We start from the raw sequence: 56,997 nt of genomic DNA, 5'->3' as shown, positions 1-56,997 counted from the left end.
AATCGGTCCCCGTAGCCCGCATCTTCGATGACTTCGCGGGCCGCGGCGTCGATGTCGCCAGCCGTCACACCGGGTTCGACGGCCTCGACTGCCGCGGTTCGCGCTTCTCGGACGACTTCGTGGACGCGCTCGAACTCGGCTGGCGGGTCGCCGGCGAAGACGACGGTCCTGGTCTGGTCGCTCGGGTAGTGGTCCACGCGCGTCCCGAAGTCGAGGACGACCGGATCACCCGACTCGATGAGACGGTCGCTGTCGGTGTGGTGCGGCATCGCGCCGTTCGGTCCCGACCCGACGATTGGGCCGAACGGAATCCCCTCACCGCCTTCGTCGGCGAGCAGTCGCTCGATTTCGGCCGCGAGTTCGGTCTCGGTCATCCCAATTACGTCCGAACCCATCGCATGCACACGCTCGACGGCAGCGTCCGCGACTCGTCCGGCCCGGCGCAAGGCGTCGAGTTCCGCCTCGTCTTTGGTCGCTCGAAGCGGGGCGACGACGTCGCTGGCGAGGCCGAAGTCCGCGTCCGGAAGCACTGCCCGGAGGTCCTGCGTGAAGCGCGCCCACATCGTATCGTCCACGAGGATTCGCCCCCCGGCAAGTTCGAGGTCAGAGGCGACACTCCTGACGGCCGCGACCGGGTCGTCGTCGTCGCTCCACGTTCGCACGTCGGCGACCCACGATTCAGCCCGAATCTGTGTCTCGTAGAGGTCGGGAACGAGAAAGACCGGGTCGCCGTCTCGGGGCACGAACAAGAACAGGTGTCGCTCGGCGGGTTCTTCGTCGAAGCCGGCGAGATACAGCAGATTCCTACTGGGAAACAGGACGGCGGCGTCTGCGTCTTCTGTGGCCAGTCGGTCCTGACAGGCGCGCGTCCGTCGTTCGAAGGGCGTCATATCGGTGGCTACGCGGCCGGGGAGAAAAACGTGGCCGGTCCATCACGAACACGAAAGACGCGGACACCAGTCACCTCTCGTAACTAATTCTGTCCTTTGTTATTGGATTAATTGTCATTGTGTGCCATAACAACTATGTTCAACCCCTCCACAGGACGTGGTATGCCGCAACAACACAGACGGAGCTTCCTGAAAGCAAGTGGTGCACTGCTCGGTGGTCTCTTCGCGGGGTCGACCGTCGTCGCCGCCGAACGAACCGACCGATACGTCGTCAAGACGAAACACGCGGCAAAATTAGAACGACGCGGGCTCGACGTCGTCTACGACCTCACAGCCGCCGGTCTTGCGGTCGTCGAGGGGACCGAATCTGACGTTTCTGCCACCAGTTCGTCGTATGCACCGGACATCGAGGTCACGCTACAGGAACCGTCGGTAAACGAGGCAGCACCGACGGAAGCGACCGACGAACCGGGGTATCAAGCCCAGTGGGACAAACAGGACCTCTCGATTCCCGACGCGCACAGCATCACTCGCGGCGAGGGAACACGCGTGGCCGTCATCGACTCCGGCGTCGCCGCCGACCACCCCGACCTCGAACACGCCGTCAACGAGGACCTCTCGCGGAATTTCACCGGCGACGGGTTCGGCGCGGGCGTCCCTGCCGGCGGCAGCCACGGAACGCACTGTGCGGGTATCATCGCCGCGAACGACGCCAACGACGAGGGCGTCGTCGGGTCCGCACCGGGGACGGAACTCGTCGATTGCCGCGTCTTCTCTCCCGTCGGGGGAGCGTCCTTCGCCGACATCCTCGCGGCCATCGTCTACAGCGTCGAAATCGGCTGCGACGTCGCGAACTTGAGCCTCGGTGCCTATCCGGTCCCGAGACAGGGTGAAGGCGACTTCTACGGGAAAGTACTGAACAGCACGCTGACGTACGCGAACAAGGAAGGGACCGTCCTCGCAATCGCAGCAGGCAACGACTCGGCCGACCTCCAGCACGACAAGAACTTCATCAGCCTCCCGAACGAGGGCGCACAGGCGTTCAGCGTCGCGGCGACTGGCCCGAAAGGGTTCATGTTCGACGCCGGCGACGACGCCCAAGGTCCCGCGAGTCCGGCGTTCTACACCAACTACGGGACGAACGCCATCGACATCGCCGCGCCGGGCGGCGACGCACTGCTCGACGCACAGGAGACCCACCCCGACACGTGGGTCTTCGACCTCGTCTACAACACGATTTCGACGCCGGAGTTCGACGACAACGGCGACTACGTGGGGGCGGCACACGAGTACGGCTGGAAGGCTGGCACGTCGATGGCGGCTCCGCAGGTCGCCGGCGCTGTCGCGCTCGTGAAGTCCGTCAAGCCCGGCCTCAACGCCAATCAGGTCAAATCACTGTTGAAGCGGACTGCGAGCGTTCCGGATGGATACGGCAAAGAGTACTACGGGGCTGGCTACCTCGACGTGCTCGCCGCACTGGAGTCCTGACAGGACTTCTTCCAGACGTCCTCTGACTCGGTACTCGTTGGCCCGACCCCCATGCTAACATCTCGCCTCTCGAACACCTTTATCAGGTGAGACGGGGAACTGTAGGCTATGAGTTGGAAAGCAATCGACGCCCTCGACGACGCCCGTGACGCCACGGCGTCGCTCCTCCTCCCGTTCGACGCGGGTCGATGGGCGCGCCTCGCGATTATCGCCCTCTTCGTCGGAAGCATCGGAGGCGGTGGCACGTCCTTCAGTAACACCGGAAACACAGGCGTGACTGCACCCGGAGACACCGGCACACCGCCGAGTGACCTCCCGGTAGATGGACTCCCCGGATTCGCGACGCCCGAGAATCTCGCGCTCCTCGCCGGTGGAATCGTCGTTGCCGGTATCGTCCTCCTCCTCGTGTGGTCGTTCGCCAGTGCGGTGATGCAGTTCGTCTTCGTCGACGGCGTCGTCTCGAAAGACGTTCGCATCCGCACGCCGTTCCGCGAGCGTCTCAGACTCGGTGCCAGACTGTTCGCCTTCCAAGTCGGCATCCTCCTCGCCGTCGTACTGGTAATCGGTCTCCCGATTCTGGCCGTGGTTCTCGGCGGTATCGCCGTCTCTGGCCTCATGTTCCTGCTCGCTATTCCACTTGTCTTCCTCGCCATACTGCTGTTCCTCGTCGCTGGACTCATCCAGCAGTTGACGACCGACTTCGTCGTCCCGACGATGATTGCCGAAGACAAGCACGTGCTCTCCTCGTGGCGGCGAGTCGCGCCGCTGTTCCGCGCCGAACTCTCCGAGTTCGGCCTGTACGTTCTCATCCGGTTCGTCCTCGGTATCCTCGCGAGCATCGGTGTCGGTATCGCCACCGCACTCGTGTTGCTCGTCGTCGCGATTCCCTTCGCCATCGTCGGTGGGGCACTGTTCCTCGCGCTCAACGCCGCCGGATTCGGCTTCTTCGCGCCCGTCTCGCTCGGCGTGTTCGGCGTGCTCGGCGTCCTGTTCGTCCTCACGGCAATTGCCGTCAGCGCGCTCGTTCAGATGCCCGTGGTGACGTTCTTCCGGTACTACTCGTTGTTCTTACTCGGAAGTGCCGACGAGGAACTCGACCTCGTCTCGCAGTTCCGCACCGACGACGATTCGTCCGCGCCCGAAGGCGCGACGCCCGCCTGAGAAAATCCGCTTCGTCCCCGTTTTTTACGCAGTCGTCGCCGCAATCACTCGCTTGTCCACCCGCGCGAGCAGTGCGAGAATCGGAAGCATCAGCAGTCCGCCGACGACGAACGGTGCCCAGAACGCGATTCCGGTGTAGAGGCCGCCCGCGAGGGCGGGGCCGAAGGTCCGAGCCAGACTGCCGGCGCTCTGTGTGAGACCGAAGGCCCCACCCTGCTCGTCGTCGTCCGCCGAGCGCGAGACCAGTGTGTTCAACGAGACGTTCGTGAGCGCGTTGCCGAACGAAAGCGGCGTCATGACGACGAGCAGTGCGACGACGCCTGCAGGGAGCGTGGGACCCACAGAGACGAGTGGGCCAACTGCCGGGAGAAACTGCCCCAACACCGGCGAAAACGGAACGGCCGCGAGCGTCAGGACCTGAATCGCAGTGCCGCCGACGGCCAGTCTGTACTCGCCGAATCGGTCGGTGAGTGGTCCGACGAGTCCGCCTTGGACGGCGGCGAGTACGAGTCCGACGTAGGTGAGGATAACCGCGTTCTCGGTCGCTCCGTAGGCGTACTGGTCGTTGGTGAGGAAGATAAACTGACTTTCGAGAGCCGAGAACGCGAACGACGCGAGGAAGAACGCTACGACGAGCGCTCCCAGCCCGGGCGTTCGAAGCGCAGACAGGAGTTGGTCGATTCGCGACTCGCGGGAGTCGGGCGCGTCGGTTCGCTCCGCTGGTGGCCGTGACTCCGGCAGGACGACGTACGCGAGGAGGAGGTTGGTTCCGGTGATGAGCGCCGCCGCAAAGCTCGGAAGCGAGAACTCTGAGACCGGCACGGCGGCCGGAAGCACGTCGCGGGCGAGTGCGACGACCGGTTCGCTGGCGAAGAAGCCGCCTAACGCCGGACCGAAGACGAATCCGAGACCGAACGCCGCGCCGAGAAGCCCGAGTCCCTTCGCGCGCTCCTCAGCACTGGTTATGTCCGCGATGTACGCCTGTGCGGTGGCGATATTCCCGCCCATCGCCCCGGCGAGCATGCGCGCCGCGAACAGGACGGCGAGCGACCCGGCGATGCCGAAGAGCGTCCACGCGATGACGCTCCCAGTGAGAGACAGCAACAGCACGGGTCGGCGACCGCGTGCATCCGAGAGTCGGCCGAGAAACGGTGCGGCGAGGAACTGCATCGCCGAGTAGGAGGCGATGAGGAGACTCCCGACGAACTCCGTCGCGCCGAACGAAAGCGCGTACAGCGGGATGACCGGAATCAGGATACCGAACCCGAGGAGGTCGACGAACACGATGAGAAAGACCACTCCGAGCGCTCGACGCGGGTTCTCGACTGTCATCGAAGGCACTGTTCGGCGGGGGAGCGATAATCACATCGGTCCTCGAATCTGGGGTGATAAGCAGTCATTAATTAAGATATAGAAAGTCGTCAGTTCGAGTATGTCCTTCGAGTGGGTGTCGTACTTCACGTGCCACGACTGCGGGCTCCAGAAACCGTCCCCAGAGGTCCCATACGACCATCTCGGATACGCAATCTGCCCCGCATGTGGTGCGGAGACGCGACCGACGACCGCCACCGCGACAACACCCTCGACGATGGTGGATGGGTAGGCACTTGCCTGCGGCGTCCGACGTGCCGGTATGAGCTGGACGGAGATTCGTCGAGACGACCGTATCGTCGAGTGGGAACGAAGCGACGGACACGCGACGATTCGACTCCGACACGGACCGAACGCGTGGCACGTCAGATTCGATAGACTCCATCAGGCACCGGACGGACGCGGCTACGAGAGCGAGCGCTTCGACGACGAAGCCGCCGCACGCGACGCTGTCGAGGCGTGGAAAAACGAGTACGACGTCGAGTAGCGCCCTCGCGTCTGCGACTTCTGCGTTCTTACTGAAGACGGCGCGTGCTCTCGACGAGTGGATGGCGAGCGTAATCGACGATATCGATGTCGTCGATAGACGAGAGACCCTCTTTCTCCGCGGTGCGCTGCATACCGAGTTCGATGGGGTCGTCGATGACGATGATGTACGCGTCCATCGTCTCGATGCCGGTGCGGTCCGCAGCGAGGACGCGGTGGTGCCCGTCTGCGAGAAGCAGCGTTCCCTTGTTGTCGATGACGACGAGCGGTTCCGCCAAGCCGCGTTCGAGTTCGTACTGTCGGCCCTCTAACTCGTCGGCGTACACGCGCGCCTGCGTCGGAATGAGGTCCGAGAGTGAGACGGTCCGGCGCTCTTGGTGGACGGTGATGCCGTGTATCTGTTCGAGGGTGCGCATCAGTTTCCCCACTTTCTCCGGCGTCGCGCGCTCGATTTGGCTCCGTATCACGTCGGTGTTCGAGATGATACCGACGAGGTTGCCGGTGTCGTCGACGACGGGAAGTTTCTGGATACCGGAGCGGAGAATCACACGCGCGGCGTCGGTGACGTCCATCTCTGGATGGGCGACGACCAAATCGGTCGCCATCACCGTGTCGATAGCCTCGCCCTCGTTCGAGAGGAGAATGTCACGGGCGGTCACGAAGCCTTCGACCTTTCGGCCGTCACAGACCGGAAATCCGTTGTGACCGTCGCTTTCAGCGATGCGACGGGCGACGTCCGCGACCGTATCGCTCGGGGAGACGGTTTGGACCTCGCGAGTCATGTACTCCTTGACGGTCGCTTTGGCACTCATCTCCCCGACGTAGGGCGACCGACCGGAAAAACGTGTGGGCACTACTCGTCGAGCGGGAATTCGAAGGCGACGTCCGAGTCGAGCGTCGGTGCGGCCGGTGCGTGTTCGAGCGTCTCGAAGATGCGCCCGGCGACGATGTCCGTGACGATGGTCGCCAACGACTCGCGAGAGTCGCCGCCGACGGCGTCGAGGATTCCGAGCGGAATCTGCGCCCCGGCCATGTCCGCGTGGCCGCCAGCGCTCCCGATAGACCCGAGTGCGTCGCGAAGTACCTCGCCGAGGTCGACTGCGGTGCCACGTGTTCGCCCAGAGACGTAGACAGTGCCGTCCATCAACCCGTAGACGATGGCGATATCGACGCCTTCCATTCCGAGCAGGTAGTCACACGCCTGTGCGATGGCGTCTCGGTCGCGAACGTCGCCGACGTTCGAGGTCAGTGCAGGACCGCGCTGGTCACGGTTCGAGATGGCACGCGCTAACGTCTCCATCGTCTCGGACGTCATACTCGGCGTCTCGACGCGCTGTAGCAGGTCGGTATTGACGTGCGGAACGAGCGAGGCGGCGGCCTCGAAGTCGGCCGTCGAGACTTCGCGGGTGAAATCGTTGGTGTCGACGCGGATGCCAAACAAGAGTGCGGTCGCGACGTGCTCGTCTGGGACGATTCCCAACCGGTCGAGATACTCCGCGAGGACGGTGCTCGTCGCGCCGACGCGTCGCCGGAGGTCCACGTACGCCGCTTCGACGGGCTCTCGTGGCGGGTGGTGGTCGATGACGATGTCGACGACGGTGTCCGGCGGCAGGCGGTCGTTGACGCCGGGACGTGAGTGGTCGACGAGCGCGATTCCGTCGTACTCGTCGAGGTTCGGCGTCTCGTCGAACTCGTGTAAGTCTAACTCGAGGAGATTGACCAGCGCTCGGTTCTCTTGGTGGCTGATGTCTCCGAAGTAACACGCCGTCGCCTCGACGTTCGCGCGTTTCGCAATCGCCTGCAGTGCCACCGCCGATGCGATGGCGTCGGGGTCGGGGTTGTCGTGCATCACCACCGCCAGCGGGCCGTCGAGGTTCCGGAGCACCCGCATGAGCCGGTAGATGCGTTCGCTCTGTGTCGTCCCGATGGCGTCGCCGATGCGGTCGAGAACCGCCTGACGGGGGTCGATAACTTCGTCTGCGAGGTCGACGAGTTCGTCCCGAATCGCGTTCGACGGCCCCCCGCCGAGATGGACGACGAGAACTGCGTCGGGAAAGTTGCCGCGGGCGGCAGCAGCAGCGTCGCGGTTGGTTACTGGGTCGTCACCAGCGACCACGACCACGTCGGCCGAATCGGGGAACGTCTCCCGGTCTGTTGGGTCACCAGAGAGTGCGTCGATACCCTCGGCACGGAGGTCCTCGGCGCGGCCCTTCTGGTCGGTGACGACTGTCACCGACCCAGGACGGTCGGTGAGCGTGCGCAGCAAGTCACCACCGAAGAGGCTGCACCCGAGAACCAGGCGACGGACCATACCTCCAGGGTCGGTCTCTGGCCGCAAAACCCTACCGTCATTCAGTTCGCCGATGATGTTATGGTGTGTGATGACATGACAAAATATAGGATGGAACTCGAATCGCATCTCGTCTCTGACTCCCGTTCGGAGTCACTCGTCAGGGCGTGTCGAACCACTGTCGGCGACGACCTCCGCAGTGTGACGTACTTTACTCCCGACCAGTACGAGCAGCTTTACCTCCGGTCGGACCTCGAAGCCGACGCCGACCTTGCAGGCTTCGTCGAGCACGAGACCGACGGCTTCCACGCGCGGACCGCCTACAAAGGCTCGGAACTCGGAAACTACCAATACACCGTTCGAGCGTTCGACGAGGGGTACATGACCCGCGTGACGGTCGCCGATTCCGGCGTCTTCGTTACGACGGACGGCCTGACACTCAGACGGTCCGAGGAGCTAGCGTCGGCACTCGCCGAGTTGTTGCAGTCCAAATAAAGAAAATCGCAGTCGAGTCTTTTCAGCCCGACAGCGCGCTCAGAAGAGCGCCGCTGCGACGGTCTGGGCCGTCTCGATGACGGGCTGGAACCCGGGCAGGAGCAGGACCGTCCCGACGGCGGCGAAGACGACTGCGCCGTAGAGACCGACCGGCTGGCTGCCGATTTCGAGCGACTTCGCGGGCTCTTCGATCCACATCGCCTTGACGACGCGGCTGTAGTAGAACAGCGACAGTGCGCTGTTCATCGCGCCGACGGCGGCGAGCCACCAGAAGCCGGACTCGATAGCCGAGTAGAACAGGGCGTACTTCGAGACGAAGCCGCCGAACGGCGGCAGCCCTGCGAGCGAGAACATGAAGACGGTCATCGCCGTCGCGGCGATTGGCGCCTTCGACGCGATGCCGTTGTAGTCCTCGAAGGTGCGGCCGATGCCCCACTTCTCGACCATGGCGATGAACAGGAACGCACCCGTGTTCATGAAGCCGTAGACGAGCAGGTGGGCCATACTCGCGCCGAGCACGTTCCCGTTCGCGGCACCACCGTCGACGGTGATGGCCGCGAGACCGATGAGTGCGTAGCCGGCGTGACCAATCGAGGAGTACGCGAGCATGCGCTTGACGTTCTGCTGCGTCGCTGCGGCGAAGTTACCGAGCGTCATCGTGACGACGGCGAGAATCGCAAAGAGCAGCGACCAGTCGATGCCGCCCGGACCGAGCGACGAGATGGTCCCGAGCGGGAACGCGACCGTGAAGACGCGGAAGGCGACGGCGAATCCGGCCGCCTTCGACGCCGACGAGAGGAACGCGCTGATTGGTGCAGGTGCACCCTCGTAGGCCTCCGGCGCCCAGAAGTGGAACGGGACGGAGGCGGTCTTGAACGCGAAGCCACCGGCAATCATCAGCACACCGAGGCCGAGGACGCCGACGAGTTCGTCAGCACCCGAGAGGCCCGCTGCGATGTCGGGCAGCACGAGCGACCCGGTGACGGCGTACACGAGGCTGATACCGAACGCGAACACCGCCGACGACAGCGCGCCGATGAGGAAGTACTTCAGACCCGCTTCGACGCTGCCGCGGTTCTTCTTGAGGAACGCGACGAGCGCGTACGACGGCAGCGATGCGAGTTCGAGACTGACGAAGACCGTCGCCAGCGAGTTCGACATCGCCATGAGCGTCATCCCCGTGGCGGCGAGGAGCACGAGCGAGTAGAACTCACCCTGATACTGCTCGTCGGCGAGGTAGTCGTACGAGGCGACAGAGACCATTGCCGCGACGCTGGTGAAGATGAGCGTGAAGAACAGGCTCATCCCGTCGACGATGAGAGCGTCACCGTACAGCGAGATTGCGCCACCAGTCGACTCCATGCCGGTCCCTGCCATGAGGAACCACGCGGCGACACCGCCAGCGGCGAGCGACCCGAGGGTCGCCGTCGAAGCGAGCAGGCCGTTGTTGGTCGTGTCGGGGTCGATGGTGTCGATGGTCAACAGGAGCAGCGCGGTCACCGCGAGGATAATCGCGGGGGCCGCTGCCGTCCAGACGGGAGCGGTTTGCAGTGGCGTCATTAGAACGCACCTCCCAGTTCGAGAATCGGATTAACTGCGTCCTGAATCATCGTGAAGAAGATGTCCGGAGAGACACCGAGGACGATGGTGAGGAGCAGAAGCACCGCAAGCGGCGCGACGTCGTGGAACGGCGCTTCGGTGATTTCGTAGTCACCATCGAACTCGAACGGTCCGAACAGGGTCCGCTGCATCGCGAACAGCAGGTAGCCCGCGACGATGACGATACCGAACATCGCCGCGCCCGTGAACAGCGGCATCGCCTCCATCACCGTGGACTCGAACGCGCCCTTGAAGATGAAGAACTCTGCCGCGAAGCCGGCCATGAGCGGGAGGCCCATGTAACCGAACGCGCCGGCGACGAAGATGCCCGCCGTGACGGGCATTCTGTCGGCCACACCGGACATGTCCGTCACCATGCGCGTGTGGGTCGTGTTGTAGATGACGCCGACGGCCATGAACATCAGACCGGAGATGAGGCCGTGGGCGACCATCTGGAAGGTCGCACCGCCGACACCGTAGGTGGTGTAGGCGATGAGACCGAGGATGACGTACCCCATCGACGAGACGGAGGAGTACGCGACGATGCGCTTGAGGTCCTGCTGGGCCAGCGCGAGGAGAGCGCCGTAGATGACGCTTGCGACGGCCAGCAGGGCAATAGGCAGCGCGAAGCTTCGCGCCGTCTCCGGCAGCATCGTGAAGTTGAACCGGAGCAGGGCGTATGTACCCATCTTCAGGAGGACCCCCGCCAGCATGACCGACACCGGCGTGGGTGCTTCGACGTGAGCGTCGGGCAGCCACGTGTGCAGCGGCGCGACGGGAACCTTCACCGCGAATCCGAAGAACATCGCGATGAAGGCGACCGACGCGAGCGCACCGGCCGAGAGACCGGCGAAGCCGCCGAGTTGACCGGCCTGCAGCGCCTGCGCGATTTCGGGCAGGCGCAGCGACGAGATGGAGTCACCGAGGCCGAACACGAGGGAGATGAACCCGATGAACATCACGAGCGACGCGATGTTCGTGTAGACGAAGAACTTGATAGCCGCGTATTTGCGGCGGGGACCGCCCCAGACACCGATGAGGAAGTACATCGGGACGAGCACGGCCTCCCAGAAGACGAACCAAACGAAGAAGTCGAGCGCCGTGAAGACGCCCAGCAGGTTCGCCTCCATGAAGAGCATCAGACCGAAGAACTGGGACTGACGCTCCGTGATGGGAGTCCACGCGCTGACGATAGCGAGCGTGGTGAGGATGGTGGTCAGGACGATAAGCGGCATGCTGATGCCGTCGACGCCGACCAACCAGTGAAGGTCGTACTGGCCGAGTTGCAGCCAGACGATGTCTGTCTCGAACGCGGCAGACCCGCCGAGAAGGGCGTTCCCGCTCGCGTCGTACTGTTGCCACATGTAGAGGCTCCCGAGAACGGGAACCAGACTCAGCGCGAAGGCCGCCTTGCCGGCGTACCGGTCCGGCACGACGAACGTGACCAGCGCGGCGAGGAACGTGACTGCGATGAGCGCTTCAATTATCATGCGAACCAACCTCCGATCAGACCGAGACCAAGGAGCAGCGCCGTCAGGCCGAGCGTGAGCAGTGCGGCGTAATTACTCACGACACCGGTCTGGATGCGCTTCATGCGGCTGCCAGCGAACAGGCTCACACTGGAGATGCCGTTGACGACACCGTCGACGATACCCTGGTCGAACTTGTCGAGGACGCGCGAGATAGGCTGGACGACGCTCGTTGCGATCCAGACCTGGTACTCGTCCTGGTAGTAGTTGTTGTACAGTACGGTCTTGATGCTCCCGAGCTTCTCCGTGTGTTCGACGGGTTCGGGGACGTTGTACAGGACGTACGCGAGCGCGGCACCAGCGAGTGCGAGGCCGAGCGAGACGCCCGCACCGATTGCGACCGTCGTCGCCTCGCCGCCGATGTAACTCGAACTGTACGGGAGGATTTCGGCGTAGTGGTGCGCGTTCAGCGAGCTGAAGCTCCCGTCGAGGAACTGGTGCAGGAAGTCGATTCCCTTGATGCCGAGGAGTTTCTCGACGGGAACCATGTTGACGAACCCTGCCGTCGCGGCGAGCACGCCGAGAACGGCGAGCGGAGCCTTGACGTTCCAGCGAACGCCGTGGGGGTTCCGTGCCGTCTCGGTCCGTGGCTCACCGTGGAAGGTGAGGAACACCATGCGGAAGGTGTAGAAACCGGTGAAGAAGACGGCGAGGAGGCCCATCGCGTAGGCGGCGAGCAGAATCGGACTGCCGCCGAGACCGTGGATAAGCGTCTCGTACAGGACTTCGTCTTTGGACCAGAAACCTGCGAAGGGAACGATACCCGCGAGTGCGAGCGACCCGGAGAGGAACGCGTAGTACGTCACGGGCATCTTGTCCTTGAGGCCACCCATGTCCCACATGTTTTCGTTGTGGTGCATGGCGATGATGACCGAACCGGCGCCGAGGAAGAGCAGCGCCTTGAAGAAGGCGTGCGTCATGAGGTGGAACGTCGCCGCGACGTAGCCACCGGCACCGAGGCCGAGCATCATGTAGCCGTACTGGCTGATGGTCGAGTACGCGAGTACCTGCTTGATTTCCTTTTTGACGACACCCATCGTCGCCGCGAAGAGAGCGGTGAAGCCACCGATGAGGGCGATGATGGCGAGCGTCGTCGGCGTCAGCGCGTAGAAGCCGTACATCCGGGCGACGAGATAGACACCGGCCGCGACCATCGTCGCTGCGTGGATGAGTGCGGAGACCGGGGTCGGACCTTCCATCGCGTCCGGAAGCCACGTGTGCAGGGGGAACTGCGCGGACTTGCCGACGACGCCCCCGAGAACGAGGAGGCCGACGACGGTGAACCACGCCTCTTCACCCATGCCGAGGAACGTGTTGACCGAGTGTTCGCCGTGGAGCGCTTCCTCGGCGAGCACCGGGAAGGCGTCGGGGCCGGCGAAGGCCGCAGAGCCGAACGTCGCAAAGACTGCGACGACGCCGATGAGGAAGAAGTAGTCACCGAAGCGGGTGACGAGGAATGCCTTCTTCGCTGCACTCGGCGGGCCGTCCTGACGGAACCAGAAGCCGATGAGCAGGTAGGAACACAGTCCCACAAGCTCGAAGAACATGAACGCCATGAGCAGGTTGTCGGAGACGACGAACCCGAGCATGGAGGCGCTGAACAGGCCGAGTGCGGCGTAGTACCGCGGGAGGCCCGTCTCGCCTTCGTCGTTCATGTAGCCGAGGCTGAAGACGTGGACGAGGAACGCGATGAGCGTCACGATGACCAGCATCATCGCCGACAGCGGGTCGATGAGCAGACCGAACGTCAGGTCGACTGCGTCGAGACCCTCCGCCCACGTGTAAATCGTTTGGTTGTACGTCTGTCCACCACTGACGGCGAAGAACGTCGCCACGGCGAGGGCGAACGAGCCTGCCGTCGCGCCGATACCCGCCAGCGCGCCTCCCTTCGGCATGTACCGCCCCGCTCCGAGTGCGATCAGGAACGAGAGGAACGGGAGGAGGACGATGGCCGGAGCGAATTCGAGTATGCCTGCCATAGAGTTACCACCTCATCGTGGTCGCCTTCGTGACGTCCACGCCGTCGAAGTTGCGGTACAGTACGAGGATGATACCGATACCGACCGCGACTTCGGCGGCGGCGAGCGCCATCGTGAAGAGACCGAACGTCTGTCCCGTCACGTTACCCCAGTAGTAGGAGAACGCGACGAGGTTGATGTTCGCGGCGTTCAGCATCAGTTCGACCGACATCAGGAACAACAGCGCGTTCTTCCGGGTGAGAAGGCCGAAGATACCGATGCAGAACACGGCTGCCGACAGGACGAGGTAATACTGTCCGGGTACCATTATCGGTCACCCTCCTCGTCGTCGAACAACGTGCGCTTGAGTTCGCGACCGCCGTCGGTCAGAATCGTCCGCATCGAGCCACCCTCGTCGCGGCGAGCGAGGAGGACGGCACCGACGAGTGCGCCGACGAGCACGAGGTCGATGATTTCGAACGCGACCAGCATGCTCTCGCCTTCGACGCTGCCGAACCCGAGGTTGAACATCGTATAGCCGATGCTCGCGGTCAGGTTGGCACCATCTGCGAAGCCCTGTGGGTTCGGGAACGACGCGCCGAGGAACACTGCCGCCATCACGGCGAACAGTCCGACGGCCGCCAGACCGGGTACGAGGTGTGAACCGAGCTTCAACTGCGGTTTCGTGGTCATGTGCTACTCACCTCCGGGTCGATACGCGTCAGCATCACGGCGAACGTGATGAGAATCAGTACCCCGCCGACGTAGACGAGGATCTGCATGGCGGCGAGGAACTCCGCCTGCAACATCACGTAGTGCACCGCGACGCTCAAGAGCGCGCCCCCGAGCAGGAGTGCGGAATGCCAGATGTCCCGCACGAGGACGACGCCCAGGCTGCAGCCCACGGTGATGAGGGCGAACAGCGCGAACGCGATGGTTTCATAAACCATTGTGTGTGTCTCCTTGAGATATCCCTTTGAACATTTCGAGAACGTCCTCAGCACCCCACAGCGGGTTGCAACGGACGAACCTCGGACGATTCGTTCCGGGTCATGTTACTGATAGTCGACCTCTCTCTCGCCCTCGCCGACCCACGCGTTGCGGTCGGGGTTGCGGGAGTTGAGCGGGTCGATATCCTTGTACCACGGGACGTTCTTGAGCTGTTCTTTGTTGTAGACGAAGTCGTTCTTGGTGTCGGCCGTGAACTCGAAGTTCTGCGTGAGCAGAATCGCGTCGACGGGACAGACCTCCTCACACAGCCGGCAGTAGATACACTGCCCGATGTGGAGGTTGTACTGCTCGCCGTTGCGCTTGTCGTCCTGAACGATCTGAATCGTGTCGTTCGGACAGACGTTCTCACACTGGCGACACCAGATACAACGCTCTTGGCTGAACTTGTGGACACCGCGGAAGCGCGGGCTCACTTCGGGCGCTTGTTCGGGGTACTCGACCGTGAACGTCTGCCCGTCGAGCGCGTGCTTCAGCGTCACTGCCATGCCCTTCAGGATTCCAATCATGCAATCACCCCCACGATGATGGCCGTGAGAACCAGGTTAGCGAAGGACAGCACGAGCATGCCCTTCCAACCAACTTCGAGGAACTGGTCGACGCGAAGGCGCGGCACTGCGGACCGTGCCCACTGGGTGAACAGGAAGAACGCCCAGATTTTGATGACGAACCAGACGAACCCGGGCAGGAACGGACCTGCGGGGCCGCCGAGGAACAGCGTCGCCGCGATAGCGCCGCCGAGGAAGATGTGGATGAACTCGCCGAGGTAGATGAGCACGAAGTAAATCGAGGAGTACTCAGTCTGGTACCCGGCGACAATCTCGGTCGGTGCTTCGGGGATGTCGAACGGGTTCCGTCCGACTTCTGCGAGGTTCGCGATGATGAACAGGACGAACGCGAACGGGTTCACGAACGCGAACCACGTCGGAATCGAGACGCCGGCGATGGTCAAAAGCGGCTCTGCCTGCACGGCGACGATTTCGCTCATGCGCAGCGACCCGGTGAAGATGACCACCGACGCCGCGGTGATGACGAGCGGAATCTCGTAGGCGATGTTGGCCGCCACGGCGCGCAGCGCACCGATGAGCGAGAACTTGTTGTTCGACGCGTAGCCGGACATCACGAGGCCGAGCGACGCAATCGATGCCGCCGCGAACGCGAACGCGAGGCCGGTTTCGGGGTCGGCGAGTTGGATGCCGCTTCCCATCGGGATGACGGCGAAGCCAAGCAGCGCAGAGAAGGGAATCACCATCGGGGCGAGGTCCCATGCGGGACGGTCGACGCCCTCGGGGACGATGAGTTCCTTCGACATCAGGCGAACGGCGTCCGGGATGATGACGAGCAGCCCGAACGGCCCGATGCGGTTGACTGCGATGCGGTCACCGAACGCGGCGGTGATTTTCCGCTTTGCCCACGGGCCGGCGATAGCCGTCGTGATGAGCATGATGTTGGCGATGATGAACGCGCCAACGAGGCCACCGACGACGTCACCGAGGATTCCTTCGAGACCCAAGAGGCCGCTGATGGTGTCCGGAAGCGTCGTCTGCAGTGTCGCACTCATTAGCGGTCCACCTCACCGAGAACGATGTCGAGGCTCCCGAGCGACGCAATCATGTCGGGGATGTACTCGCCTTCGGACATCTCGGGGAGCGTCTGCAGGTTCGAGAAGCACGGGCTCCGAATCTTGAAGCGTCCCGGCTTGTCGGTGCCGTCGGCCCGGATGTAGATACCGAGTTCACCCTTCGCACCTTCGACGGCGCGGTAGATTTCGGTGTCTTCCTCGGGCTTGAGCGTGCGCGGCACGTTCGCCTGGATGTTCCGTTCGTCTTCGGGCCAGTCTTCGAGCAGGTCGACACACTGCTGGATAATCTTGGCCGACTCCTCGACTTCGCGCATACGCACGAGCAGACGCGAGAAGTTGTCGCACCCGTCTTCGACGACGACGTCCCAGTCGAGTTCGTCGTAGTACCCGTAGGAGTCGTCGCGGCGAAGGTCGTAGTCGATGCCGGAGCCACGAGCGACCGGTCCGGTCGCGCCGTAGCTCTTTGCAACCTCCGGCGGGAGCACACCAGTCCCGACGGTACGGGCCTGGAGAATCTCGTTCGAGGTAATCATGTCGTGGTACTCCTCGAGCGCCGTCGGCAGGTCGTCGAGGAAGTCACGAATCTTCTCGAAGAACTCCTCGCGCGGTTCGGGGAGGTCCCAGACGACGCCACCGAGCCGGAAGTAGTTGAACATCATGCGCTGACCGGTGAGGTCCTCCAGAATGTTCTGGACGATTTCGCGGTCCCGCATGGCGTACATGAAGATGGCGGTGAAGTCGCCGTAAACGTCGAGCGCGAACGTGCCGAGCGCAATCATGTGCGACGCGATGCGGCACAGTTCGGCGCTCATGGTGCGGATAATCTGTGCGTACTCCGGCACCTCGATGTCCGCGAGGTCCTCTGCGGTGCGGGCGTAGGCCCACTCGTTCAGGAGACCGGCCGAGATGTAGTCCCAGCGGTCGGGGTACGGCATAATCTGGTGCCGGTAGGTCCCCTGCTGACACATCTGCTCCTCACAGCGGTGGAGGTAGCCGATGTCGGGGTCGAGGTCGACGACCTGTTCCCCGTCGACGACGGTCTCGACGTGCAGCACGCCGTGGGTCGCCGGGTGGTGGGGGCCGATGTTGATGTACATCGTGTTACCCTCCTCACCGGAGTGGTCCTGTTCGAGCGGGTTCGCGTGTTCGCGAAGCGTCGCAATCTGTGGCCGGTCTTGGTCGTAGTCCAGCCCCAGCGGGTGTCCCTGCCACGTTTCGGGAAGCAGGATGCGACGGAGGTCCGGGTGACCCTCGTACTTGATGCCGACGAGGTCGTACGCCTCACGCTCGTGCCAGTCTGCCGTCCGGAAGACCGGTTCGGCGGTCTGGCTGACCGGGTCGTCTTTCGACGTGGGCACGACGACGCTGACTTCGTCGGTCCGGTCGTCGTACTTCGTGAGGTGGTAGATGGACTCGTAGCGGTCCTCGTACTCCTCGGCGGTGACACACGAGAGGTGGTCGAAGCCAGCCTCGTCGCGGAGTTTGAAGAGCGCGTCCTGCACCTGGTCAGGTCGGATGACGAGACCGGGTGCGTTGAGGTGCTCTTCGCGACCGATGACGAGGTCTCCGAGGAGTTCCGCCAGTTCGTCTCCACGGGTCTTACCGGCCTCGATTTCGGCGTCTGGTTGTTGTTCTTCCAGGCTCATGGTGAATCAGCCCAGTTGTATCGCATGACGAGGTCGTCCTCGTCGATCTGTTCGGCGAGTTTGTCGACGATCTCGTCGCGCGGGAGGTCGCCGAACTGCTCCAGTTCGTACGGTTTGACCGTGACGGGACTGGACTCGCCGTTCGCAATACGCTCTTGGAGCTTTGCGATGCCGTAGATGAGCGCCTCGGGGCGCGGCGGGCACCCGGGGATGTGGATGTCCACCGGGATGACCTCTTCTGCACCCTTGATGACGTTGTACCCCTCCTGGAACGGGCCACCGGAAATCGTACACGACCCCATGCCGACGACGAACTTCGGCTCCGGCATCTGGTCGTAGACCCGCTTCATACGGGGGGCGAACTTCGAGACAATCGTCCCCGGAACGATGATGACGTCCGCCTGTCTCGGTGACGCACGGGGCACACCTGCCGCGAAGCGGTCCAGGTCGTGCTTGATGGCGTACGTGTGCATCATCTCGATACTGCAGCACGCGATACCGAACTGCAGCATGAACATCGAAGACCCGCGAACCCAGTTCATGAACTTGTCAAACTTCGTGAGAATGAACGGCGACGAGCCGAACGCCTCCCGAAGCTTCGAGTTGAACCGGTCGTCCGCGCCAGCCATACGCGCGTCGCGGGTCTCGGTCAGTACCTGTGAATCGTCTGTGACGAAGGGTTTCTGTTCGCTACTCATGCGTCTTTCCTCTCTGTCTTACGGCGACTGGCCTGCGGGCTTTTGACCCACTTGACAGCCCCGTTGCGCCACGCCCACACGAGCCCGACGACGAGCACACCGATGAAAACGAGCATCGGCGTCAGAATCGTCGCCAGGGACGCGCCCTGTTCGAGGGCAGAGCGGTAAATGACTGTCCACGGGAAAATGAGGACAGTCTCGATGTCGAACACGACGAACAGCAACGCGACCATGTAGTACTGAATGTTAAACTGGACGCGTGCCGTGCCGGTCGGCACCTCACCACTCTCGTAGGTGGCACTCTTTCCTTGTTCCGGTACGCTCGGACGCAGCATCGCCGACATTGCCATCATTACCAATGGTAGGCCGACGGCGACGACGCCCATCGCACCGATTGCAATCCATTCACTCATGCCGTAGTCTCCCTGACGTGCGGCGGTTAGAAGCGCTCCCCTATAAACATTGATTTGTGTGTTTCGGGCGCGAGAAGCCTTCTATTTGGAAAATACGCCAGAGAAGCCCGCAACGGTGCGCCGGTGACGGTTTGGACCGAACGACCGGCCGACGCCCCGGAAAAAGCCCCTTTCAAATGCGGGAGCGCGCATATACGATTGCGACGCAGCCACACACATTCGGCGAAAAACAGCGCAATGCGACTGAACCCGGACTACACCGAGTCGCGGAAGCCCGAGACGCCGAGGTCGTGAAGTCGGGCCGACGTGTCCGCGACGTCCGCGACGAGTTCCTCGTGGTACTCGACGAGTCGGTCTTCGAGTTCGGCGTGGCCGCGCGCGAGCATCTGGACCGCCGAGAGCGCCGCGTTGAACGACTTACCCGCGTCGACGGCGACGATGGGCGCACCCGTCGGCATTCCGATGACGGAGTCTACCGACTTCTCCTGGACCGGCACCCCGACGACGGGCAGCGGATAGGCGATGGAGGCAGTCATGTTCGGCAGGTCTGCAGACTTCCCGCCCGCGCCGGCGATGATGACCTCGATACCGCGGTCGGCAGCCGTCTCGCCGTAGGCGTACATCAGGTCGGGCGTCCGGTGTGCGGAGACGACGTACGTCTCGTAGGTGAAGCGCTCGTCCGGTGCGTCGTGGTAGTCCGTCTGTTCACCGAACCCGAGCGTGTCGAGCGCCTCGTGGGCACCGAACATCACGTCGAGGTCCGAGTCCGAACCCATGATGATACCCACGTCGGGCGTCGTCTCGGGGTCGGTGTCTGCGGCGGCCTGTTCGTGCAGTTCGTCGATGAGGTCGTGTTCTGTCGTCATGGAACGAGGATGGTAGCGTGTGGTGTGCGAGTCGTCTTCGGCTCGTTACTCGAAGTGCAGTCCGTCGCGGAGTTCTCGCGCGAGAGAGAGAAGCACTTCGAGGTCGGTTTCGCCGACGGCCGTGAGGTGGCCCATCTTCCGCAGCGGGCGAACCTGTTCTTTGCCGTACCAGTGCAGCGAGACGCCGGATTCGGAAAGCAAGTCGTCGAGACCGCCGAGGCGGGCGACACGGGGTTCGTCTACGGTTCCGAGAACGTTCGCCATCACGGTCGGAGCGCGGCGGTCGGTCGCGCCCAGCGGCCACCCGAGGACGGCGCGGACGTGCTGTTCGAACTGCGACGAGAGCGCCCCCTCGATGGTCCAGTGGCCGGAGTTGTGCGGGCGCGGGGCGACTTCGTTCACCAACACCTCGCCTTCGCTCGTCTCGAACAGTTCGATGCCGAAGACGCCGCGACCGGGGAGATGCGAGAGTACTTCGCGCGCGACGCGGTCGGCCTCGTCGCGGACGTCGTCGGTCGTCCGTGCGGGGACGATAGTCTCCCGAAGAATCTCCGCTTCGTGGACGTTCTCGCCGACGGGGAAGGTCCGAATCTCGTCGTCGCCGCGGACGCCGATGACCGAGAGTTCGCGTTCGAAATCGACGAAGGCTTCTGCCATCGCCGGACCGCCGACTTCCTCGATTGCGGCCTCCGCGTCGTCGGGGTCGGTGACGGGGACGTTGCCGCGGCCGTCGTAGCCGCCGGTTCGCGCCTTCAGCATCACCGAACCGAACTCGTCGAGTGCGGCGCGAAGGTCCGCTGCGTCGTCGACGCGGTGGAACGGCGGAATCGGAATCCCCGCCTCGCCGAAGGTGTCTTTCTGAATCAGTTTGTCCTCGATAGTCCGGAGTGCGTCGGGAGACGGGTGGACATCGATTCCCTCCTCGGCGGCGAGTTCGTCGAGGAGGTCTGGGTCCGCGAGCTCGATTTCGAACGTCAGTACGTCGGCTCGCGCAGCGAGTTCCGCCATCGCGTCGGGGTCGTCGAACGCCCCGACGATTTGGTCGGCGACAGTCGATGCGGGACAGTTCGGCGTCGGGTCGAGAACCACGACGTCGACGCCGAGCGGCGAAGCGGCCTCGGCGAGCATACGCCCGAGTTGGCCGCCGCCGACGACGCCGAGTGTGGGTCCGGGTACGGAGACGGTCACAGTCGCGGATTCAGTATATTGGTGCATAAATGTTGCCACACTGTGCGGCAGAATGTGCATGTTCGTGCCTAAGGAGTGGAGTTTTCGAACCAGCTGTCGCTCGGAGGCATCTTCCACCCCACCGAAAAGTTCAGCTGGGAATCGGCAGGGGCTTGGAGTCAACAGGAACCCGGGGTGACGAGAGCTCGGACCAGTCAGGCGTTCGCCGCGGCGAGTGCGTCGCGGTCGATGAACACGACGACGTCCTCGCTCCAGAGCTTGAACGCGTGCTGGCGGACTTCGTAGCCGTCGAGTTCGGATTCGAGTTCCGCGCGGTCCCACTCGTAGGCGACGACGACCGGCGGCGGGTTCTGTGCAATCTCGCTCGCGGACGTCTCGGGTGCGCTACTGGTGCGTTCGACGTCGGCACCTTCGAAGTACCACGGGAGTGGAAGGCGACTGTGCCACGACGGTCCACCGAGCGGGTTCGACTCGTCTGTGACGTAGAAGTGCGTCTCGTCGGCGTTGTTCGGGGGGTGCGTCCCGTACAAGAGCACGTCCGTGCCGCCGTTGTTGGCCGAGACGGCCGCGATATCGTCGAGCGTGGGTTTCAGGTCATTCTCGGGTTGGGCCCACTGGAGCACGACCTTGTCTTCGTCGGTCGAGGCGTTCCAGTAGTCGTAGTTGGCCGCGGCGACGCCGCCGACCGACGCGAGCAAGACAAGTGCAGCGAGTCCGACGCCGACAGTGTCCTGTGTGTCGACCGCTTTCGTGGCGGCACGGAAGATAAATGCGAGGCCAACGGCTGCCGGAATGGCAAGCGGAACGACGGCGTGGACGACGACCCACGGCGCTTGGATGTCGGTCGCGAGCGGGTAGCCAAAGATGCTCACGCCGCCCCAGTAGGTCGCGAAGACGACGAGCCACCGGAGTCGCCCGGCGACGACACCGTAGCGGTCCACGACGATGCCGAGGAGTGCGAAGACGATGAGCACCGGCGCGCCGTAGACGAACGTTTCGAGGAAGTCCTTCAGGTACGGGAGGTACTCGTGGGACTGGTGGCTGCCGTCGAGCCAGCTTCCGCCCATGCTCTCGAATGCACCGAGAGACCCGGCTTCGACGACGCCGGGGAGTGCGGCGGGGTTCCCGAAGGCGTTCCACAGGTCGGGGCGAGGCGCGTAGAAGAACACGAACACGGCGAAGAACGCTGCGATGCCGCCGAGGATACCGACGCCAGCACGGAACGTGCCCGCCGAGAGACTCCCCGCACCGCGTCGTCGGAGTCGGTCTTTGAGAGACGCGGGGAGTTCGGTGAAGAGGATGTCGCGGGCAGACTCACCGGCCGAGGTTCGCGCAAGCAGGCGATGGTCGAAGACGAGTGCCCCGGCACCGAGGAAACACAGGAGGTAGACGAGGTAGTTCTCTTTCGTCGCCGCGCCCGTCGCGAACGAGATACCTGCGGGGATGAGATAGGCGAGGCGACCAGTGTCGTACGCCCGAACGACGAACCCGAGGGCGACGAAGGAGAACGTCGCGACGAGGACGTCGTTGCGCATGAACCGCGAGTAGTAGACCAAAAGCGGATTGAACGCGAAGAAGAGCGCGAGCGCAACGAGTTCGTCTCGTCGGAGGTGCTTTCGGAAGAGCCACACCGAAAGCGGGAGCAGGCCGCCGACGAGCGCCACCGGCAAGCGGGCGGTGAAGTCCGTCGCGGGTAGCACTGCGAAGACGTAGTCGTTGACGATAGGGAGGAACGGTCCGTGGATGATGGGTCGATACGAGAACGAGCCGGTTTCGTGATACCGGAGAATCCAGTAGCCGACGCGGCCTTCGTCCCAGTGGAAGATTCGCCCGCCAAGGTCGACGAGACGGACGAGGAGGGCCACGGCGACGATGCCGAAGACCGCGAGAAGGGCACGGGTCCGAGTGACCATCCCGGGCCCACTGTCTGTACTCATGTGGCTTCCTCCCGCCCCGACTAATACAACTTTTGTGTTTACGACTGGGCGACACGTTCTGTCGAGACAGACAGTGTGACTGGCCTGAGGGTTCAGTGTGACCGACTTGGACGTTCGGTTCCTTCTGGTGTCGCGGCCAAATCAGTTGGTGTCGGTAGTTCTTTTAGCGGCCACGGGAAGGGTCGCGCATGGTCTCTCTCGGACTCGTGGTGGCCCGATTCAACTCGTCGGTCACCGAGCAAATGGAGGAGGCGGCCCACGAAGCGGCCGCAGAGCGCGACGCGGAGGTGGCCGAAACGGTCCACGTCCCCGGCGCGTACGACTCGCCCCTCGCGGCCGACCGACTGGCCCGCCGCGACGACATCGACGCAGTCGCGGTCGTCGGCGCAATCGTCACCGGCGACACCGACCACGACCGGGTCATCGCCGACGCGACGGCCAAGTCGCTGACGGAGGTCTCGCTCGACCGCGACAAACCCGTCACGTTCGGCGTCTCCGGCCCCGGAATGAGCGGTGCCGAAGCACGCGAACGCATCAGCAAAGGTGCGGAAGCGGTTTACGCAGCGACTGAGTTGGTGGAGGCGTTGGCATGAACTTCGACTTCAGCGCCCGGGTAGACCGGGTCGAACCGAGCGCCACGCTCGCCATCTCGAACCTCGCGAGCGAACTGGAAGCGCAGGGCGAAGACGTCGTCGACCTCTCGGTCGGCGCACCGGACTTCCCGACGCCCGAGAACATCGTTCAGGCAGCCAAGGACGCGATGGACGCCGGACACACCGGCTACACCTCCTCGAACGGCATCCCGGAACTCAAGGAAGCCATCGCGGAGAAACTCCGCGGCAACGGCGTCGACGCCGACGCCGACGAGGTCATCGTCACGCCCGGCGGCAAGCAGGCACTCTTCGAGACGTTCCAGACCCTCATCGACGATGGCGACGAAGTCGTCCTGCTGGACCCCGCGTGGGTCTCCTACGAGGCGATGGTCAAGCTCTCCGGCGGCTCCCTGAAGCGCGTCGACCTCGCGCCGCACGACTTCCGCCTCGAACCCGCACTCGACGAACTCGCAGACACCGTCTCCGACGAGACGAAACTGCTCGTCGTCAACAGCCCGTCGAACCCGACTGGCGGCGTCTTCTCCGACGCGGCGCTCGAAGGAGTCCGCGACCTTGCGGTCGAACACGACATCGCCGTCATCTCCGACGAAATCTACGAGCGCATCACCTACGACGGCTTCGAGCACACGTCGCTCGGCTCCCTCGACGGGATGGAAGACCGCACCATCACCATCAACGGCTTCTCGAAGGCCTTCTCGATGACCGGCTGGCGGCTCGGCTACCTCCACGCACCGGAGGACCTCATCTCGCAGGCTGGCAAGCTGCACTCGCACTCTGTCTCCTGTGCAGTCAACTTCGTCCAGCACGCCGGCGTCGAGGCACTCTCGGACCGCACCGACGACACTGTCGAAGAGATGCGCGAGGCCTTCGAAGGCCGCCGCGACATGCTCGTGGACCTCCTCGCCGAACACGGCGTGGACGTCGCCGTCCCGAAGGGCGCGTTCTACATGATGCTCCCCGTCGACGACAGTGCGGTGCAGGGCACCGCAGAGAACGCGAGCGGCGAGCAGCCGCGAGCAGACGACCAGGCGTGGTGTGAGGGCGCGATTCAGGACGCGAAGGTCGCGACCGTCCCCGGCAGCGCATTCAACGCGCCGGGCTACGCCCGCATCTCCTACGCTGCAAGTGAAGAACGCCTCCGCGAGGCCGTCGAGCGCCTCGCAGAGCACGACTACATCTAACGCGACGCGTCTCTCTTTTCGCGTTCTCGAAGTCGAAAGCGGACGCCACGGCGGCCGCCGAACTAATTTCGTAACGCTTCGACGGGTCGCTCGTTGGCGGCTTTCCACGCCGGATACAGCCCCGAGAGGATGCTCGTCGCGATACCGAAGCCGACCGCGAGTGCCACGTAGAAGAAATTAATCGGCTGGAACGTCGCCATCGGGTCGTTCAGGACGAACGAATTGAGCGCGACGCCCGCGGCGAGTGCGACGAGTGCCCCGACGACGCCACCGGCCGTGCCGAGCAGTCCCGCTTCGGCGAGAATCATTCGGATGATGTCACCGCGTTGGACGCCGACCGCGCGGAGGACGCCAATCTCCTGTCGGCGCTCGATGGTGCTCATGAGCATGACGTTCAGGATGCTCACGCCCGCGACGACCAGCGATATCGAGCCGATTCCGATGAGGAACGTGTTGAGGATGCCGAAGAACTGGTCGATACCCGAGGTAATCGACTGGAGTTCGAAGACGGTGACGCGCTCTTCGCGCTCGTTCAACTCCTCGCGAATCGAGACCGCAGACTCGTTTGCGGCCTGTCCCGACTCCGCGCTCACGACGACCTGCGAGTAGCCGGTTCCGTTTACGTCCTCCATCGGAAGGACGACGGCGCTGTTCGGATTGACGAGCGAGATACCTTGCTGTTCGGCTAAGACGGCCGAGACGCGGTAGGTGCGACCGTCCACGGCGATGGTGTTCCCCGGCTCGATGTCCAGCAACTCGGCCGTGCCGGACCCGACGAGCGCCCCCTGTCGCAGGCGGTCGGGGACGCGACCATCACTCGCCTCGTAGATGGCACCGGGGTTCTCCATCCCGTAGATGGTCGTCACTGTCTGTTGGTCGCCTCGCGAGACTAACACCGAGTCCGAGCGTATCGGAACGACCGACCCGTCAGAGACGGCCCGGCGAATCTCGTCTACGTCGCGGTCGGTCAGTTCCTCGACGCCCTCCTGCAGGTTCGGCGAGATGCTGATTTCGTTGCCGATGTCGCCGAGTTGCTGGTCCGCGCCGGTTCGGAGCGTCGTCCCGAACATGCCGAGCGAGGCGATGGCGAGGACGCCGATGATGATGCCGAGAATCGCGAGGCCGGAGCGAATCCGGTTGCGCGAGAGGTTCCGACGCGCCATCAACAACGCGGGAACGCGTCGGAGGAGTTCTTCCAGCGGGTTCATTGAATCCTCCCGTCGACGAGTTCGACCGTTCGGTCGGTGTAGTCTGACAGTTGCGGGTCGTGTGTCACCGCGACGATTGCGACGTCGTCTTCGCGGCGAATCTCGTCGAAGAGGTCGAGGACGCTCCGTCCGGTCTCTTGGTCGAGGTTCCCCGTCGGCTCGTCCGCCAGAAGGATGCGCGGTTCGTTGATTAGTGCCCGAGCGATAGCGACGCGCTGTTTCTGCCCGCCGGAGAGTTGGTCGGGCCGGTGGTCGAGCCGGTCGCCGAGACCGACTCGTTCGAGGAGCGTCGTCGCTCGCTCGCGGGCGGCCGGGTCGTCCCCGAACAGTGTCGGGACTTCGACGTTCTCAAGCGCCGACAGCGTCGGAATCAAGTGAAAACTCTGGAAGATGAACCCGATGAACTCCTTGCGTCGGGCCGTCATCTCGCGGTCCGAGAGGTCGGTCACGTCCCGGTCGTCGAGGAGGACCGTCCCCTCGGTCGGCGTGTCGAGCAAGCCGAGGACGTTGAGCATCGTGGACTTCCCACTACCGGACGGTCCCATGACGGAGACGAACTCGCCGGGGTCGGTGTGGAAATCCACGTCTTTCAGGGCTTCGACGACCTCGCCGCCGGTCTCGTAGCGCTTCCAGACGTTCTGAAGTTCGATGATGTGCGACATCGGTGTTCAGCGCTGTCTGTACGCGTAGAGTCCGACACCCACGACGACCAATCCAGCCAGAAGGCCGCCACCGAGAAGCAACGGCGTGGTAAGTCCGCCGCCCGAGTTCTGCTCGGGTGCCGGTGCGGGATTGGAGACGTCGCTCACGTCCACGGTCGTCCGCACCGTTTTCTCGCGGCCGTCTGAGAGGTACGTCACTTCGACGGGGACGGTTTCGACGCCAGCCTCGACGTCGGCATAGAGGTCGAACGATGCGAAGTCACTCGACGGAACGGACCCGACGAAGTACTCCTTGTAAGGCCGTGCCGGGACGACGCCGTCAGTCGGAACGACCCGAACCACGACGCTCTGGGCGTCGCTGAGTCCGACGTTGCTCGCGCTCCCCGAGATGTGCGTCTTTCCGTCTTCGATTTCCACGTCGATGCCGGTGAGTTCTATCGTCCCGGGCGAGGCGACGTATTCGACCGACGACGACGCCTCACCCTGCAATCCGCCCGTCTCGTAGCTCGCGACCACGTCGAGGGTCGCGCGGTCGACCGACGAGACGTTCAGCCGGACGGTTCGCTCGGACTCCGCGGGAAGCGCGCGAACCGGCTTCCGAAGGACCGTCTCGTCGCCGTCACGAAGCGTGAGCACGAGGTCTTCGAGCGGTGCGTTTCCGAGGTTCGTCACGTCGACGAGGACCGCCGGGCGCGCTCCACTCCCGAGGGTGGGAGACAGTCGAACCTCTTCTCGAAGTTGATCCGCGACGAGCGGGGCCGACGCTTCGGCAGTTCGCGCGTTTCCGTCGGCGGTCGTGTATTGCAGCGTCGCGAGGACGTCCGACTCGTCTGTCTCCGGTGTGACCATGAACTCGAACGTCTTGGCGGCCCCTGAATCGAGCGTCGGCAGGACGCGCGTGCTGTTTTTGACAGCGGCGCTCCCGGCGGCAAGCGAGAGACGCACGTTCCGAACCGCTGCGTCTTCGCCGTTCGAGACGGTGACGCGCACCGGCGTTTCGGTCCCGATGACCGCATCGCCGACGTCGACTGCGACCTGCGGCCCGCCCTCACGGACGCGAACGACGACCGGGTACTGGAGTCGCTGGACCTGCCCGTCGCTCCGTCCGACCACGTTCACGCGCAAGTCGTAGGTCCCCTGCTTGTCGAATCGCATCGATAACGGGACCGAGAGGTCGCTTCCCGGCGGAATGACGCCGAGTTCTTCGACGCGCGTGATGTCGTCCGAGTCGTCGACACGTCGGACGTACACGTCGGTCACGTCGAGGTTCGAGGGACTGTTCTCGGCGTTCTGAATCACCGTCGTCAACGTGAACCGCTCTCCCGGCGCGGGTTGTGCGGGCGAGACGGACACGTCGTCGATGTAGGCGGTCGCCTCCGCACCGAGCGTCGGCGAGGGAAGCCCGGCGAGAACGACGACCAAAACGAGGAAGAGGGCACTGCGGCGCATGTTTCTGCTTTCACCTATCGGCCAGGTGAGGGAAATAGCTGCCGAGTGGAACCCCCCCAATCGGCCGTCTACGGACGTTCGAGAACTGGACCAGTGTTTCCAGGCACCAGTCACACCGGCGAAGATATTTAAGTGAATCCGGGTCCACCGTGTGACAGATGCGCGTGTGTGACCTCCCGCTGTCGGCGGACTTCGTCTCCCACTACGAATCGAACGGTATCGAGGAGTTGTACCCGCCGCAGGAGGCCGCCGTCGAGGCAGGCGTCGCAAACGGAGGCCGCGTCGTCGCCGCCATTCCGACCGCCAGCGGCAAGACGTTCATCGCCGAACTGGCGATGCTCACCGCCGACGGACCGGGGCTCTACATCGTCCCGCTTCGGGCGCTCGCACGCGAGAAGTACGAGACGTTCGACGAACTGCCGGGCGTGAGCGTCGGCATCTCCACCGGCGACTTCGACTCGGCCGAAGAGGACCTCAGCGAGTACGACATCGTGGTCGCCACGAGCGAGAAGGTCGATTCCGCGATTCGAAACGGTGCCTCGTGGGTCGAATCGCTCGCCTGCGTCGTCGTCGACGAGGTCCACCTCCTCGGCGCTCCCGGCCGCGGGCCGACGCTGGAGATGACGCTCGCGACGCTCCAGCGCCGCGTTCCCGACCTCCAACTCGTCGCCCTCTCCGCGACGGTCGACAACCCCGAGACCATCGCCTCGTGGCTGGACGCCGACCTCGTCGAGAGTACGTGGCGCCCGGTTTCGCTCAGGACAGGCGTCTATTCGGACGAGTCGGTCTCCTTCGACGACGGCACCTCACTCGCAGTGGACGTGCCACCGCTCGGTCCGAAAGACGATGCAGACACCGAAGCGACCGTCTCGCTCGTCGCAGACGCGGTCACGAACGGCGGCCAGTGTCTCGCCTTCGTTCGCTCCCGCCGAGAAGCCGAGTCGCTGGCGGAACGACTCGCCGAGGAGGACCTGTCGCCTGCGACCGACCTCGGCGACGAACTACGCGAGTTGGGGGGAACGGCGACCGGTGCCCACCTCGCCGACTGCGCCAGCACCGGGGTCGGATTCCACCACGCCGGCCTTCGGAGTTCCCACCGCGCGGCAGTCGAGACGGCCTTCAGAGAGCGTCGGCTGGCGGTTATCTGCGCCACACCGACCCTCGCGGCGGGCGTGAACGTCCCGGCGCGGCGCGTCGTCATCCGCGACCAGAAACGCTACACTGGGGACGCGATGGAGTGGATTCCAGTCCTCGACGTTCACCAGATGTGCGGCCGGGCGGGTCGCCCACACCTCGACCCCTATGGCGAGGCAGTCCTCGTCGGCGACGACACCACGCGCGACGAACTGGTCGAACGCTACGTCGAGGCGGACGCAGAAGCCGTCGACTCGCAGTTCGCCGACCGCGAGTCGCTTCGGACGCACGTGCTCTCGGTCGTCGCCTCCGGGTTCGCGGACTCCGTGGCTGGCGTCGTCGACGTGTTCGCCGCGACCTACTACGCCCACCAGCAGTCGGACGTGGACCTCACCGCGCTCGTCAGCGACGTGGTCTCCGAACTCGAACGGATGGAGATGCTGACGGTCGATGGCTCGACGCTGTCGGCGACGACGCTCGGCTCGCAGACCTCTCGGCAGTACGTCTCGCCGACGACCGGGGCGCGAATCGTCTCCGGCATCCGCACCATCCAGACGATGGCCGACGAGAACGTGACCCCGCGCACCGCGCTCGAAGTCGTCTGCGACACGCCCGACATGCTCGACACCTACCTCGGCAACCGCGAGCGGGCGCTGATGTACCAGTACGCCCGCACACACGCCGCCGAGTTCACGACCGCGATGGGCGAAACCGAATCGTTCGAAGACTGGCTGACGGCCGTCAAGACCGCCCGTATCCTCCACGAGTGGTCGCAGGGAGAGACAATCGAAGACCTCGTCGAGCGCTACCGCATCGGGCCGGGAGACCTCGAATCGCGCGTCGAACGCGCGGAGTGGCTGCTGGGTGCGGCCGACGCGCTCTGTGGCGCGCTCGATAGTGACGTGCCCGAGTTCCGCGAGGTTCGAGCGTTGCTGTCGCCCTGAGAAGAGGATTACGTCACTTCGCAGAGAGCTTTACGTCACTTCGCGGAGAGATTCATCCACGTCATGCTCGTGGAGGTTGCACTCTTCGTCGCCGGACTCGCCGCGCTCGTCTTCGGTGCCGACAGGGCCGTGACCGCCGCAGCGGAAGTCGCGCGCTTCTACGGCGTCTCGGCGTTTTTCATCGGTGTGACGCTCATCTCGGTCGGAACGTCGATTCCCGAGATGACCACTTCGATATACGCGGCCACCTACGGCGCGGGCGACCTCGTCGTCGGCAACATCGTCGGGTCCGAGACGTCGCAGATTACCCTCGCAATCGGCATCGTCGCGCTTATCTCGCCCATCGTCGCCGAGCGCCGCGACGTGATGATATACGGCGGCGCGATGACCCTCGCGATGATTATCATGCTCCTTACGCTCGAAGACGGCGTCATCCAGCGCTCCGAGGGATTTCTGATGATGCTCGCGTACGTCAACTTCGTCTACACGCTCTACACCAACGAGGGCGGCGAGGAAATCGCCGAGGAGGTCGTCGAAGAGGAAGAGACGCCCGAACGAGGACTACCACGTGTGGTGTTCGGACTGGTGTTGGTCGTCGTCGGTGGACAGGTGATGGTGACAAACGGCATCGAACTCGCCAGACTCGTCGGTATCTCGGAGTACCTCGTCGGATTGCTGACGGGGCTCGGGACGACCGCTCCCGAAGTCGTCGTCGCCGGTATCGCGGCCAGAGAGGGACAAGAAGGCATCTCCGTCGGCGCGATTCTCGGCAGCAACATCACCGACCCGGTCTTCTCGCTCGGTGTCGGTGCCCTCGTCGCGGACGTGGTCGTCACAGACCTCGGGACGGTGACGACCTCGGGAGTTTACATGCTCGCCGTCTCGGTCGCCGTGTTGGCGCTGTTTTACTGGCGGCGGGGTATCGACCGCCGCGCGGCACTCCTCTGTATCGGGCTGTACCTCCCGACGTTCGTCGTGCTGTGAGGGTCGTCGCCGAGCCAAGTCCTTAGGGTTCGTCCCCACCCCAAAAGTCGCTTTTGGATAGCGTTTTAAGATTCGTGGGGCCGAAGGCGAAGCTATGGGTATCACCTACGAAGACTTCCTGGACCTCGACTACGAACCGACCGACGAGGACCTCGTCTGCACGTTTCGTATCGACCCCGCAACCGGAATGACGACAGAGGAGGCCGCGAGTCGAGTGGCCTCCGAGTCTTCTAACGGGACGTGGGCCGCGCTCCAGACCGGCGCGGACTTCACGGACATGGGTGCGACCGCCTTCTCCATCGACGGCGACACCATCGGCGTCGCCTACCCCGCGGGCCTATTCGAACCCGGCAACATGCCGCAGATACTCTCCTGTATCGCCGGCAACATCATGGGCATGAAAGCGGTCGACACCATCCGCCTCATGGACTGCGAGTGGCCCGAGAGCATCGTCTCGTCGTTCGACGGCCCGCTTTTCGGCTCGTCGGTCCGCGAGGAGATTTTCGGCGTCGACGACCGCCCCATCACGGCGACGGTCCCCAAGCCGAAAGTCGGTCTCTCGACGAAATCCCACGCGCAGGTCGGATACGACGCGTGGCTCGGCGGTGTCGACCTCCTGAAGGACGACGAGAACCTCACCGACCAAGACTTCAACCCCTTCGCCGACCGTCTGACCGAGTCGCTCGCCCTCCGCGACGACGCCGAAGACGAGACGGGCGAAAAGAAGTCCTACCTCATCAACGTCACCGCGGACACCCAGACCATGCTGGACCGCGTGGACGAGGTGGCCGAACAGGGCGGCGAGTACGTCATGGTGGACATCATCACTGCTGGCTGGGCAGGTCTCCAGACCGTCCGCGAGCGCACCGAGAAACACGGCATGGCCATCCACGCCCACCGCGCCATGCACGCCGCATTCGACCGCATGCCGACCCACGGCGTCTCGATGCGCGTCCTCGCGCAGATTTCGCGCCTCCTCGGCGTCGACCAACTTCACACCGGCACCGCGGGTCTCGGCAAACTCGCAAACGAAGACACCGTCGGCATCAACGAGTGGATGCGCAGCGACCTCTACGGAACGACCGACGTGCTGCCCGTCGCGTCCGGCGGTCTCCACCCCGGCCTCCTGCCGGACCTCTTGGATGCGACCGGGACCAACGTCTGTGTCCAACTCGGCGGCGGTATCCACGGCCACCCCGACGGCACCCGCGCCGGAGCAGTCGCGCTTCGGGCCGCCATCGACGGCTACGTCGACGGCAAGTCCATCCAAGAAGTCGCAGACGAGACGCCGGAACTCGCGGTCGCCCTCGACAAGTGGGGCACCGAGACGCCGCGGTAAGCACGCCGCGTCCGCAACGAACCTGTTTTTTGCCAGTCAGCGGTCGACTTCGCCCATAATCGTGTCGAGACTGCCGAGAGCCGCGATGAGGTCGGGGATGTACTCGCCTTCGGCCATCTCGGGAAGCGCCTGCAAGTTCGAAAACGAGGGGCCGCGAATCTTGAAGCGCGCCGGTTTGTCGGTGCCGTCGGCGCGGATGTAGATACCGAGTTCGCCCTTCGCGGCCTCGACGGCACGGTAGATTTCGGTGTCTTCCTCTGGCTTGATGGTCCGGGGGACGTTCGCCTGGATGTTCCGTTCGTCTTCCGGCCAGTCTTCGAGTAACTCGACGCACTGGGCGATGATAGACGCCGATTCCTCGACCTCACGCATCCGGACGAGCAGGCGCGAGAAGTTGTCGCAGTCGTCTTCGACGACGACGTTCCAGTCGAGTTCGTCGTAGTAGCCGTAGGGGTCGTCGCGGCGGATGTCGTAGTCGATGCCTGAACCGCGGGCGACTGGGCCGGTCACACCGTAGCTCTTGGCAACCTCCGGCGGAAGGACGCCCGTGTCGAGCGTTCGCGCCTGTAGAATCTCGTTGGCCGTGAGGAGGTCGTGGTACTCTCTGAGTCGCTCGGGAAGCCCATCGAGGAAGTCGCGAGTCTTCTCGAAGAACGACTCGCGCGGTTCGGGAATGTCCCAGACGACCCCGCCGAGTCGGAAGTAGTTGAACATGAGTCGCTGTCCGGTGAGGTCTTCGAGGATACCTTGGACGAGTTCGCGGTCCCGCATGGCGTACATGAACGTCGCGGTGAAGTCGCCGATGACGTCGAGGGCGTAGGCGGCGATGGCGAGCATGTGCGAGAGAATTCGACTCAACTCGGCCGCCATCGTCCGAATGACCTGTGCGTACTCCGGCACCTCGATATCGGCCAACTCCTCCGCGGTGCGGGCGTAGGCCCACTCGTTGAGAAGCCCGCCACCGCCCCAGTCCCAGCGGTCGGGATACGGCATAATCTGGTGTCGGTAGGTCCCCTGCTGGCACATCTGCTCTTCGCAGCGATGGATGTACCCGATATCGGGTTCCACGTCGACGACTTGCTCCCCGTCGAGGACGACTTGGAGGTGCATCACGCCGTGGGTCGCGGGATGATGCGGCCCGATGTTGAGAAGCATCGTGTTGTCCTCGCTCCACCCGTCTTTGTGGAGTGGATTCGCGTTCTCGTCGTATTTCACGATTTGCGGGCGTCGCTGGTCGTAGTCCCGTCCGAGTGGATGACCTTGCCACGTCTCTGGCAGAAGAATACGGCGCAGGTCCGGGTGGTCGTCGTAGTGGATGCCGACGAGGTCGTACGCCTCGCGTTCGTGCCAGCCAGCCGTCTCGAAGACGGGCGCGGCCGACTCGCTGACGGGGTCCGACCGCGACGTGGGAACGACCACACTCAGTTCGCGCGTCGGGTCGTCGTACGATTTCAGGTGGTAGATAGACTCGTAGCGGTCTTCGTACTCCTGTGCGGTGACACACGAGAGGTGGTCCAACCCGAGGTCGGTTCGGAGCGTCGAGAGGACCGCTTGGACTTCGTCGGGGCGAATCGTCACCTCGGGAGCGTGGACGTGCTGGTCGAGGTCGAGGATAGAATCGCCGAGCACCTTTCGTACCACGTCGGCGTCGACGTCGGTGGTGGCGACACCGGCGGCATCCGAATCGGTCGCGGTTTGTGGAGATTCGAGAGACATTGGTGGAATTACGTCACGTTTCTCCGAAGACGCGATTCAGAATTCTGCCTCACAAGTGCGGCCGCTTTTTATACTCCATCTGATTACACCCGGACATGAAATCGGTCGGACTCCGATTCAAGCCGGACGACGAGCAGATGCACCCGATGCACGAGTTCGTCGTCGAACACGAGGCGTTCGAGCGGACGAAGTTGCACCACTGGAACCCGACGGTGACCGACAAAAACACCATCATCTTCGAAATCGTCGGCTCCGATATCGACGCCTACGAGGAGGCGCTGGCGGCGACGCCGGGTATTCTCTCGTACGAGGTGAAACAGATGCCCGGCGACTCCTTTTTCATCGTCGTCAACGAGCGACTCGACGCCAAGGGGGCGCGACAGACGGCGGCGATTACCCAAGGCGACCTCATCGTCGTTCCGCCGGTCATCTTCGACGGCGACGGCTCGATTTCGGTGACGCTCGTCGGCACCGACAATGCCCTCCAGTCGGCGGTCGAGGACACGCCCGACGGCATCGACGTGGAGATTCTGAAAATCCGCCCGTACTCGGGGCCGGCAGACGTGTCGCCGGGGTCGCTCTCACCGCGACAGCGGGAAGCCGTCGAGGCTGCTGTGGAGTGTGGCTACTATCGAGAACCGCGATTGGGGTCGGTCGCAGACGTGGCGGAGCGACTCGACTGCTCGACGAGTACCGCCGCAGAGCACCTGCGAAAGGCCGAGATGAAAGTGATGTCCGAACTCGTTGGCCACCCGTAGACAGCCGTCAGTTGTCGGTCGTCGTCAGCTCGCCGTCCGCTCGCCGTCCGCTCGCCCTCAGGGTTCGGCCCACGGCTCCGACGTTCCCTCACCGAAGAGTTCGCGCATCAGCGTGACGATGCTCTCGGGCGGGAACTGTCCCCGCTCGGTGACGATGGCGTCGACGTAGCGCGGCGGCGTCACGTCGAACGCCGGGTTGACGACCTTCGGACTGCCGATTTCTTCGCGCCGTTCCTCGTCGATAATCTCCTCGGTGTCTCGCATCTCGATATCGACTGTGTGGCCGGTGAGCGTCCCCGGGTGGAGTTTGAGCGTCTGCGAGGCGACCATGATTGGCGTCCCCCTGTCGCGGGCGTTGACCGCGAGACCACTCGTCCCGATTTTGTTGATGACGCTCCCGTCGGCGGCGACGGCGTCAGCACCGACGAGGACGTGGTCCACGTCGTTGAGGTAGCGCCGGGCCGCCGAATCGACGATGAGCGTCACGGGAACGCCCATGTCGGCGAGTTCTTCCGCGGTGATGTGGCCCTGGTTTCGCGGTCGCGTCTCCTTGACGATAGCTTCGATGTGTTTGCCCTGTTCGACGGCCGCCTCGACGCACGCGAGGGCGTCCGTCGAATGACAGTGCGTCATGATGACGTCGCCGTCTCGGAGGCGGTTCGCACCGACCTTGCCGAGGTCCGCCTGCGCTCTGTCGAGTCGCTGGCAGAAGTCGTCTGCCGACGTGACGATGTCCTGCCGGAGACCCTCGACGGTCGTACTCGACATGCCGCGCAGGACGTACCGGAGCGCGTTGGGGAGACTGACCGCTGTTGGTCGCGTCTCGTGGAGCGCACGGGCCGCCGCGCGGAGTTCGGCGCGGAACGCCTCCGGGTCGGTCGCGTCGCTCTCTTCGGCCTGTGTTCTGAGGGCCCGAGCCACCGCGTCCGCGATGGTCGCCGCACCGCGAACTTCCATCGTGTCGATGTCCGCCGCGACGTGTCGGACCTCGGGGTGTACGCGCTCGTCCATACCTTGGGGTACGCAGGTAGTGGGGAAAAATGGTTGCCGAGGTGAGGGCTACGTACTGCCCGTGTTTCGGTTACAGGTCAGGTATCTCGACAGCTCCGAGCTGCTGCAGCAAGCTGAGTACGTCGACCGCAGGCCACGTTTCTGCAATCTGTCCATCTTCGATGCGGAAGAGAACCATCCCATCCCAGCTCGCCGCCTTCCCCGTCGCGGAGATACCCATGTACTCACCCTCGTGTGTCCCGGTGTAGTTGAGCCGGACGGCAACCAAATCGTCCGCTGCGACCATCGCCTCGATAGTCGCGGTCATATCAGGGAACGCTTCGAGGACCCCCTGAATGTACTGTGCTAAGGTGTCGCGACCAGTCAGACCGTCCTCAGTACCCGGAGCGCCGTGAATCACGTAGTCGCTCGCGTACGTCTCCAACATCAGGTCGTCGTTCTTCTCGTTGATGCCCTCCTCGTAGAGCCTCCGTACGAGTGCCTTGTTCGTCTCTGCTGGTGATGTCGCTGCCATAGTCTTCCCACCCGGCAAGCGCCCGTCTCTACGTGTCGCGCCCCCCAACCAGCCATCTCAGCGAACGCTGATACGTATAGGTCGTGAATAGCGTTAACAATTGTCATAGTTTGGCAGAAAAGTCGATTCACACGACGCACGTCCCCCGAGTAAATCGCTCAGACCCGGTCGACGAGCGCCTCGTCGGGGTGTCGAACTCTCACGGTATCCACGCGACCAACCAAGTCCTCCGCGTCTGCAAGCTTGTCGGGGGACTCCGCGTGGATAGTAAAGAGCGCGTCACCGACTGCGGCCGTCTCACCGACGCGACAGTGGAGGTCGATACCCGCCCCTGCGTCCTTGGGTGCGCCGGCGCGTCTGGCGACTTCGTTGACGAGGCGGTTGTTGATGTGCGTGACCACGCCGTTGTTGTCGGAGCGGACGGTGTGAGTGTGGCGGCCCGGCGAGAGGTCGGACGCCGCCACGTCAGGGTCGCCGTTCTGCGCGGCGATTATCTCTCGGAACGTCTCGCGGGCCTGCCCCGAGTCGAGGATTTCGGTCGCGTCCGCGTCGATACCGGCACACTCGAACAGGAGCTCGGCGAGTCGTATCGACTTCACTCGCAGGTCGTTGGGGCCGTCGCCTGCGAGAGTGGCGAGCACGTCGCGGGCTTCGAGGATGGGGCCGACACCGCGGCCCACGGGTGCCGCGCCGTTCGTGATGGCGCATTCGATGGACATGCCGAGGTGACTGCCGACGCGTTTGAAGTCCTCGGCGAGTTCGCGTGCCTCGGCGAGACTCGCCACTTTCGCCCCTTCTCCGTAGGGGATATCGACGACGACGTGCGTCGAGCCGGCGCTTTCTTTCTTCGAGAGGACCGACGCGATGAGTTGCCCGCGCGGGTCGATAGAAAGCGGGGTCTCGACCCGGATGATTCGGTCGTCGACCGGCGAGAGGTTCACTGCGCCGCCCCAGACGAGACAGCCGCCGGTCTCGTCGACGATGTCTCGAATCTCGTCGATAGAGAAGTCGACGTCGCACAGCACTTCCATCGTGTCGGCGGTCCCGGCCGCGGACGTGACCGCCCGCGACGAGGTCTTCGGAATCTTCAGTCCCGCCGCGGCGACGATTGGAACGAGAATCGGCGTGACGCGGTTGCCCGCGACGCCCCCGATAGAGTGCTTGTCGGCGACGATGTCCTCGGACCACGACATACGCTCGCCGATGTTGGCCATACACTCGGTGAGGTGCATCGTCTCTTCCATCGACAGTCCCTGTGTGTACGAGGCGGAGACGTAGGCGCTGAGCTCCGCGTCTGCGAGTCGGTCCTCGTAGATGTCGCGGACGATACGCTCGATTTCGTCCGCTTCGAGTTCGATACCATCGAGTTTCTTCCGAATGTAGTACACCGAGTTCGGTTGCGGTGCGACCGACACCTCGACCGAGCCTTCGATGTGGCCGAGTCGACGCGTCACCCCGAGTGTTCCGGGCTCGACGAGTTCGTCGGTGAGTTCGACGATGCCGATGGTGGTCCGGCCGTCGCGCCGGAGTTGCACGCGTTCGAGCGCGTGAACACCGAGTTCCGCCGCGTCCGCCTCGTTGAGAAGAACCGTGGGCGCGCGAGTTCCGATATCGACCGGGTCGGCGACGAGTTCCATAGCTGGGATTGGCGCGAGAACGGTATAAGCGACACCCGCGTTACCACTCACTGACAAGAAAACGGAGGACTGGAGACGGGAGACCGGTTACGCGAGGTGGGCGTCGATGAGGCCTTCGAGGTCGTCGTAGCCGCGGACGCCGACAATCTGTTCCGCTGGCTCGCCGTCGGCGAACAGGAGGAGCGTCGGAACGCCGCGAACCTGATACTGGGCAGCGAGTTCCTGATTCTTGTCGACGTCGACTTTGACGATTGCCGCATCGGTGTTGGCGGCGAGTTGCTCCACCGTCGGTTCGAGCATCTTGCATGGTCCACACCAGTCCGCGTAGAAGTCGACCAGCACGACGTCGTACTTCGAGACGGTGTCGTTCAGCTCAGAGACACCGTTTACATACATCGGCTCCGACGGTGGTTCACTGGCTTCTTCGACAGTTCCAGCACCATCTCCGCGAATCTCGGATTCGAGTTGGGCGCGTTTCTGCTGGCGGATTTCTTCGATTTCGTCGTCGGACATACCTATCCGTACTGGCCCCATCGTAATAACGGTTTTGTGATTTTTGGGCAATATGAGTCGTGTGTTGGTCCGTGACAAAACTGGGTCCCCGAAGACAACGAGACGAGAGACCGCCGCCGTACACTCTCACCGGAGAGCAGTACAAGCGGCGAAAGAATAGTCAGCCCAAGAACGACAGCACAATTGAACCCGAGGCGACGCGCCGGGTCTGATTCGCAAAAGGCAGTTACTCGACGTACAGGGAGTAGGTGATGACCGCAAACCCGATGAACGTCAGTATCGCGTCGATGAGGACGCCGGTCGCGAGGTCGATGTTGAGGAGCACGTCGAACGCCCCCGCGAGCAGTGCGCCGAAGGTGACGATACCGAATCCGAGCGCGAGCGCTCGGAGCGCCGGCGAGCGCGTCCGCCGGTAGGCCTTGTAGCTGAAGTACGTGATGAGGCCGCCGAGGATGAGAATCCCGGTCTTGACGACGATGATGAACGTCGCAATCGTCGGCGACGTGGTGAGGTGACCCATCTACGTCTCCCTCCGGACCTGCGACCAGATATCCGCGATACGGTCCTCCGGTCTGCGTTCGGGTCGCCCGACGTTCACGGAGAAGTCCCGGTCTTCCGTGAGGGCAATCCGAACCTCGTCGAACGATACTTCGTAGGTCGTCGCGTGGTGACCATCCGCTCGAATCTGCGTCCCTTCGGTGAGGAGGGCCGCGTCCGTGAGCAGGTCCAACTTCCGATACGTCGTCGAAAGGGGGATGTCACACGTCTCTGATATCTCGCTTGCCGTCATGGGTTCTTCGAGTCCTCTGATGATGGCTCGTGCGTCCGCGTCGTCGAGCGCTTCGAGCACCGCTGTTAGTTCGGCCGACTCCATCGCGGACCGGTCGCGCGCCATTACCGTGTTTCTCCGCCGACAGCCTTATTAACGCTCCGGGTCGCCACCATCCGCTTCCGGTGGTTCGGGCGGTCGATTATACGCACCCTCTTTTTTAAGGGCCCCGGCGGCGCGGAGGACCGACGGCGTCCGACAGACGCCTCCGGCACCAGTCACCTGCGGCACCGCGCAGTTGTTGCAACTCTCGCAGACGGCGCGCGTGTCGTCCGCAACGTCGCGCCCGAGGAGTCGCGCGGGGAGTTCGGGTTCGGCGTAGAAGGGCCGCGCCATTCCGACGGCGTCGCACGCGTCGCCGAGCAGTCGGTCGATGTGACCGCGCTCTCGAATCCCGCCCTCACAGAGCACGGGAACCGACACGACATCTCTGACGCGACGACAGAGGTGTTCGTTCCACGCCGGGTCGAAATCGTACCACGCGGCCTCGATACGGTTTCCGAGTGCGACGAGTCGCGCGCGAAGCGGGCCGCCGAACGCCGCGGCGTATCCCGCTTGGTACTGCTCGTCGGACCACGCGCGCTTGGGATACGACCCGCGAACGATGCTCGCGTCCCAAAACACCGACCCGGAGACGGGGACCAGCGCATCGAACCCGTAGTCGGCGAGTCGGCGACAGATATCGACCGCGTCGTCTTCCGTGAGGTGCCGACGGATTCCCGGCGGAGCGGCCGTCTCGGCAGGCACTTTGGTCATCACCGGCACGTCCCCGGCCTGTGCGCGAATCTCGTCGTAGACGACTTCGAGAAAGCGGACGCCGTCACCGAACTCGTCGTCGCGTCGATTGTAGAACGGCGAGAGAAACTGGTGGATGAGTCCCATATTCGCCCCCGCAAGGTGGATAACGTCGTACCCGGCGTCGGTCGCCAGCGCCGCAGACCGGCCGAAGTCGGCGGCGAGGTCGTACACCTCGTCGGTCGAGAGGACGCGGGCGTCGTAGTCCAGAAAGCCGAGTCTGTCGAGGAGTCGAAGCAGTCGCGGCGGCCGCGACACCGCGAGTTGCTGGAGGTTCGGGTGCTCCTGCCGGTAGCCAGCGTGCCACGTCTCCATGCTCCGCAGGCCGCCGTGTTCCAACTGGATGGCGATGGCCGACCCGTGTTCGTGAACCCGGTCTGTCACCGTCGAAAGCGATGCGACGAACTCGGGGTCGGTGACGGAGGTCATATTCAGGGCGGCGCAGCCGCCCGACTCGCGGACGATAGTCGCACCCTGACAGATGAGTCCTGCCCCGGCCCGCGCCGCGGGTTCGAGTTCTTCGGCGAGCACTGCTGCCGCGTCGGGTCCGTTGCCCGCACATTCGAGAAGCGGCGCTCGATAGAGGCGGTTCCGAAGCGTGATGCCGCCGAGGTCGAGCGGGTCGTCCACCCGAGGGGAAGCCATGGCAACACGTAGGGAGCGAACGACGTTAATCGAACCGGCGGTGCGAGAGACGGCCGCGGAGCCAGTCCGTCAGAGCGAACTGCTCATTCCGCCATCGACGACCAAGGACTCGCCGTTGACGTAGTCCGAGCGGTCGCTCGCGAGGAACACGGCGGCGTCCGCAACGTCGTCCGGCGTGCCGGGACGGCGCGCGGGGATACTCTGCATGAACAGTTCTTCGGACTCGGTGCCGAGGATTGGAACGTCCTCGGTCGTCATCTTCGTGTCCGTGAGTCCGGGGTGAATCGCGTTGACGCTGATTCCCTGTGGCCCGAGTTCGGCCGCCAGCGAGTACGTCAGGAGCTTCACCGCGCCCTTCGACGCGTCGTACACCGAAAACCCCGGCGAGCCGCGGAGTCCCGAGACGCTGGAGATGTTGATGATGTCGCCGCCGTCGCCTTCGACCATCTTCTTTGCGGCGGCCTGTGCGCCGAAGTAGACCGCCTTGAGGTTCACGTCCATCGTGTGGTCGAAGTCGGACTCAGTCACCTCGAAGAAGTTCTGTTCGCGGAAGACCCCGGCGTTGTTCACCATCACGTCGACGCCGCCGAACTCGTCTGCGGCGTCGACAGCCGACCGGAGTTGGTCGACGTCGCCCACGTCGCACTCGACGAACGCCGCCCGCGCATCCGTCTCCGACTCGATGTGGTCGTGTGTCGGGGTCCCGCCCGTTCGCGGTTCCGACCGGCGGTCCGCGACGACGACATCGCATCCTTCGCGTGCAAACGCCATCGAAATCGCCCGTCCGATTCCACTTGCGCCACCCGTTACGACTGCTGTCTTCGTATTCAGCGCGCCCATTGCAGCCGTAACTGTCAAAACTATTGTCTAAATAATTGTTCTATTATTTTGATACCTATCGTGGGTTAGCCCGTCTCCTCGGCGACCCGGGAAATCGTCTCGTACTCGTCGTCGGCGTAGGCGACGAACCGAACGTCGCGGAGGGTAGTCGGTTCGAACGCGCGAATCGCCTCGCAGATGATTCGCGCACCGTCTTCGAGGTCGAACCCGGCGACACCACACCCGAGTGCGGGAAGGACGAGTGATTCGCAACCGCGTTCGTCCGCGGTCTGAAGCGCGTTCTCGGTGGCGTCGCGGATGCTTTCGGCCGTCGCCTGCCCGTCGCCGTAGTGCGGCATCGCGGCCGCGTGAATCACGTAGTCGGCGTCGAGGTCGAAGGCGTCAGTCACGGCGACGTCGCCGAGGTCGATTGGTCCCTTCGACATCGCCGCCTGGTTGAGTTCGTCGCCACCGCCCCGGCGGAGCGCGCCCGCGACGCCAGACCCCATCCTGAGGCTCGTTCCGGCGGCGTTCACGAGCGCGTCGGCCGATTGGGCCGCGATATCTCCCTGGATGACTGTGAACTCCATCGTCACTCCTCCAATCGCGCCATATCGTCGCGGTCGAGCCCGATGTGCGAGGCCGCGACGTTGTCACGGAGGTGCGACACGCTCGACGTGCCCGGAATCGGGAGCATGACGTCGGACCGGTGGAGCAACCACGCGAGTGCGATTTGCTCGGGTGTCGCGTTGTGTTTCTCTGCGACCGCAGCCACCGCGTCGGCTTTCTCATCCAGGTCGCCCGCACCGAGCGGGAACCACGGAATGAACCCGATATCGTACGTTTCGCAAGCGTCGAGCACCTCCTCGGACTCTCGGTTTCCGACGTTGTATTGGTTCTGCACCGTCGCGATGTCCACGATATCGCGCGCTTCGTCGAGTTGTTCGACGGAGACGTTTGAGAGCCCGACGTGCCGAATCTGTCCCTCGTCGCGCATCTCGGCGAGCGCGTGGACCGAGTCTTCGAAATCGACGTGCGGGTCGGGGCGGTGGAGTTGATAGAGGTCGATAGTGTCAACCCGAAGCCTGTCGAGACTTCCGAGCACGGCGTTGCGGAGGTAGTCGGGAGAGCCGCTGGGCTTCCAGTCCCCCTCGGTGTTCCGAAGGAGGCCGCCTTTCGTGGCGACGACGAGGTCCGATGGATACGGCGCGAGCGCCTCGCCGATGAGTCGCTCCGAGACAGCAGGTCCGTAGGAATCCGCCGTGTCGATGAAATCGACTCCGCGGGCGATGGCCTCGTGGAGAACCTGCTTCGCGTTCTGTACGTCGTCCGGTTCGCCGATGATGTCGTCGCCGGTGAGTCGCATCGCACCAAAGCCGAGTCGGTGAACGGTCAGGTCGCCGCCGATGTCGAACGTGCCGCTCGCATTGTCGAGTACCATACGTTCCTGATAGACAGCCAACAAGGTGGTCGTTTCGGCGACCTTCCTCGCCGCAAACACCGAGACGAACCATTCCTTGGTCTCACACCGAGACGAACTATCTCCCGGCCGAAACCGACACCCCCTGTCGGCCCAACTATCTCGTATGGACCTGCTCTCGATGCGGTGGCGACACACGCTGTTTCTGCACTGGTCGGTCGACCCAGCAGTCGTCGAACCGCATCTCCCAGACAAGCTTTCGGTCGCGACGGCCGACGGGCGGGCGTGGCTCGGTGTCGTCTCGTTCGACATGGAGGAGATTCGTCCCCGCGGGTCACCACTGGGTCTCGCGTTTCCCGAGGTGAACCTCCGAACCTACGTCGAGCCCGCAGACGGGGGCAAACGCGGCGTCTATTTCTTCACACTCGAAGCGGCCGACCGACTGGGTGTGACGATGGCCCGACTCGGATACCGCCTACCCTACAGCTATGCCTCGATTTCGGTCCAAGAACGCGACGGCGAGGTCGAGTTCCGGAGTCACCGACCCGCCTCCGGGAAATCGCCGGGTGCACGGTTCGACGCGACCTATCGACCGACGGGAGACGTCGAACAGGTCGAACCGGGGTCGCTCGACGCATTTCTGGTCGAGAACTACCGGTTCTACACCGACGACTGGCCGGTCGTTATCGGCGACATCCACCACGACCCGTGGCCGATTCAGGACGCAGACGTCGAGATACGCGAGAACACGATGTTCGAAGCCTGCGGGTTCGACCACCCCGGCGGCGACCCGCTGGTCCACTACGCGGGCGACCTCAGGGTGACGGCCGAACCGCCGAAGATTCTCCGGTAGTTACGTCGAGTGCGGCGCTCGTCGCCTCCGACAGGCGGTGTTCACGACGGCTGCAACAGGCGACACTCACTCGTCGCCTCCGACAGCCGACACTCACTCCTCGACTTCGACGGCCGGGTCGTGACGCTCGTACCAGTCGAGAATCTGTTCGAGACGGTGAGTCGCACGCTCGGGGTTGCTGACGGCGTGGTGTTCGTCGGGATAGACCACGAGCTTCGCGTCGATGCCCTGTGACTTCGCGGCGGTGTAGAGCTGTTCGGACTGCGTGGGTGGACACCGCCAGTCCTGCCCGCCAGCCATGACGAGAAGCGGCGTGTCGATGTTGCCGGCGTCCGTGATTGCCGACGCGGCGTCGATTGTGTCGGGATTCTCCCACGGGGTACCGAACTCGTGTTCGGTCCAGAGTCGACTGTCCCCGGTTCCGTAATCCGAGCCAAGGTCGTAGATACCGTGTTCCGGCACGGCGGCGGTCAACAAGTCGGTTTGGGTCACGAGATACCCCTGTGCGATGCCGCCGTAGGAGAACCCATGGCCGAAGACGCGGTCCGGGTCGGTCCAGCCACGGTCGGCGAGGTCCTCGACGCCCGCGACGATGTCGGCGACTTCGACCGTCCCCCACTGGCCGCGGAGTTCCTCGGCGAACTCCCGGCCGTACGAGGTGCCGCCGCGGTAGTTCGGCCGGAAGACGAGGTAGCCACGCGAGGTGAACGCCGGGTGTTCGAATCTGAACTCGGGTTCGTCGTAGGACATCGGCCCGCCGTGGATGGCGACGACAGTCGGCAGCGGGTCCGGGTCGTCGAAGTCGAAGTCGGCGGGCGCGTAGACGATGCCTTCGACTTCCCAGCCGTCGCTCTCGAAAGTCACGCGCTTCGTCTGCGGCATCTCGTATTCGTCTGTGATTTCGGTGTTGAGCGCAGAGAGACGTTTGAACGACTCGGCCTCCGCCTCGTCGGTGGCGTCGATATCATCGAGCGAGAGGCCGTAGATGTCCCAACCCTCGTTCGGGTCCGAGACCACGAACCCCGCGTGGTCGCCGCCGACGTCGAGTGCCTGAATCGCACGATAGTCTCCCTGTGCTTCGAACACTCGCTTTGGTGCGTCGGCGTCGGGCGTGAGACGGACGAGTCTGGACTTCCCCTCGTCCGCGACGAGCGTGTAGAGTTCTTCGTCCGACGCCCACTGAGGACCTGCGCCCATCGCAACCGTCCGGTCGAGTGATTCGGAGAGCGACTGCAGTTCGTCGGTGTCGAGGTGGGCGACGTGGATTTCACTGGGGGCGTACCAGTTTTCGGCTTCGCCGCTCACGAAGGCGACTTGCGTTCCGTCCGGACTCCACTTCGGGCCGCCGAGGAATCGGTCGCCAGCGGTCACTTTCTCCACGTTCGAGCCGTCGGGGTCGATGAGGAACAGGTCCGTGACGAACGTATCGTCGGGTTCGTCGGCGTCAGACGTGACGTACGCGATGCGGTCGTTCGGTCCCCACGCGGGCTGAAGCCCCGAGGCGTCAGACATTGGCCCTGCTGCGGTCGCCTCGTCCAATCGCTCCGTCTCGCCGGTGTCGAGGTCGACCACGAACAGGTAGGTCGTCACCTCGTCGGTCCAGCCGACACCGTTTACCTTGTGTTGGAGGCGTTCGGTCTCGATTGGCCCGCCGTCCTTGCGCTGTTCGAGATACTCCTGTTCCTCCTCGGTGGGGTCGCGCGAAGAGACGACGAGTCGGTCGCCGTCGGGCGACCAGTCGAACTCCGAGACGCCTTCGTCGAGCGACGTGAGCTGGGTCGCATCGCCGCCGAGTTCGAGGTCGAAACACCACACCTGCGGTTTCGGTTCGTCGCCGTTTGGCCCGGCTGTCGATTCGTCGGAATCGTCGTCGCCATTCCCCCCGTCGTCGCCGTCTGACTCCGCACTCGCGTCGGCTTCGCCCTCGTCTTCGTCAGCCGAATCGTCGTCTTGGCGACCGACGCGACGCGACACGTCCTCGTCGCGCGCGGCGACGAAGGCGAGTCGGCTTCCGTCCGGTGACCACGTCGGCGACGACGCACCCGGAAGACGGGTGAGTCGATGCGGCTCGCGAGACCCGTCTGTCGGAACGACGTAGAGCGACGCGACGCGCTCGTCCTCGTCTGGGTCGGACTCGGCCACCGTGAAGGCGACTGTCTGACCGTCCGGGGACACCGCAACATCCGTCGGGCGGGAGAGGTCGTAGAAAGACTCGACAGGAAGTTCGCCTGACATATATTGACCTATCTCACGGACGACCGTGAAATATGTTTGCGTCGGCGAAGTCCACGACGCCCACACCGTCTGCCGGTTCTGAGACGACACGGAACCGAATCGAAGGTGAAACCTTCAAGACTCGGTGAACTAACCCGTCGGACATGGCACTTATCGACACTGTGATGGCCACAGTCCACATGCTCGTCGGCGGCCTCTGGATGGGGAGCGTCCTCTTTTTCGCCGTCGGCGTGCTCCCGACCGCTCGGGCCGGAAACATCCGCGCCGCAGCATTCGAGTCTGTTATCTCCCGACTGACGATGGGGTCCCGCGTCGGTGCCCTCCTGATGTTCGTCACCGGCGGCCACCTCGCCGGGACGCGCTACACCGTCGAAACGTTGCTCGGGTCGTCTCGCGGGCACCTCGTCCTGGGGATGCTCGGCCTCTGGCTCGTCGTGACTGGACTCGTCGAAATCGGCGGCAGCAAGGCAAAAAGCGGGCTCGCCGAGAAGAAAGTCAGAACCCCGGCAGAAGACGCTGCGCCGTTCTATCTCGGTGCCGCGTTCGTCGCTGTCGCCTTGCTCGTCATCGCCGGTCTCCTCGTCTCCTAATCGGACCCCACGACCTTCGTTTTCAGACGCTTCTCGGTCGCGCTCTACACCAGGCTCTGTAGTACTACGTAGTCTATCAATAGCTACGTTCTAAAATATATATTTTATACGATATGTTTACTACCCTGCCTCGAATGGGTATCGTGTATGTCTGCGGACGATGTGACCGACGTCCTCGAAACGTCACTGCAAATCGAGCTGTGTCGGGAATCGGGACGTATCCGCGTGCACCGTGCGACCGAACTCGGGACCTACACGCGGACAATCGACCGATGAGAACCGCCCACCCGCACACGCCGGGTCCGGGTCTCGGTCGTCCGGTCTCACGCGTGCCGACTCGCCTCGACGGCGACAAACGACCACTACCGAGTCGAGTCGGCGAGTCGGTAGTCGTGAGAGGCGTTCGATGGCGGTAAACCTCGACAGTCTGGAGGCCGCAAAGCGGGCGCTCAGACGCGAACGTCGGCGCTGTGTCGACGAGCGAGAGGCGTTCCGCGCGTTCAAACGTGAGGTCGGAAAGCTGAAAGCCACGGCTCCGACAGCCTCGTCGGCCCCGACGCCCCCACTCATCGGACACCAGCAGGCGACCGACGGGTCGCTCACGCGCGTCCGACGGGCGTACGAACGAACTGTGATGTCGGTACCGCATTACGACGACGAGTACGGCGACTCGTTTGCGGACAGTCTCACAGCAGAGTTCGGACCGGACGTCGCTGCCGCGTTCCAGTCGGCGACCGTCTTCTCGCCCGCGCTCCGACAGACCGTTACCTCTGCTGCGACAGAAGCAGTCGCCGAACGAATGCAGTTCGTCGACATCGTCGACGGGGAGTTCGAATCGGTCGAATCGATGGCCGACGAGATTTCGACGCTCTGTGACCGCCTTTCGTTCCTCGACGACAAACCGGTGTCTGAGCGCGGCTTCAACGAACTGCTGGCGGTCCGCGAGAACGTCTGTCGAGTCCAGACCCGAGTCGACGAGCTTGCGGCCACTCGTCAGCAGACGATTACCGACCACAGACGGGACTTGTCGTCACTGGTGCCGGACGTCGCCGAGTACCTCTATCAAGACCTGTCCGTTCGGTACCCGATCCTCTCGACGTTGGCGGCGGTCGGCGAGACGCTATCCGAGGCGCTTCGACGGGTCGAGAGACGCCTCGCCGCGACACCGTAGGCCGATTCGGCCACAGATATTTAGCGTCACACGACTACGCCTGAGTGTATGCTCTCGCTCGTGGAGGTGTCTCTGTGAACCGTCTCCATCCTCGTATTCGTCTTCTCTGGGTCGCCCGCGCAGTCGTGTTTGCGCTCGTCGTCGGCGGTCTCACGAGTGCTGCAGTCCTGTTCGCCCCGTTTTCGATTCCCATCTACGCACCCGTCGTCACCGGCGGGTTCTTCCTCGTCACTGGCGTCGGCTTTGCCTTGCTTCGGTACCGAGCGTGGCGGTACGAACTCCGCGACGACTCGCTGTATCTCCAACGCGGCGTCTTCACCAAAGTCAACACTGTCGTCCCGTTCGTCCGCATCCAGCACGTCGACTCCGCCCGCGGCCCAATCGAACGGCTCGCCGGGTTGGCCTCGACCATCGTCTACACTGCCGGGTCCCGCGGTGCCGACGTGTCGATTCCCGGTCTCACGCCAGACGGCGCTGAAGACCTGCAGGAACGACTGAAGCGACTCGCCATCCGCGCCGAGGGCGACGACGCGGTATGAGCCATCTGTCGCCACTCTCTGTTCCGTACCGCGCGGCCCAGCGAAGCGTCAGCATCGTGTTCGCCGTCGCCTTCTTCGTCTTCTCCGGCGGGGCGGCCTTCGGCGGCTTCCTGGGTGCGTTCGGCGGCATCATCCTCCTCGGCTCGCTCGTGCTCGCCATCGCGGGCTACGAACTTGCCTACTACCAACGATTCGAGTACGAACTCACCCCCGACACCTTCGACATTCGCTCCGGCGTCTTCGGCCGTCGAAACCGCGAGATTCCCTATCGTCGCATCCAGAACGTCGATATCTCGCGGAACGTCGCCCAACGTCTCTTCGGCATCGCGGCGGTGAACCTCGAAACCGCCGGCGGCGGCGAAACCGAAGGCAGTCTCCGATTCGTCTCGTACGACGAGGCGCTCCGAATCCAGACGGAAGTCGCCCGACTGAAGCGCGGTGAGACGGCGGGGGAGGCGACCGAACCCGACCGCGAAGTCCTGTTCGAGTTGGCTCCGCGAGAACTGGGTATCGTCGGTGCTCTCTCGTTCGACCTGCGACTGCCCGGCCTCGTCTTCGTCTTCGTCACGTCCGCGTTTCCCGTCGCGTCGTCGTATATCGACGTTCCCCTCCCGACCAGCGGGGTCGTCGCCACGGCACTCGGACTCGGGGGGCTGGTCCTCCTCGTGGCGCTCGTCTCGTGGGGTGCCGGATTCGTCCGCGCCGTGGTCAACTACTACGACTTCCGACTGACTCGCGTCGGTGACGAACTCCAGTACGAACGCGGCCTCCTCCAGCGATACAACGGGTCGATTCCGCTCGACAAACTCCAGACACTCACCATCGAGGACAACCCGCTCAAGCGGCACTTCGGATTCGCGACGCTCCTCATCGAAACCGCGGGATACGCCCCCAGCGGCGACAGCCGAAACGGGTCGAGCGTCGGTCGCGGGTCGGAAGCGGCGATTCCCCTCGCCCGGCGCGAGCGCGTCCGCTCGCTCGTAGACGACCTCGAAGGCGTGGCCGAACCGACCTACGAGCGCCCACCGAAACGAATCCGCCGCCGGTACGCCGTCCGTTACTCGCTCGCCCTCGGAGCAATCGCGCTCGCCCTGTTCGGTGCGAACACGCTCCTCGACAGAGCGATTCCGTGGTACGTCCCACTCGCGCTCGTTCCGGTCGCTATCGTCGCTGGAGTCTATCAGTGGCGACATCGCGGCTACGGACTGACCGACGACCACGTGGTCACCCGAAACGGCTTCTGGAAGCGCGAGACGCGTTTCGTCCCGTACTATCGGATTCAGACGATTATCGACACCCGAACCATCTTCCAGCGTCGCTGGCGCGTCGCCACCGTGACCGCAGACACCGCAGGCAGCCTCTCGCTCGTCGGTGGCGACGCCGCGGCCGTCGATATCGGTGCTGACGACGCGGTTGGCCTGCGTGAGACGTTGAACGACAGGCTCAGAGATGCCCTCGCGGAACGCCGCGAAGAGCGCCGCCGTGCACGACAGGCCGCCCTGGGCGTCACCGTCGACGCGCCGGACGTATCTGAACCGGACGACGACGAGGCGACGGAGGCGTCGACCGACGACGGAGTGGCAGAGACGCCCACCGAGTCGCCGGGCTCAGACGATTCCCCCACCGAGTCGCCGGACACAGACGATTCCTCCACTGAGTCGCCGGATACAGACGATTCCTTCGTCTGGGGCGACGCCGTGGAGACTCCCGACGAAGAAAACGAGGCTGCTGTCGAAGACCGCTCGGGCACCGATTCGGACGACCGTTGACCAGCGGAGCAAAATGCCTTTCTCCGGTCCTGCGTACGTACTGACATGGCCAAAAACGACATCGACGACGTGGACAGCGCAATCCTCCACGCGCTGCAGGAGGACGCTCGAAACATGTCGTCCGGCGACATCGCCGAGCGGGCGGGGACCTCGGGCAGCACGGTCCGAAAGCGAATCCAGCGCCTCGAAGACCGGTCTGTCATCAAGGGATACCGCGCCGAAATCGACTATCAGGCCTCCGGCTACCCGCTTCGGATGCTGTTGTTCTGTACCGCTCCGATACCCGAACGCGGGGCCATCATCGACGACATCCTCGCTATCGACGGCGTCGTCTCGGTGCAGGAACTCGTCACGGGCGAGAAGAACCTCCTCGTCACCGTCATCGGCGAAAACGACGACGACGTCACACCGGTCGCACAGGAACTGCTTGACCTTGGGTTGACCGTCGCTGACGAGGTACTCGTTCGGAGCCACAAGACGACGCCCTTCGGCGGGTTCAAGGGCGACGAGTCCTCGACGACCGAGTGACTGTGGCTGGTCGCGCGGAGTAACCGCACAGCGCCACAGCACACGACTGCGTTTTCACCTTTGTCCGTGTCCGACGAACGATTTGCTTGAAATCGCGTCAGGTCTCGAACTGTTTGTGAACTCAGAACTAGTCGCGAAATCCGGCACGGATGACGTTAGACGACGAACGAGGGTGAGACGGAGTGTAGCCGGTGAACAGCGTTTCTCGTCTGGGTTCTCGCACTGGTTTGGTACTTGTCACCACAGACCATAATGTTCTTTCATGGGTAATCTAGAGAACGAATTGTTCAGATAGAAGATTTTAATAGTGAATGTGTTCGTTCTATAGGCGAGAAGAGGACAGTCAGTGATTGGCCCACTCCCGTCGAGAGGGACTCACGGACTGCCATAGCCCAAAACGATGACAGACGAGACGAGATTCACTCGGGTCGGATCGCTACCGAAGACGACGACGGCGACGCCGCAACTCCCGCAGGTTCTCACGCGAGTCGTGTGGCTTCTGTGGGTGGCGAGTCTCGTGGTAGCCTCCCTCCGACTGTCCGGTTCCGAGAACTGGTCGCTTCTGGGACTGTTCTCCGTCGATGGGCTGACAGTCGTGATGTGGGTCGTCGTGACGTTCTTCAGCGGAATCGTCCACAGCTACTCGCGGCGCTACATGGCCGGAGATAGCGCGCTCAACAAATTCTTCGGCAACGTCTTCGCGTTCACGCTCGTCGTGATGGTACTGGTCGCGACGGACTCGCTTGCCGTGTTCGCGGTGCTGTGGCTGACGATGGGCCTCGTGATGGCCAACCTCATCGGCCACGTCGACTCTTGGCGCCACGCGCGTACGGCGGCCGCCCACGCACGTCGGTACTTTGCGGGAAGCAGTGCACTGCTGGCAGTCGCCTTCGCGACGCTGTGGTGGGAAACCGGCGCGTCGACTGTCTCCGCCGTCGCCTCGGCGGAGATTGCACCTACCGGGACCGTTCTGTTTGCGGTTGCGATGCTCCTGCTGGCGGCGATGATTCAGTCCGCGCTACTCCCGTTCCACACGTGGTTGCTGTCGTCGATGACAGCACCGACGCCCGCGTCGGCACTGATGCACGCGGGATTCGTCAACGCGGGCGGTATCCTGTTACTCCGGTTCGCACCGGTCGTCACTGTCGACCGCGGCTTCATGCTGGCAATCGTGGTCGTGGGCGCGACGAGTGCCCTCCTCGGAAAGCTCCTCAAGACGGTCCAGACGGACGTCAAGGGGAAACTCGGCTGTTCGACCGTCGGACAGATGGGGTTCATGTTCATGCAGGCGGGACTCGGATTTTTCGGTGCCGCCATCACCCACCTCATCCTCCACGGATTCTACAAAGCGTACCAGTTCCTCTCCGCGGGAGGCACCGTCGAACAGGGAAGCCCCGATGGGAAGTTCGCCGCGAAACAATCGGTGGGAGTCACCGGATTCGTGGTGACTGCCCTGACGGCACTCGCGGGGGGTGCCCTGTTCGCCGTCACGACCGGAGAGGGAACCGCCTTCGATAGCGGATTGCTGCTCGCGGGACTCGTCGTGCTGACCACGATGCACGCCACTCGTGAGACGATACGCCACGCGGCGCTTCCGACGTTCCTTCGGTTCGGAGCGATTCCACTCGTGTTCCTGCCGGCAATCGGGATGTACGCGTTTGTCTACAAGACCATCGAACACGCCTTAGTCGGGGTGCCGTTCGTCACGGCCCCCACCGAACTGACGCTCGTTCACGTCGTCGTCGCCGCGGCGTTCGTCTTGGCGTACGCCACCATCGAGAGCGGCGTCTACCGGCGCAGCACCCGATTGTACATGGCACTCGTGAATGCGACGCGGCCTGCGCCCGGAACGACCGTAACAACCAGAGAGGAGTACAATGAGTACTAACGAGACGATTCGTGACACCATCGAACAGGCAGCAACCAGCGTCGGGTCGGTCTGGCCGCTTCACTCCTTCGTGACGGCCAATCCACTCAGCGGGTTCGAAGACCGCCCGTTCCACGAGGCCGTCGAACAGGCCGAACACCTGTTCGGCGGCCGCGGCTACCCGAGTGCGGACGTGTTTCGCGCCGCGCTCGAAACGGGGCAAATCGACCGGGAGACGCTTCGGCGCGAACTGCGCGACCACGGCTACGAGAAGGACCTCTCGACTCTCTTGGCGCGCATGGAGACCCAAGCGGAGTCGGCCACCGAGGACGCCGAGTCGAGTCAACACGACGTCGTCGATACGGCCTTGACGAAGTGGCTCGCCGCATTCCTCGACGAGGGGCACGCTTCGTGGCCGATGCCGAACCGTGAACGCGGGTTCTACACCGCGTTTCAGTCCGTGGCGCGCCACGATGGGTCGCTTCCTGACCCGAGCGCCGTCGCCACCTACCCCGACGACCCGACGGAGGCAATCGACCAGGTCGTCTCCGCGTATCCGCGGGACCAGCTGGTGGACCTCTTCGAGTTCCATCTCGGACGGCTGCCGGGGTGGACCGGGTTCATCAAACAGCGGGCTGAAAACGGTGGCGACTGGCAGGCTACCTACCCCATCACGCTCACGGAGTATCTGGCCGTCAGGATGGTTCTCACGGACCTCTTCGATGCGCCGCTCGGCCCGACGGATGGTGGGGTAGAATCGACGCAGTCTGAACGTAACCTCCAACACGACGAGGAAGTCCCGCTTCCCGAAATCTGGCTGGACGCGTGGGAGGCCACCTACCGCACCGAACTGGTCGAGGCGATTGCCGACCAAAAGCAATCGCCAGCCGCGGCCGAAGGGAGCCAGCCAGCCATCGCCCTCGAAGACGGTGGTCGCCCGGACGCACAACTCGTCTTCTGTATCGACACGCGCTCGGAGGTCATCCGCCGGCATATCGAGGACGCCGGTGCCTACGAGACTTACGGCTACGCGGGCTTCTTCGGGATTCCGATGCGCTACGAGGCCTACGACTCCAACGTCGCGATAGACGCCTGCCCGCCGATTCTCGACGCCCAACACTACGTCGCCGACCGCCCGGCCGAGGGGTGCGACCACGAACACGACCGCTACGACACGTGGACGAACACGACCAGTGCCGCCGGAAACGTCCTCAAATCACTCACCTCGAACGCGGCGACCGTGTTCAGTTTCGTCGAAAGCACCGGCGTCGGTTACGGGGCCGCCCTCACGGCGCGGACGCTCTTCCCGTCGCGCGTGTACGACTTCCTCACCGGCGCGTCAGAGCGGGTTCCCTCCGACGCAGACTTCTGCGAACCGGCACTCGATGGGGACTCGACCGCCGACAGCGACCTGCCACAAGGGCTGTCTACGGCAGAGAGAGTCGAGTACGCCGAGACCGCGTTCGAACTGATGGGTTGGGACGAGTTCGCGCGCATCGTCGCGTTCGTCGGCCACGCCAGCCAGACTGCGAACAACCCGTTCGAGTCCAGCCTCGACTGCGGTGCCTGTGCCGGCAACGCTGGCGGCCCGAGTGCTCGTGTCCTCGCGGCCATCTGCAACGACGACGAGGTCAAGGCCGAACTCCGCGACCGCGGGTTCGACATCCCGTCGGACACCGTCTTCGTCGCGGGCGAGCACAACACGACGACGGACGAGGTGACGCTCTTTACCGGGCCTGTTCCCGAAAGTCACGAGGAAGACCTCGAACAGCTCCGTTCGGACCTCGAAACGGCCCGGGAGGGTGCCGCCGCGGAACGGACAGAGTCGATGGACGCGTCTGCTCCGGGAACTCGGGAGGCCGAACGCCGCGCCGCGGACTGGGCCGAGACGCGCCCCGAATGGGGACTCGCCGGCAACGCGGGCTTCGTCATCGGTCCTCGGTCGCTGACGGAGGGTCTCGACCTCGACGGTCGGTCGTTCCTCCACTCCTACGACTGGCGAGACGACGACTCTGGTGAGGCCCTCGCGGCCATCGTGTCCGGTCCCATGGTCGTCACTCAGTGGATAAACATGCAGTACTACTTCTCGACCGTGGACAACGCAGTCTACGGGAGCGGGTCGAAGATTACCCACAACCCGGTCGGTAACGTCGGCGTCTACCAAGGGAACGGTGGCGACCTGATGACGGGGCTGCCGCTCCAGTCAGTCAAGGCGGCCGACGACGACCCATTCCACCAACCACTCCGTCTCTCGACGGTGATTCACGCCCCGGTCGACCGTGTGACGTCTGTCCTCGAAGCGAATGCCGCCGTCACCGAACTCCTGGACAACGGCTGGCTCTCGCTGACTGTGGTGGACCCGACGCAGAACGATACCGCGTTCGAGTACGACGAGAATCTGACGTGGGTCGCTGCTGAAACGGCAGACAAACACGGACGCGACGCGGCCGAAGAGCCCGAACTGACTGCCGAACGCGCCGCGCCACCCGCCGCAGACGACTGATTGGGTGGCTGCCGGGCGTCTGTTCGGCAGCGATGGCCTGCGGTGACTGTTCACCCGTCTAAGGTATTTACGTCAGAAGAGCGTTAGTATGACGTAATGTCGAATTCGGTTCTGGAATCGCTCGTGGCTGGAAACAAATACCACGTCGAGCACCTCGACGCAGATTACTTCGAGGGGCTTCGAGACAGGCAAACGCCACACGTCGTCACCGTCGGGTGCTCTGACTCTCGGGTTCCAGTCGAAGCACTCTGGAACACCGACAAGGCGGGGGAACTCTTCAAATCGGTCAACGTCGCCAATCAGGTGTGGACCGAAGTCGACGGCCGACTCGTCGTCAACGACGTCGTCGGCTACGCAGTCACCTCGCTCGGCGTCTCAGATATCGTCGTCCTCGGACACACGGGGTGCGGTGGAATCACAGCAGCCTACGAGTACGTCGTCGGTGACGACGCGAACGACCTTCCGGTGGCCGTCGAAGCCGCTGTTTCGCGTCTCGTTCCGCTCGTCGAAGAGGCGCGAGAATTGGGAATCTTCGACGAAGAGACGCCGACCGATGACGCCGTCAACCGTCTGGTCGAGTACGCCGTCGTCAGACAAGTAGAGTTCCTCACCGAGAGTGACGAGATTCCCGAATCGACCGACTGCTGGGGCTTCGTCTACGACTTCCAGCGCGCCTACGGCGACGACGACGGGGCGGCGTACCTCGTCGCCGCGAACGGTGATTCGGACCCCGAAACCATCGTCGAGTGGGTCCCAGACGAGTTCGCCGACCGCGTGAAATCGATTCGGTAATCCGACGACTCGACTCGGTAGCCCGAAGCCCCGACTCGGTTACTCGGCTCGTGCGTCGTCGATAATCTGCGAGAATTCGCGGGCCGTCTCGGTAATCGATTCGAAGTCGCCGTTTTCGATAGCTTCGTCGTCCATGAGCGCGCCGCCCGCGCCGACGACGACCGCACCGGCTTCGATGTAGTCCGCAGCGTTGTCGAGGCCGACGCCGCCGGTCGGCATCATCGGAATCTGCGGAAGCGGACCCTTCATGCTCTTGAGGTGGCCGGGACCGAGCGACGACGCCGGGAAGACCTTCACGAGGTCCGCGCCCGCTTCGTAGGCGGTGACGGCTTCGGTCGGTGTCATGATTCCCGGCGCGACGATGGTCCCGTAGCGGTTGCACGTCTCGACGACGCCCTCGTCGAAGTTCGGGCCGACGACGAACTCCGCACCGGCCTGAATCGCCGCGTTGGCGGTCGGTGCGTCGAGGACCGTCCCCGCGCCGACGATTGCTTCGTCGTCCGAGAACGACGCCGACACCTCGCTGATGAGGTCCATCGCGTCGGGGTTGTCGGCGGTGATTTCGTAGGCGGTGACGCCGCCTTCGTATAGGGCGTCTGCGACCTGGATGATGGTGTCCGCGTCCGCGCCTCGCATCACGGCGACGACGCCGCTGTCGGCGATTCGTTGCATGTCCTCGTGTACGTCGAGTGCGACCATTTCGACCCGATATTTACTACAGATGGTATTAAAAAGGACGGTGGCGGCCGAATTGTGGCCGGGTGCAGCGTCCTGTCTGCGCAACGTCCTTGTACATTGCCACCACGCGACAGTCTCAAATCCGTCGGACACTAACCCGAGGTAAGCGCCGGTCGAGACGGCGAGATGTCGCTCTATCGACGCCTCACCATGTCCACACCTATCGACTTCGAATGGCTGTACCGCGACGTGATTCCGTCGGTCGTCTCCGTCTACGTCGGCGGCCGGCGACGCCCCGGCGGTGCGGGAAGCGCCTTCGTCTACGACGACCAGCATCTCGTGACCAACGAGCACGTCGCTCGACTGGCCGACGGCAGCGACACGGGCCGCGTCGAACTCCGGTTCGCAGACGGGTCGTGGCGCGTCGGCGACGTGGTCGGCACGGACGCCTACACCGACCTCGCAGTCGTCGCCGTCGACGACCTCCCCGCCGACGTTGGCTCGCTTCCACTCGCTACGCAGAACCCCGCACCCGGTCGGCAGGTCGCCGCGCTTGGCAACCCTCTCGGACTCGATGGTTCCATCTCGGCCGGCATCGTCTCCGGGTCGAATCGCTCGCTTCCGACTTCGAACGGCTTCGCAATCCCCGACGTCGTCCAGACAGACGCGCCAATCAACCCCGGAAACTCCGGCGG

General features: G+C 63.8%; 55 protein-coding genes (2 of these 55 running past the window's edge). 21 read left to right on the top strand and 34 right to left on the bottom strand.

Going from position 1 to position 56,997, the window contains the following annotated elements:
- A protein-coding gene (locus tag KU306_RS09630) for a M24 family metallopeptidase (RefSeq protein WP_258301814.1) crosses the window boundary here: on the bottom strand, nt 1-890 show its 5' portion. Its footprint begins 217 nt before the window's first position; 890 of the gene's 1,107 nt are visible here — the first part of the coding sequence; it begins with the start codon at nt 888-890; its stop codon lies beyond the left edge, outside the window.
- 162 nt (nt 891-1,052) lie between these two features.
- Here KU306_RS09630 and KU306_RS09625 point away from each other — a divergent pair, with 162 nt between their 5' ends.
- Complete coding sequence (locus KU306_RS09625) at nt 1,053-2,378, top strand: S8 family peptidase (RefSeq protein WP_258301813.1); 1,326 nt, start codon at nt 1,053-1,055, stop codon at nt 2,376-2,378.
- A gap of 108 nt (nt 2,379-2,486) precedes the next feature.
- Nucleotides 2,487-3,539, top strand: coding sequence for a DUF7544 domain-containing protein (locus tag KU306_RS09620; RefSeq protein WP_258301812.1), 1,053 nt, complete (start codon nt 2,487-2,489; stop codon nt 3,537-3,539).
- 24 nt (nt 3,540-3,563) lie between these two features.
- Here the strand turns inward: KU306_RS09620 and KU306_RS09615 are convergent, their stop codons facing one another.
- Entirely contained in the window at nt 3,564-4,871 is a 1,308-nt protein-coding gene (locus tag KU306_RS09615; RefSeq protein ID WP_258301811.1) for an MFS transporter, read from the bottom strand.
- Between the two features lie 301 nt (nt 4,872-5,172).
- Between KU306_RS09615 and KU306_RS09610 the strand changes: the two genes are divergently transcribed.
- Nucleotides 5,173-5,397 (top strand): DUF7543 family protein, encoded by a 225-nt coding sequence (locus KU306_RS09610; protein WP_007539066.1) that lies wholly within the window; start codon nt 5,173-5,175, stop codon nt 5,395-5,397.
- Between the two features lie 28 nt (nt 5,398-5,425).
- Here the strand turns inward: KU306_RS09610 and KU306_RS09605 are convergent, their stop codons facing one another.
- Complete coding sequence (locus tag KU306_RS09605) at nt 5,426-6,208, bottom strand: CBS domain-containing protein (RefSeq protein ID WP_007539065.1); 783 nt, start codon at nt 6,206-6,208, stop codon at nt 5,426-5,428.
- Between the two features lie 41 nt (nt 6,209-6,249).
- Nucleotides 6,250-7,707 carry a DHH family phosphoesterase gene (locus KU306_RS09600; protein ID WP_007539063.1) on the bottom strand — a complete coding sequence of 486 codons (1,458 nt, stop codon included), beginning with the start codon at nt 7,705-7,707 and terminating at the stop codon, nt 6,250-6,252.
- A 90-nt stretch (nt 7,708-7,797) separates the two neighbouring features.
- On the opposite strand from KU306_RS09600, the gene KU306_RS09595 reads away from it, so the two are divergent.
- On the top strand, nt 7,798-8,181 hold the full coding sequence (locus KU306_RS09595) for a DUF7522 family protein (RefSeq protein WP_007539061.1): 384 nt from the start codon (nt 7,798-7,800) through the stop codon (nt 8,179-8,181).
- 39 nt (nt 8,182-8,220) lie between these two features.
- Here KU306_RS09595 and KU306_RS09590 read toward each other — a convergent pair whose 3' ends face one another.
- The 14 genes from KU306_RS09590 to KU306_RS09525 all read right to left on the bottom strand — a co-directional run bounded on the left by KU306_RS09590 (nt 8,221) and on the right by KU306_RS09525 (nt 22,605).
- Nucleotides 8,221-9,741: an NADH-quinone oxidoreductase subunit N gene (locus KU306_RS09590; protein ID WP_258301810.1), complete on the bottom strand. Its 1,521-nt coding sequence runs from the start codon at nt 9,739-9,741 to the stop codon at nt 8,221-8,223.
- Nucleotides 9,741-11,270 (bottom strand): complex I subunit 4 family protein, encoded by a 1,530-nt coding sequence (locus KU306_RS09585; RefSeq protein WP_007539056.1) that lies wholly within the window; start codon nt 11,268-11,270, stop codon nt 9,741-9,743. The genes KU306_RS09590 and KU306_RS09585 overlap by 1 nt, the downstream gene beginning before the upstream one ends.
- Nucleotides 11,267-13,288, bottom strand: coding sequence for an NADH-quinone oxidoreductase subunit L (gene nuoL, locus KU306_RS09580; protein ID WP_074791934.1), 2,022 nt, complete (start codon nt 13,286-13,288; stop codon nt 11,267-11,269). Before nuoL ends, KU306_RS09585 begins: the two co-directional genes overlap by 4 nt.
- 4 nt (nt 13,289-13,292) lie before the next feature.
- On the bottom strand, nt 13,293-13,595 hold the full coding sequence (nuoK, locus tag KU306_RS09575; RefSeq protein ID WP_007539052.1) for an NADH-quinone oxidoreductase subunit NuoK: 303 nt from the start codon (nt 13,593-13,595) through the stop codon (nt 13,293-13,295).
- Nucleotides 13,595-13,960, bottom strand: coding sequence for an NADH-quinone oxidoreductase subunit J family protein (locus KU306_RS09570; RefSeq protein WP_007539050.1), 366 nt, complete (start codon nt 13,958-13,960; stop codon nt 13,595-13,597). The genes nuoK and KU306_RS09570 overlap by 1 nt, the downstream gene beginning before the upstream one ends.
- Nucleotides 13,957-14,217 carry an NADH-quinone oxidoreductase subunit J gene (locus tag KU306_RS09565; protein ID WP_007539048.1) on the bottom strand — a complete coding sequence of 87 codons (261 nt, stop codon included), beginning with the start codon at nt 14,215-14,217 and terminating at the stop codon, nt 13,957-13,959. The genes KU306_RS09570 and KU306_RS09565 overlap by 4 nt, the downstream gene beginning before the upstream one ends.
- 105 nt (nt 14,218-14,322) lie before the next feature.
- Nucleotides 14,323-14,784, bottom strand: a complete 462-nt coding sequence (locus tag KU306_RS09560) for a NuoI/complex I 23 kDa subunit family protein (RefSeq protein ID WP_008323562.1) — start codon at nt 14,782-14,784, stop codon at nt 14,323-14,325.
- Entirely contained in the window at nt 14,781-15,836 is a 1,056-nt protein-coding gene (locus tag KU306_RS09555) for a complex I subunit 1/NuoH family protein (protein WP_007539045.1), read from the bottom strand. Before KU306_RS09555 ends, KU306_RS09560 begins: the two co-directional genes overlap by 4 nt.
- On the bottom strand, nt 15,836-17,503 hold the full coding sequence (locus KU306_RS09550; protein ID WP_258301809.1) for an NADH-quinone oxidoreductase subunit D: 1,668 nt from the start codon (nt 17,501-17,503) through the stop codon (nt 15,836-15,838). Before KU306_RS09550 ends, KU306_RS09555 begins: the two co-directional genes overlap by 1 nt.
- Nucleotides 17,500-18,201, bottom strand: coding sequence for an NADH-quinone oxidoreductase subunit B (locus KU306_RS09545; protein WP_007539041.1), 702 nt, complete (start codon nt 18,199-18,201; stop codon nt 17,500-17,502). Before KU306_RS09545 ends, KU306_RS09550 begins: the two co-directional genes overlap by 4 nt.
- The gene (locus tag KU306_RS09540; RefSeq protein ID WP_007539039.1) at nt 18,198-18,614 is read right to left on the bottom strand and encodes an NADH-quinone oxidoreductase subunit A; all 417 of its coding nucleotides are present in this window, start codon (nt 18,612-18,614) and stop codon (nt 18,198-18,200) included. Before KU306_RS09540 ends, KU306_RS09545 begins: the two co-directional genes overlap by 4 nt.
- A gap of 254 nt (nt 18,615-18,868) precedes the next feature.
- Complete coding sequence (purE, locus tag KU306_RS09535) at nt 18,869-19,480, bottom strand: 5-(carboxyamino)imidazole ribonucleotide mutase (protein WP_258301808.1); 612 nt, start codon at nt 19,478-19,480, stop codon at nt 18,869-18,871.
- A 45-nt stretch (nt 19,481-19,525) separates the two neighbouring features.
- Entirely contained in the window at nt 19,526-20,668 is a 1,143-nt protein-coding gene (locus KU306_RS09530) for a 5-(carboxyamino)imidazole ribonucleotide synthase (protein WP_258301807.1), read from the bottom strand.
- Between the two features lie 194 nt (nt 20,669-20,862).
- On the bottom strand, nt 20,863-22,605 hold the full coding sequence (locus tag KU306_RS09525) for a flippase activity-associated protein Agl23 (protein WP_258301806.1): 1,743 nt from the start codon (nt 22,603-22,605) through the stop codon (nt 20,863-20,865).
- A 188-nt stretch (nt 22,606-22,793) separates the two neighbouring features.
- Here KU306_RS09525 and ribH point away from each other — a divergent pair, with 188 nt between their 5' ends.
- Nucleotides 22,794-23,198 (top strand): 6,7-dimethyl-8-ribityllumazine synthase, encoded by a 405-nt coding sequence (ribH, locus tag KU306_RS09520; RefSeq protein ID WP_258301805.1) that lies wholly within the window; start codon nt 22,794-22,796, stop codon nt 23,196-23,198.
- The gene (locus KU306_RS09515; RefSeq protein ID WP_258301804.1) at nt 23,195-24,400 is read left to right on the top strand and encodes a pyridoxal phosphate-dependent aminotransferase; all 1,206 of its coding nucleotides are present in this window, start codon (nt 23,195-23,197) and stop codon (nt 24,398-24,400) included. The genes ribH and KU306_RS09515 overlap by 4 nt, the downstream gene beginning before the upstream one ends.
- A gap of 62 nt (nt 24,401-24,462) precedes the next feature.
- Here the strand turns inward: KU306_RS09515 and KU306_RS09510 are convergent, their stop codons facing one another.
- The 3 genes from KU306_RS09510 to KU306_RS09500 are packed head-to-tail and all read right to left on the bottom strand — an operon-like array spanning nt 24,463 to nt 27,719.
- A complete protein-coding gene (locus KU306_RS09510; protein ID WP_258301803.1) occupies nt 24,463-25,608 on the bottom strand; it encodes an ABC transporter permease in 1,146 nt (381 codons plus the stop codon).
- Nucleotides 25,605-26,270, bottom strand: a complete 666-nt coding sequence (locus tag KU306_RS09505; RefSeq protein ID WP_007539025.1) for an ABC transporter ATP-binding protein — start codon at nt 26,268-26,270, stop codon at nt 25,605-25,607. Before KU306_RS09505 ends, KU306_RS09510 begins: the two co-directional genes overlap by 4 nt.
- A 6-nt stretch (nt 26,271-26,276) precedes the next feature.
- Entirely contained in the window at nt 26,277-27,719 is a 1,443-nt protein-coding gene (locus tag KU306_RS09500) for a COG1361 family protein (RefSeq protein WP_258301802.1), read from the bottom strand.
- A 158-nt stretch (nt 27,720-27,877) separates the two neighbouring features.
- Here KU306_RS09500 and KU306_RS09495 point away from each other — a divergent pair, with 158 nt between their 5' ends.
- The 3 genes from KU306_RS09495 (at nt 27,878) to rbcL (ending at nt 32,120) form a co-directional block, all read left to right on the top strand.
- A complete protein-coding gene (locus KU306_RS09495; RefSeq protein WP_258301801.1) occupies nt 27,878-29,797 on the top strand; it encodes a DEAD/DEAH box helicase in 1,920 nt (639 codons plus the stop codon).
- A gap of 63 nt (nt 29,798-29,860) precedes the next feature.
- On the top strand, nt 29,861-30,781 hold the full coding sequence (locus KU306_RS09490) for a sodium:calcium antiporter (protein WP_007539015.1): 921 nt from the start codon (nt 29,861-29,863) through the stop codon (nt 30,779-30,781).
- A 94-nt stretch (nt 30,782-30,875) separates the two neighbouring features.
- Complete coding sequence (gene rbcL / locus KU306_RS09485; protein ID WP_007539013.1) at nt 30,876-32,120, top strand: type III ribulose-bisphosphate carboxylase; 1,245 nt, start codon at nt 30,876-30,878, stop codon at nt 32,118-32,120.
- Between the two features lie 36 nt (nt 32,121-32,156).
- Here rbcL and KU306_RS09480 read toward each other — a convergent pair whose 3' ends face one another.
- Complete coding sequence (locus KU306_RS09480) at nt 32,157-33,836, bottom strand: NADH-quinone oxidoreductase subunit D (protein WP_258301800.1); 1,680 nt, start codon at nt 33,834-33,836, stop codon at nt 32,157-32,159.
- 95 nt (nt 33,837-33,931) lie between these two features.
- Here KU306_RS09480 and KU306_RS09475 point away from each other — a divergent pair, with 95 nt between their 5' ends.
- On the top strand, nt 33,932-34,594 hold the full coding sequence (locus tag KU306_RS09475) for a helix-turn-helix domain-containing protein (protein WP_007539010.1): 663 nt from the start codon (nt 33,932-33,934) through the stop codon (nt 34,592-34,594).
- A 57-nt stretch (nt 34,595-34,651) separates the two neighbouring features.
- On the opposite strand, the gene KU306_RS09470 is transcribed toward KU306_RS09475, so the two are convergent.
- From KU306_RS09470 to KU306_RS09425, 10 genes are all read right to left on the bottom strand, one after another.
- Nucleotides 34,652-35,605 (bottom strand): ribose 1,5-bisphosphate isomerase, encoded by a 954-nt coding sequence (locus KU306_RS09470; RefSeq protein WP_258301799.1) that lies wholly within the window; start codon nt 35,603-35,605, stop codon nt 34,652-34,654.
- Between the two features lie 70 nt (nt 35,606-35,675).
- Nucleotides 35,676-36,119 (bottom strand): ester cyclase, encoded by a 444-nt coding sequence (locus tag KU306_RS09465; RefSeq protein ID WP_258301798.1) that lies wholly within the window; start codon nt 36,117-36,119, stop codon nt 35,676-35,678.
- A 158-nt stretch (nt 36,120-36,277) separates the two neighbouring features.
- Nucleotides 36,278-37,756, bottom strand: coding sequence for an AMP phosphorylase (locus KU306_RS09460; protein ID WP_258301797.1), 1,479 nt, complete (start codon nt 37,754-37,756; stop codon nt 36,278-36,280).
- Between the two features lie 87 nt (nt 37,757-37,843).
- A complete protein-coding gene (trxA, locus tag KU306_RS09455; RefSeq protein WP_007539006.1) occupies nt 37,844-38,269 on the bottom strand; it encodes a thioredoxin in 426 nt (141 codons plus the stop codon).
- A gap of 226 nt (nt 38,270-38,495) precedes the next feature.
- A complete protein-coding gene (locus KU306_RS09450; protein WP_007539004.1) occupies nt 38,496-38,789 on the bottom strand; it encodes a DUF7521 family protein in 294 nt (97 codons plus the stop codon).
- Nucleotides 38,790-39,164: a winged helix-turn-helix domain-containing protein gene (locus KU306_RS09445; RefSeq protein WP_007539002.1), complete on the bottom strand. Its 375-nt coding sequence runs from the start codon at nt 39,162-39,164 to the stop codon at nt 38,790-38,792.
- A 27-nt stretch (nt 39,165-39,191) separates the two neighbouring features.
- Entirely contained in the window at nt 39,192-40,538 is a 1,347-nt protein-coding gene (locus KU306_RS09440) for an oxidoreductase (RefSeq protein ID WP_258301796.1), read from the bottom strand.
- Between the two features lie 69 nt (nt 40,539-40,607).
- Nucleotides 40,608-41,378 carry an SDR family oxidoreductase gene (locus KU306_RS09435; RefSeq protein WP_258301795.1) on the bottom strand — a complete coding sequence of 257 codons (771 nt, stop codon included), beginning with the start codon at nt 41,376-41,378 and terminating at the stop codon, nt 40,608-40,610.
- Between the two features lie 65 nt (nt 41,379-41,443).
- The gene (locus KU306_RS09430; RefSeq protein WP_258301794.1) at nt 41,444-41,947 is read right to left on the bottom strand and encodes a macro domain-containing protein; all 504 of its coding nucleotides are present in this window, start codon (nt 41,945-41,947) and stop codon (nt 41,444-41,446) included.
- A 2-nt stretch (nt 41,948-41,949) separates the two neighbouring features.
- Complete coding sequence (locus KU306_RS09425; protein ID WP_258301793.1) at nt 41,950-42,798, bottom strand: aldo/keto reductase; 849 nt, start codon at nt 42,796-42,798, stop codon at nt 41,950-41,952.
- A 145-nt stretch (nt 42,799-42,943) separates the two neighbouring features.
- Between KU306_RS09425 and KU306_RS09420 the strand changes: the two genes are divergently transcribed.
- Complete coding sequence (locus KU306_RS09420; RefSeq protein ID WP_258301792.1) at nt 42,944-43,630, top strand: YqjF family protein; 687 nt, start codon at nt 42,944-42,946, stop codon at nt 43,628-43,630.
- Between the two features lie 93 nt (nt 43,631-43,723).
- Here KU306_RS09420 and KU306_RS09415 read toward each other — a convergent pair whose 3' ends face one another.
- Nucleotides 43,724-45,865 carry a S9 family peptidase gene (locus KU306_RS09415; RefSeq protein WP_258301791.1) on the bottom strand — a complete coding sequence of 714 codons (2,142 nt, stop codon included), beginning with the start codon at nt 45,863-45,865 and terminating at the stop codon, nt 43,724-43,726.
- 143 nt (nt 45,866-46,008) lie between these two features.
- Between KU306_RS09415 and KU306_RS09410 the strand changes: the two genes are divergently transcribed.
- From KU306_RS09410 to KU306_RS09370, 9 genes are all read left to right on the top strand, one after another.
- Nucleotides 46,009-46,455: a hypothetical protein gene (locus KU306_RS09410; protein ID WP_007538992.1), complete on the top strand. Its 447-nt coding sequence runs from the start codon at nt 46,009-46,011 to the stop codon at nt 46,453-46,455.
- Nucleotides 46,456-46,602: 147 nt separating this feature from the next.
- On the top strand, nt 46,603-46,731 hold the full coding sequence (locus KU306_RS09405; protein WP_007538990.1) for a hypothetical protein: 129 nt from the start codon (nt 46,603-46,605) through the stop codon (nt 46,729-46,731).
- Between the two features lie 130 nt (nt 46,732-46,861).
- Entirely contained in the window at nt 46,862-47,626 is a 765-nt protein-coding gene (locus KU306_RS09400; protein ID WP_258301790.1) for a DUF7260 family protein, read from the top strand.
- 74 nt (nt 47,627-47,700) lie between these two features.
- The gene (locus tag KU306_RS09395) at nt 47,701-48,165 is read left to right on the top strand and encodes a PH domain-containing protein (protein ID WP_007538985.1); all 465 of its coding nucleotides are present in this window, start codon (nt 47,701-47,703) and stop codon (nt 48,163-48,165) included.
- Nucleotides 48,162-49,934, top strand: a complete 1,773-nt coding sequence (locus KU306_RS09390) for a PH domain-containing protein (RefSeq protein ID WP_258301789.1) — start codon at nt 48,162-48,164, stop codon at nt 49,932-49,934. Before KU306_RS09395 ends, KU306_RS09390 begins: the two co-directional genes overlap by 4 nt.
- A 45-nt stretch (nt 49,935-49,979) precedes the next feature.
- Nucleotides 49,980-50,462 carry an Lrp/AsnC family transcriptional regulator gene (locus tag KU306_RS09385; RefSeq protein ID WP_007538981.1) on the top strand — a complete coding sequence of 161 codons (483 nt, stop codon included), beginning with the start codon at nt 49,980-49,982 and terminating at the stop codon, nt 50,460-50,462.
- Nucleotides 50,463-50,862: 400 nt separating this feature from the next.
- Nucleotides 50,863-52,350 carry a proton-conducting transporter transmembrane domain-containing protein gene (locus KU306_RS09380; protein ID WP_258301788.1) on the top strand — a complete coding sequence of 496 codons (1,488 nt, stop codon included), beginning with the start codon at nt 50,863-50,865 and terminating at the stop codon, nt 52,348-52,350.
- Nucleotides 52,340-54,832: a DUF2309 domain-containing protein gene (locus KU306_RS09375; protein ID WP_258301787.1), complete on the top strand. Its 2,493-nt coding sequence runs from the start codon at nt 52,340-52,342 to the stop codon at nt 54,830-54,832. Before KU306_RS09380 ends, KU306_RS09375 begins: the two co-directional genes overlap by 11 nt.
- Before the next feature lie 96 nt (nt 54,833-54,928).
- Complete coding sequence (locus KU306_RS09370) at nt 54,929-55,624, top strand: carbonic anhydrase (RefSeq protein ID WP_007538978.1); 696 nt, start codon at nt 54,929-54,931, stop codon at nt 55,622-55,624.
- Between the two features lie 39 nt (nt 55,625-55,663).
- On the opposite strand, the gene KU306_RS09365 is transcribed toward KU306_RS09370, so the two are convergent.
- Nucleotides 55,664-56,323, bottom strand: a complete 660-nt coding sequence (locus tag KU306_RS09365) for a bifunctional 4-hydroxy-2-oxoglutarate aldolase/2-dehydro-3-deoxy-phosphogluconate aldolase (protein WP_007538977.1) — start codon at nt 56,321-56,323, stop codon at nt 55,664-55,666.
- A gap of 189 nt (nt 56,324-56,512) precedes the next feature.
- Between KU306_RS09365 and KU306_RS09360 the strand changes: the two genes are divergently transcribed.
- Nucleotides 56,513-56,997, top strand: partial view of a S1C family serine protease gene (locus tag KU306_RS09360; protein WP_258301786.1) — the 5' portion only. 550 nt of this gene lie beyond the right edge of the window; 485 of the gene's 1,035 nt are visible here — the first part of the coding sequence; it begins with the start codon at nt 56,513-56,515; the stop codon falls past the right edge of the window.

It is taken from the genome of Haloferax larsenii (assembly GCF_024730625.1).
In the GTDB taxonomy this organism is placed as follows: domain Archaea; phylum Halobacteriota; class Halobacteria; order Halobacteriales; family Haloferacaceae; genus Haloferax; species Haloferax larsenii.
This window is presented reverse-complemented; position numbering and strand designations above follow the sequence as displayed.

Coding starts and splice junctions, on each gene's coding strand:
- KU306_RS09625 (WP_258301813.1), top strand. CDS start 1,053: ATGCCGCAACAACACAGACGGAGCTTCCTGAAAGCAAGTGGTGCACTG.
- KU306_RS09620 (WP_258301812.1), top strand. CDS start 2,487: ATGAGTTGGAAAGCAATCGACGCCCTCGACGACGCCCGTGACGCCACG.
- KU306_RS09615 (WP_258301811.1), bottom strand. CDS start 4,871: ATGACAGTCGAGAACCCGCGTCGAGCGCTCGGAGTGGTCTTTCTCATC.
- KU306_RS09610 (WP_007539066.1), top strand. CDS start 5,173: ATGAGCTGGACGGAGATTCGTCGAGACGACCGTATCGTCGAGTGGGAA.
- KU306_RS09605 (WP_007539065.1), bottom strand. CDS start 6,208: ATGAGTGCCAAAGCGACCGTCAAGGAGTACATGACTCGCGAGGTCCAA.
- KU306_RS09600 (WP_007539063.1), bottom strand. CDS start 7,707: ATGGTCCGTCGCCTGGTTCTCGGGTGCAGCCTCTTCGGTGGTGACTTG.
- KU306_RS09595 (WP_007539061.1), top strand. CDS start 7,798: ATGGAACTCGAATCGCATCTCGTCTCTGACTCCCGTTCGGAGTCACTC.
- KU306_RS09590 (WP_258301810.1), bottom strand. CDS start 9,741: ATGACGCCACTGCAAACCGCTCCCGTCTGGACGGCAGCGGCCCCCGCG.
- KU306_RS09585 (WP_007539056.1), bottom strand. CDS start 11,270: ATGATAATTGAAGCGCTCATCGCAGTCACGTTCCTCGCCGCGCTGGTC.
- nuoL (WP_074791934.1), bottom strand. CDS start 13,288: ATGGCAGGCATACTCGAATTCGCTCCGGCCATCGTCCTCCTCCCGTTC.
- nuoK (WP_007539052.1), bottom strand. CDS start 13,595: ATGGTACCCGGACAGTATTACCTCGTCCTGTCGGCAGCCGTGTTCTGC.
- KU306_RS09570 (WP_007539050.1), bottom strand. CDS start 13,960: ATGACCACGAAACCGCAGTTGAAGCTCGGTTCACACCTCGTACCCGGT.
- KU306_RS09565 (WP_007539048.1), bottom strand. CDS start 14,217: ATGGTTTATGAAACCATCGCGTTCGCGCTGTTCGCCCTCATCACCGTG.
- KU306_RS09560 (WP_008323562.1), bottom strand. CDS start 14,784: ATGATTGGAATCCTGAAGGGCATGGCAGTGACGCTGAAGCACGCGCTC.
- KU306_RS09555 (WP_007539045.1), bottom strand. CDS start 15,836: ATGAGTGCGACACTGCAGACGACGCTTCCGGACACCATCAGCGGCCTC.
- KU306_RS09550 (WP_258301809.1), bottom strand. CDS start 17,503: ATGAGCCTGGAAGAACAACAACCAGACGCCGAAATCGAGGCCGGTAAG.
- KU306_RS09545 (WP_007539041.1), bottom strand. CDS start 18,201: ATGAGTAGCGAACAGAAACCCTTCGTCACAGACGATTCACAGGTACTG.
- KU306_RS09540 (WP_007539039.1), bottom strand. CDS start 18,614: ATGAGTGAATGGATTGCAATCGGTGCGATGGGCGTCGTCGCCGTCGGC.
- purE (WP_258301808.1), bottom strand. CDS start 19,480: ATGACGACAGAACACGACCTCATCGACGAACTGCACGAACAGGCCGCC.
- KU306_RS09525 (WP_258301806.1), bottom strand. CDS start 22,605: ATGAGTACAGACAGTGGGCCCGGGATGGTCACTCGGACCCGTGCCCTT.
- ribH (WP_258301805.1), top strand. CDS start 22,794: ATGGTCTCTCTCGGACTCGTGGTGGCCCGATTCAACTCGTCGGTCACC.
- KU306_RS09515 (WP_258301804.1), top strand. CDS start 23,195: ATGAACTTCGACTTCAGCGCCCGGGTAGACCGGGTCGAACCGAGCGCC.
- KU306_RS09510 (WP_258301803.1), bottom strand. CDS start 25,608: ATGAACCCGCTGGAAGAACTCCTCCGACGCGTTCCCGCGTTGTTGATG.
- KU306_RS09505 (WP_007539025.1), bottom strand. CDS start 26,270: ATGTCGCACATCATCGAACTTCAGAACGTCTGGAAGCGCTACGAGACC.
- KU306_RS09500 (WP_258301802.1), bottom strand. CDS start 27,719: ATGCGCCGCAGTGCCCTCTTCCTCGTTTTGGTCGTCGTTCTCGCCGGG.
- KU306_RS09495 (WP_258301801.1), top strand. CDS start 27,878: ATGCGCGTGTGTGACCTCCCGCTGTCGGCGGACTTCGTCTCCCACTAC.
- KU306_RS09490 (WP_007539015.1), top strand. CDS start 29,861: ATGCTCGTGGAGGTTGCACTCTTCGTCGCCGGACTCGCCGCGCTCGTC.
- rbcL (WP_007539013.1), top strand. CDS start 30,876: ATGGGTATCACCTACGAAGACTTCCTGGACCTCGACTACGAACCGACC.
- KU306_RS09480 (WP_258301800.1), bottom strand. CDS start 33,836: ATGTCTCTCGAATCTCCACAAACCGCGACCGATTCGGATGCCGCCGGT.
- KU306_RS09475 (WP_007539010.1), top strand. CDS start 33,932: ATGAAATCGGTCGGACTCCGATTCAAGCCGGACGACGAGCAGATGCAC.
- KU306_RS09470 (WP_258301799.1), bottom strand. CDS start 35,605: ATGGACGAGCGCGTACACCCCGAGGTCCGACACGTCGCGGCGGACATC.
- KU306_RS09465 (WP_258301798.1), bottom strand. CDS start 36,119: ATGGCAGCGACATCACCAGCAGAGACGAACAAGGCACTCGTACGGAGG.
- KU306_RS09460 (WP_258301797.1), bottom strand. CDS start 37,756: ATGGAACTCGTCGCCGACCCGGTCGATATCGGAACTCGCGCGCCCACG.
- trxA (WP_007539006.1), bottom strand. CDS start 38,269: ATGTCCGACGACGAAATCGAAGAAATCCGCCAGCAGAAACGCGCCCAA.
- KU306_RS09450 (WP_007539004.1), bottom strand. CDS start 38,789: ATGGGTCACCTCACCACGTCGCCGACGATTGCGACGTTCATCATCGTC.
- KU306_RS09445 (WP_007539002.1), bottom strand. CDS start 39,164: ATGGCGCGCGACCGGTCCGCGATGGAGTCGGCCGAACTAACAGCGGTG.
- KU306_RS09440 (WP_258301796.1), bottom strand. CDS start 40,538: ATGGCTTCCCCTCGGGTGGACGACCCGCTCGACCTCGGCGGCATCACG.
- KU306_RS09435 (WP_258301795.1), bottom strand. CDS start 41,378: ATGGGCGCGCTGAATACGAAGACAGCAGTCGTAACGGGTGGCGCAAGT.
- KU306_RS09430 (WP_258301794.1), bottom strand. CDS start 41,947: ATGGAGTTCACAGTCATCCAGGGAGATATCGCGGCCCAATCGGCCGAC.
- KU306_RS09425 (WP_258301793.1), bottom strand. CDS start 42,798: ATGGTACTCGACAATGCGAGCGGCACGTTCGACATCGGCGGCGACCTG.
- KU306_RS09420 (WP_258301792.1), top strand. CDS start 42,944: ATGGACCTGCTCTCGATGCGGTGGCGACACACGCTGTTTCTGCACTGG.
- KU306_RS09415 (WP_258301791.1), bottom strand. CDS start 45,865: ATGTCAGGCGAACTTCCTGTCGAGTCTTTCTACGACCTCTCCCGCCCG.
- KU306_RS09410 (WP_007538992.1), top strand. CDS start 46,009: ATGGCACTTATCGACACTGTGATGGCCACAGTCCACATGCTCGTCGGC.
- KU306_RS09405 (WP_007538990.1), top strand. CDS start 46,603: ATGTCTGCGGACGATGTGACCGACGTCCTCGAAACGTCACTGCAAATC.
- KU306_RS09400 (WP_258301790.1), top strand. CDS start 46,862: ATGGCGGTAAACCTCGACAGTCTGGAGGCCGCAAAGCGGGCGCTCAGA.
- KU306_RS09390 (WP_258301789.1), top strand. CDS start 48,162: ATGAGCCATCTGTCGCCACTCTCTGTTCCGTACCGCGCGGCCCAGCGA.
- KU306_RS09385 (WP_007538981.1), top strand. CDS start 49,980: ATGGCCAAAAACGACATCGACGACGTGGACAGCGCAATCCTCCACGCG.
- KU306_RS09380 (WP_258301788.1), top strand. CDS start 50,863: ATGACAGACGAGACGAGATTCACTCGGGTCGGATCGCTACCGAAGACG.
- KU306_RS09375 (WP_258301787.1), top strand. CDS start 52,340: ATGAGTACTAACGAGACGATTCGTGACACCATCGAACAGGCAGCAACC.
- KU306_RS09370 (WP_007538978.1), top strand. CDS start 54,929: ATGTCGAATTCGGTTCTGGAATCGCTCGTGGCTGGAAACAAATACCAC.
- KU306_RS09365 (WP_007538977.1), bottom strand. CDS start 56,323: ATGGTCGCACTCGACGTACACGAGGACATGCAACGAATCGCCGACAGC.